General features: G+C 70.1%; 45 protein-coding genes (1 of these 45 only partly in view). 18 read left to right on the top strand and 27 right to left on the bottom strand.

The features are described from left to right. Positions 1 to 1650, top strand: partial view of an alpha/beta fold hydrolase gene (locus ACGF8B_RS04955; RefSeq protein ID WP_392734865.1) — the 3' portion only. The gene continues 483 nt to the left of window position 1, outside the view; 1650 of the gene's 2133 nt are visible here — the last part of the coding sequence; its start codon lies off the left edge, out of view; the stop codon is at positions 1648 to 1650. A 190-nt stretch (positions 1651 to 1840) separates the two neighbouring features. Here ACGF8B_RS04955 and ACGF8B_RS04950 read toward each other — a convergent pair whose 3' ends face one another. From ACGF8B_RS04950 to ACGF8B_RS04925, 6 genes are all read right to left on the bottom strand, one after another. Next, positions 1841 to 2866: a hypothetical protein gene (locus ACGF8B_RS04950; protein WP_392734863.1), complete on the bottom strand. Its 1026-nt coding sequence runs from the start codon at positions 2864 to 2866 to the stop codon at positions 1841 to 1843. Positions 2867 to 3063: 197 nt separating this feature from the next. Beyond that, positions 3064 to 4386, bottom strand: coding sequence for a dipeptide ABC transporter ATP-binding protein (locus tag ACGF8B_RS04945; protein ID WP_392734861.1), 1323 nt, complete (start codon positions 4384 to 4386; stop codon positions 3064 to 3066). Next, positions 4376 to 5353 carry an ABC transporter ATP-binding protein gene (locus ACGF8B_RS04940; protein ID WP_124716584.1) on the bottom strand — a complete coding sequence of 326 codons (978 nt, stop codon included), beginning with the start codon at positions 5351 to 5353 and terminating at the stop codon, positions 4376 to 4378. The genes ACGF8B_RS04945 and ACGF8B_RS04940 overlap by 11 nt, the downstream gene beginning before the upstream one ends. 13 nt (positions 5354 to 5366) lie before the next feature. Then, on the bottom strand, positions 5367 to 6341 hold the full coding sequence (locus ACGF8B_RS04935) for an ABC transporter permease (protein ID WP_392734859.1): 975 nt from the start codon (positions 6339 to 6341) through the stop codon (positions 5367 to 5369). Then, positions 6334 to 7257 (bottom strand): ABC transporter permease, encoded by a 924-nt coding sequence (locus tag ACGF8B_RS04930; RefSeq protein WP_342285652.1) that lies wholly within the window; start codon positions 7255 to 7257, stop codon positions 6334 to 6336. Before ACGF8B_RS04930 ends, ACGF8B_RS04935 begins: the two co-directional genes overlap by 8 nt. A 176-nt stretch (positions 7258 to 7433) precedes the next feature. Then, positions 7434 to 9065: an ABC transporter substrate-binding protein gene (locus ACGF8B_RS04925; protein WP_392734856.1), complete on the bottom strand. Its 1632-nt coding sequence runs from the start codon at positions 9063 to 9065 to the stop codon at positions 7434 to 7436. A 472-nt stretch (positions 9066 to 9537) separates the two neighbouring features. Between ACGF8B_RS04925 and ACGF8B_RS04920 the strand changes: the two genes are divergently transcribed. The 5 genes from ACGF8B_RS04920 (at position 9538) to ACGF8B_RS04900 (ending at position 15642) form a co-directional block, all read left to right on the top strand. Continuing rightward, complete coding sequence (locus tag ACGF8B_RS04920) at positions 9538 to 10566, top strand: ABC transporter permease (protein WP_342285648.1); 1029 nt, start codon at positions 9538 to 9540, stop codon at positions 10564 to 10566. A gap of 74 nt (positions 10567 to 10640) precedes the next feature. Further along, positions 10641 to 12422 carry an ABC transporter substrate-binding protein gene (locus ACGF8B_RS04915; protein ID WP_342285646.1) on the top strand — a complete coding sequence of 594 codons (1782 nt, stop codon included), beginning with the start codon at positions 10641 to 10643 and terminating at the stop codon, positions 12420 to 12422. An 87-nt stretch (positions 12423 to 12509) separates the two neighbouring features. Further along, complete coding sequence (locus ACGF8B_RS04910; RefSeq protein ID WP_342285645.1) at positions 12510 to 13490, top strand: ABC transporter permease subunit; 981 nt, start codon at positions 12510 to 12512, stop codon at positions 13488 to 13490. Positions 13491 to 13561: 71 nt separating this feature from the next. Next, positions 13562 to 14527, top strand: coding sequence for an ABC transporter ATP-binding protein (locus tag ACGF8B_RS04905; protein WP_392735482.1), 966 nt, complete (start codon positions 13562 to 13564; stop codon positions 14525 to 14527). A 26-nt stretch (positions 14528 to 14553) separates the two neighbouring features. Beyond that, positions 14554 to 15642: a dipeptide ABC transporter ATP-binding protein gene (locus ACGF8B_RS04900; protein WP_342285644.1), complete on the top strand. Its 1089-nt coding sequence runs from the start codon at positions 14554 to 14556 to the stop codon at positions 15640 to 15642. A gap of 190 nt (positions 15643 to 15832) precedes the next feature. Here the strand turns inward: ACGF8B_RS04900 and ACGF8B_RS04895 are convergent, their stop codons facing one another. The 9 genes from ACGF8B_RS04895 to ACGF8B_RS04855 all read right to left on the bottom strand — a co-directional run bounded on the left by ACGF8B_RS04895 (position 15833) and on the right by ACGF8B_RS04855 (position 28704). Then, the gene (locus tag ACGF8B_RS04895; RefSeq protein ID WP_392734853.1) at positions 15833 to 16984 is read right to left on the bottom strand and encodes an ABC transporter ATP-binding protein; all 1152 of its coding nucleotides are present in this window, start codon (positions 16982 to 16984) and stop codon (positions 15833 to 15835) included. Further along, positions 16977 to 18035, bottom strand: coding sequence for an ABC transporter ATP-binding protein (locus ACGF8B_RS04890; protein ID WP_392734851.1), 1059 nt, complete (start codon positions 18033 to 18035; stop codon positions 16977 to 16979). The genes ACGF8B_RS04895 and ACGF8B_RS04890 overlap by 8 nt, the downstream gene beginning before the upstream one ends. A 14-nt stretch (positions 18036 to 18049) precedes the next feature. Next, positions 18050 to 18997: an ABC transporter permease gene (locus ACGF8B_RS04885; RefSeq protein WP_392734850.1), complete on the bottom strand. Its 948-nt coding sequence runs from the start codon at positions 18995 to 18997 to the stop codon at positions 18050 to 18052. After that, positions 18990 to 19916 carry an ABC transporter permease gene (locus ACGF8B_RS04880; RefSeq protein WP_392734848.1) on the bottom strand — a complete coding sequence of 309 codons (927 nt, stop codon included), beginning with the start codon at positions 19914 to 19916 and terminating at the stop codon, positions 18990 to 18992. Before ACGF8B_RS04880 ends, ACGF8B_RS04885 begins: the two co-directional genes overlap by 8 nt. Positions 19917 to 20065: 149 nt before the next feature. Further along, the gene (locus ACGF8B_RS04875; protein WP_392734846.1) at positions 20066 to 21709 is read right to left on the bottom strand and encodes an ABC transporter substrate-binding protein; all 1644 of its coding nucleotides are present in this window, start codon (positions 21707 to 21709) and stop codon (positions 20066 to 20068) included. A gap of 518 nt (positions 21710 to 22227) precedes the next feature. Continuing rightward, the gene (gene typA / locus ACGF8B_RS04870) at positions 22228 to 24099 is read right to left on the bottom strand and encodes a translational GTPase TypA (protein WP_392734844.1); all 1872 of its coding nucleotides are present in this window, start codon (positions 24097 to 24099) and stop codon (positions 22228 to 22230) included. A 551-nt stretch (positions 24100 to 24650) separates the two neighbouring features. Beyond that, positions 24651 to 27014, bottom strand: coding sequence for an ABC transporter family substrate-binding protein (locus ACGF8B_RS04865; RefSeq protein WP_392734842.1), 2364 nt, complete (start codon positions 27012 to 27014; stop codon positions 24651 to 24653). A gap of 360 nt (positions 27015 to 27374) precedes the next feature. Then, positions 27375 to 27929, bottom strand: coding sequence for an isochorismatase family protein (locus tag ACGF8B_RS04860; RefSeq protein WP_392734840.1), 555 nt, complete (start codon positions 27927 to 27929; stop codon positions 27375 to 27377). A 292-nt stretch (positions 27930 to 28221) separates the two neighbouring features. Beyond that, positions 28222 to 28704, bottom strand: coding sequence for a MarR family winged helix-turn-helix transcriptional regulator (locus ACGF8B_RS04855; protein ID WP_392734838.1), 483 nt, complete (start codon positions 28702 to 28704; stop codon positions 28222 to 28224). 171 nt (positions 28705 to 28875) lie between these two features. On the opposite strand from ACGF8B_RS04855, the gene ACGF8B_RS04850 reads away from it, so the two are divergent. Beyond that, positions 28876 to 29928, top strand: coding sequence for a LacI family DNA-binding transcriptional regulator (locus ACGF8B_RS04850; RefSeq protein WP_392734836.1), 1053 nt, complete (start codon positions 28876 to 28878; stop codon positions 29926 to 29928). 36 nt (positions 29929 to 29964) lie between these two features. On the opposite strand, the gene ACGF8B_RS04845 is transcribed toward ACGF8B_RS04850, so the two are convergent. Continuing rightward, complete coding sequence (locus ACGF8B_RS04845; RefSeq protein WP_392734834.1) at positions 29965 to 30960, bottom strand: acetylxylan esterase; 996 nt, start codon at positions 30958 to 30960, stop codon at positions 29965 to 29967. 253 nt (positions 30961 to 31213) lie between these two features. Here ACGF8B_RS04845 and ACGF8B_RS04840 point away from each other — a divergent pair, with 253 nt between their 5' ends. The 5 genes from ACGF8B_RS04840 to ACGF8B_RS04820 all read left to right on the top strand — a co-directional run bounded on the left by ACGF8B_RS04840 (position 31214) and on the right by ACGF8B_RS04820 (position 37462). Beyond that, positions 31214 to 32461 (top strand): sugar ABC transporter substrate-binding protein, encoded by a 1248-nt coding sequence (locus ACGF8B_RS04840; RefSeq protein ID WP_392734832.1) that lies wholly within the window; start codon positions 31214 to 31216, stop codon positions 32459 to 32461. A gap of 25 nt (positions 32462 to 32486) precedes the next feature. Then, positions 32487 to 33479 (top strand): carbohydrate ABC transporter permease, encoded by a 993-nt coding sequence (locus tag ACGF8B_RS04835; protein ID WP_392734830.1) that lies wholly within the window; start codon positions 32487 to 32489, stop codon positions 33477 to 33479. After that, a complete protein-coding gene (locus ACGF8B_RS04830; protein WP_392734828.1) occupies positions 33476 to 34384 on the top strand; it encodes a carbohydrate ABC transporter permease in 909 nt (302 codons plus the stop codon). Before ACGF8B_RS04835 ends, ACGF8B_RS04830 begins: the two co-directional genes overlap by 4 nt. 88 nt (positions 34385 to 34472) lie before the next feature. Beyond that, positions 34473 to 35675 carry a glycoside hydrolase family 1 protein gene (locus ACGF8B_RS04825; RefSeq protein ID WP_392734826.1) on the top strand — a complete coding sequence of 401 codons (1203 nt, stop codon included), beginning with the start codon at positions 34473 to 34475 and terminating at the stop codon, positions 35673 to 35675. A gap of 314 nt (positions 35676 to 35989) precedes the next feature. Next, entirely contained in the window at positions 35990 to 37462 is a 1473-nt protein-coding gene (locus tag ACGF8B_RS04820) for a glucoamylase family protein (protein ID WP_392734824.1), read from the top strand. 106 nt (positions 37463 to 37568) lie between these two features. Here ACGF8B_RS04820 and ACGF8B_RS04815 read toward each other — a convergent pair whose 3' ends face one another. Beyond that, the gene (locus ACGF8B_RS04815) at positions 37569 to 38627 is read right to left on the bottom strand and encodes a hypothetical protein (RefSeq protein WP_392734822.1); all 1059 of its coding nucleotides are present in this window, start codon (positions 38625 to 38627) and stop codon (positions 37569 to 37571) included. Positions 38628 to 38767: 140 nt separating this feature from the next. Here ACGF8B_RS04815 and ACGF8B_RS04810 point away from each other — a divergent pair, with 140 nt between their 5' ends. Together ACGF8B_RS04810 and ACGF8B_RS04805 are read left to right on the top strand one after the other, a co-directional pair. Then, positions 38768 to 40873 carry a TPM domain-containing protein gene (locus ACGF8B_RS04810; RefSeq protein ID WP_392735480.1) on the top strand — a complete coding sequence of 702 codons (2106 nt, stop codon included), beginning with the start codon at positions 38768 to 38770 and terminating at the stop codon, positions 40871 to 40873. 172 nt (positions 40874 to 41045) lie between these two features. After that, positions 41046 to 41756 (top strand): PspA/IM30 family protein, encoded by a 711-nt coding sequence (locus tag ACGF8B_RS04805; protein ID WP_392734820.1) that lies wholly within the window; start codon positions 41046 to 41048, stop codon positions 41754 to 41756. Between the two features lie 40 nt (positions 41757 to 41796). Here ACGF8B_RS04805 and ACGF8B_RS04800 read toward each other — a convergent pair whose 3' ends face one another. From ACGF8B_RS04800 to ACGF8B_RS04775, 6 genes are all read right to left on the bottom strand, one after another. Then, positions 41797 to 44328, bottom strand: a complete 2532-nt coding sequence (locus ACGF8B_RS04800; RefSeq protein WP_392735478.1) for a SpoIIE family protein phosphatase — start codon at positions 44326 to 44328, stop codon at positions 41797 to 41799. A 192-nt stretch (positions 44329 to 44520) separates the two neighbouring features. After that, complete coding sequence (locus ACGF8B_RS04795) at positions 44521 to 44949, bottom strand: ATP-binding protein (protein ID WP_392734818.1); 429 nt, start codon at positions 44947 to 44949, stop codon at positions 44521 to 44523. Between the two features lie 320 nt (positions 44950 to 45269). Beyond that, on the bottom strand, positions 45270 to 45671 hold the full coding sequence (locus tag ACGF8B_RS04790) for an NUDIX domain-containing protein (protein ID WP_124716614.1): 402 nt from the start codon (positions 45669 to 45671) through the stop codon (positions 45270 to 45272). A 219-nt stretch (positions 45672 to 45890) separates the two neighbouring features. Beyond that, a complete protein-coding gene (locus tag ACGF8B_RS04785) occupies positions 45891 to 46091 on the bottom strand; it encodes an SPOR domain-containing protein (protein ID WP_259933541.1) in 201 nt (66 codons plus the stop codon). A gap of 481 nt (positions 46092 to 46572) precedes the next feature. Continuing rightward, positions 46573 to 47325 (bottom strand): GntR family transcriptional regulator, encoded by a 753-nt coding sequence (locus ACGF8B_RS04780; protein ID WP_342283728.1) that lies wholly within the window; start codon positions 47323 to 47325, stop codon positions 46573 to 46575. A gap of 344 nt (positions 47326 to 47669) precedes the next feature. After that, positions 47670 to 49253: a S8 family serine peptidase gene (locus ACGF8B_RS04775; protein ID WP_392734815.1), complete on the bottom strand. Its 1584-nt coding sequence runs from the start codon at positions 49251 to 49253 to the stop codon at positions 47670 to 47672. A gap of 246 nt (positions 49254 to 49499) precedes the next feature. Between ACGF8B_RS04775 and ACGF8B_RS04770 the strand changes: the two genes are divergently transcribed. Then, positions 49500 to 50594, top strand: a complete 1095-nt coding sequence (locus ACGF8B_RS04770) for a threonine synthase (RefSeq protein ID WP_392734813.1) — start codon at positions 49500 to 49502, stop codon at positions 50592 to 50594. Positions 50595 to 50697: 103 nt separating this feature from the next. Beyond that, on the top strand, positions 50698 to 53328 hold the full coding sequence (locus tag ACGF8B_RS04765; protein ID WP_392734811.1) for a discoidin domain-containing protein: 2631 nt from the start codon (positions 50698 to 50700) through the stop codon (positions 53326 to 53328). Between the two features lie 20 nt (positions 53329 to 53348). Here ACGF8B_RS04765 and ACGF8B_RS04760 read toward each other — a convergent pair whose 3' ends face one another. Together ACGF8B_RS04760 and ACGF8B_RS04755 are read right to left on the bottom strand one after the other, a co-directional pair. Continuing rightward, positions 53349 to 53531, bottom strand: coding sequence for a hypothetical protein (locus ACGF8B_RS04760; RefSeq protein ID WP_266688849.1), 183 nt, complete (start codon positions 53529 to 53531; stop codon positions 53349 to 53351). A 262-nt stretch (positions 53532 to 53793) separates the two neighbouring features. Further along, the gene (locus tag ACGF8B_RS04755) at positions 53794 to 54693 is read right to left on the bottom strand and encodes a peptidoglycan recognition protein (protein WP_392734810.1); all 900 of its coding nucleotides are present in this window, start codon (positions 54691 to 54693) and stop codon (positions 53794 to 53796) included. 403 nt (positions 54694 to 55096) lie between these two features. On the opposite strand from ACGF8B_RS04755, the gene ACGF8B_RS04750 reads away from it, so the two are divergent. Continuing rightward, positions 55097 to 55483 (top strand): CPCC family cysteine-rich protein, encoded by a 387-nt coding sequence (locus ACGF8B_RS04750; protein WP_392734807.1) that lies wholly within the window; start codon positions 55097 to 55099, stop codon positions 55481 to 55483. 100 nt (positions 55484 to 55583) lie between these two features. Here ACGF8B_RS04750 and ACGF8B_RS04745 read toward each other — a convergent pair whose 3' ends face one another. Continuing rightward, positions 55584 to 56339: an AraC family transcriptional regulator gene (locus ACGF8B_RS04745; RefSeq protein WP_392734806.1), complete on the bottom strand. Its 756-nt coding sequence runs from the start codon at positions 56337 to 56339 to the stop codon at positions 55584 to 55586. A 55-nt stretch (positions 56340 to 56394) separates the two neighbouring features. On the opposite strand from ACGF8B_RS04745, the gene ACGF8B_RS04740 reads away from it, so the two are divergent. Next, positions 56395 to 56979, top strand: a complete 585-nt coding sequence (locus ACGF8B_RS04740) for a class I SAM-dependent methyltransferase (RefSeq protein WP_392734804.1) — start codon at positions 56395 to 56397, stop codon at positions 56977 to 56979. Here ACGF8B_RS04740 and ACGF8B_RS04735 read toward each other — a convergent pair. Continuing rightward, positions 56958 to 57602, bottom strand: coding sequence for a TetR/AcrR family transcriptional regulator (locus ACGF8B_RS04735; RefSeq protein WP_392734802.1), 645 nt, complete (start codon positions 57600 to 57602; stop codon positions 56958 to 56960). The genes ACGF8B_RS04740 and ACGF8B_RS04735 overlap by 22 nt on opposite strands. Positions 57603 to 57671 lie beyond the last annotated feature (69 nt).

Below are 57671 nucleotides of genomic sequence, written 5' to 3'. Positions count from 1 at the left end.
GCCGACGGCGACGGCGACCGGGCACTCGCCGAGCCGGACGGGGACGATGTCTCGTACGGTCTCGCGGAGTTCATCGCGGCCGAGGAGATGCAGCGTTCACGGGGCTTCTGGTGGGCTCCGGAGTCGGACCGGCTGCTGGTCGCCCGGGTCGACAACGGCCCCGTGCAGCGGTGGTGGATCTCGGACCCCGCGCACCCGGACCGCAGGCCCGCCGAGGTCGCCTACCCGGCGGCGGGGACGCCCAACGCCGATGTGCGGCTCTTCGTGCTGGGCCTGGACGGCGCCCGTACCGAAGTGGTCTGGGACCGGGCACGCCACCCCTATCTGGCGCAGGTCCACTGGTCGTCGGACGGGGCGCCGCTGCTGCTGGTGCAGTCCCGCGACCAGCGGAGTCATCTCTTCCTCGCGGTGGACCCGGAGACCGGTTCGACCCGTACGGTGCATGTCGACGAGGATCCGGTATGGCTGGAAATCTTCCCCGGAGTGCCCGCCTGGGCGCCGGACGGCCGGCTGGTGCGGATCGCGGACGAGGGCGGGGCCCGGGTGCTCGCGGTCGGCGACCGGCTGCTGACCGGGGCGCAGTTGCAGCTCAAGGCGGTCCTGGACATCGGGGAATCGGACATCCTGGTGTCGGCCTCGGCCGGTGAGGAGGCGGCCGAGCCGGAGATCGGCGAGACCCACGTCTACCGGGTCAACGAACTGGGTGTGGAGCGGGTCTCCGAGGGGGCCGGGGTCCACTCGGCGGTCCGCGCGGGCGGGGTCACGGTGCTGGTCGGCCACTCCCTCGACCGCTCCGGGGCCCGGGTCGAGGTGGTCCGGGACGGCAAGCGGATCGCGACCGTGACGAGCCATGCCGAGGAGCCGGTGCTCTCCGCCCGGGTGCGGCTCACCGAGGGGGGCGCACGGCGAATTCCGTGCGCCGTGCTGCTCCCCGAGGGGTACGAAGAGTCGGACGGGCCGCTTCCGGTACTGATGGACCCGTACGGCGGACCGCACGGCCGCCGGGTGGTCGCCGCCCTCAATCCGCATCTGACGTCGCAGTGGTTCGCGAACCAGGGCTTCGCGGTCGTGGTCGCGGACGGCCGGGGCATGCAGGGGCGTTCGCCCGGCTGGGAGAAGGCGGTCAAGAACAACCTGGCGCTCTCCGTGGACGACCAGGTCGAGGCGTTGCAGGCGCTGGCCGGCCGGTTCCCGCTGGACCTCGGAAAGGTCGCGATCCGCGGCTGGTCGTTCGGCGGATACCTGGCGGCACTGGCCGTGACGCGCCGGCCCGAGATCTTCCACGCGGCGGTGGTCGGCGCCCCGGTGACCGACCAGCGGCTGTACGACACCCACTACACCGAGCGTTACCTCGGCGACCCGGCGAAGCAGCCCGAGGTGTACGCGCACAACTCGGTGATCACCGACGAGGGGCTCTCGGAGGCCGCCGAGCAGGTGCGGCCGATGATGATCGTGCACGGTCTCGCGGACGACAACGTGGTGGTCGCGCATTCGCTCAAGCTCTCGTCCGCGCTGCTCGCGGCCGGGCGCCCGCACGAGGTGCTGCCGCTCAGCGGGGTGACGCACATGACCCCGCAGGAGCAGGTGGCGGAGAATCTGCTGCTGCTCCAGGTCGACTTCCTGAAGCGGTCGCTGGGGCTGCTCGGCTGAGAGCCTGTCGGGTGGCCTTCGATCGGATAGCGGACGCGGTCTGGTGCGTGCGATTCCAAGGCGCCGGGATGGCCTCGTAGCGGAGCTACTAGGCCATCCCGGCAACGCGGGAAGCGTGCGTGCCAGGGCGTGGCCGCCCGGTCAGAGGCCACCCGACAGGCTCTGAGCGCCCGCCGGGTGCCCCTCCCCGTCACCAGCCGGGCGGCGGCTGGGACGGGGGCGGCGGCCCGTGGACGCCGGGGCGCGGACCGCCGTACCCCTGTCCGTAGCCCTGGCCGTACCCCTGTCCGTAGCCCTGGCCGGGCAGGGGCGGGGGTGCGGCCTGCCCCGGCAGGGCCAGCGCCAGCAGCACCACCGCTCCGGCGAGCACCTCGAAGAACCCGGTCGCCACGGTGAGCTGGGCCTCGATCGGCAGATCGGCGAAGTTCTCCAGCAGCTTCTCGTGCACCGACCGGGCCACCCCCAGCCCGCCGCCGCCCAGCAGCAGAGCGGCGGCGATCAGGCCGAACGGCCGGGCGTGCACGGCGCGGAGCAGCGCGCTCGCCGCCGCGAACAGGCAGAGCAGCGCCAGGACGGCCGTGAACCAGCCGGGCGGCGGGTCGGTCAGCCCCTGGAAGATCCGGTCCCCGCCGAGGAACCAGTCGGGGTAGATGTAGGGGATCCGCACCGCCTGGCGGATCTCCCAGGCGATCGTGACCGCTCCCGCCGCGCCGAGGCAGAGAAAGGCGATCACCCCCGCGGCCGGGCCCGGCCGGGACGGGACGGATTCGGAGGGGTCGTGCGGCGCCCGGCGCCCGGCCGCCGCGGTGATGATCAGCGCGATGCCCGCCGCGAGCGACGCGAAGGCGCAGAGCAGGGCACGGGTGCGCAGGTCGTCGACGAACCGGGCGTCCATCCGGGGCTGACCGATGTTCCAGAGCCCGGGCAGCCGCACCACGAGCGTGAGTACTCCGGCGGCGACCAGCGCGGCACCGGCCGCCGAGGACCGCACGGCCGCGACGGCCACGGCGAGATACACCACGAACAGCACCACGTCGTACGGCGAAGTGGTCGGCCCGAGCGAGATCCGGGCGTCGCGGTAGCCGGCCCAGTAGTGCCACAAGTGCTCGATGCCGTCGGCCGCCCTGACGTCCCGTACGACCCAGCCCGCGACGATCAGCGCGAGCGCGGCGCAGAGAACGGCTCCTGTGACCCTTGCCCCCCGAGTGAGTATCACCCGAGCGATACTCCACCGTCCCTGCCGACCGGACAAGGGGTTCACCGGCGTGGTGCGTCAACGGCTTCCCGGCCGGGAGGATTTGACGGTCTCCCGGCCGGTACACGGCACCCGCACGGCCGTACGCCGACCATGCTGGCCGGTCCGTGTGTCGGCCATGGGACGGACGGATTGCGTACGCGTCAACGGGCCCGCGGTCAGCCGGCCCGCGTGCTCCCGGACGGCGCGTCCCCGCCCTCCCCGTCCGACGTACCGCCCTCCCCGTCCGACGTACCGCCCTCCCCGTCCGACGTACCGCCCCGTCCGTCCGACGTCCCGCCCCGTCCGTCCGCGCCGTCCGGCGCCCCGGCTTCGGCGGCCGTCTCCCCCGGCGTCTCCCCCGGTGTCTCCAGCAGCCCCTCCGGCGGCACCACCTGCTTCTCCTCCGCGAAGTGGCAGGCCGAGTCGTGCCCGGCCGGTGTGTCCGCCAGCCGGAAGACGGCCGGGACGGCCAGCAGCGGCACCTCCAGTTCGCACCGCTCCTGCGCCTTCCAGCACCGGGTGCGGAAGCGGCAGCCGGAGGGCGGGTTGGCGGGCGACGGTACGTCGCCGTGCAGAATGATCCGCTCCCGGTGCTCCCGGGCCGTCGGGTCCGGCACCGGGACCGCGGACAGCAGCGCCTGGGTGTACGGATGCGTGGGGTGGTCGTAGATCTGCTCGTCCGAGCCGATCTCGACGATCCGTCCCAGATACATCACACCGACCCGGTCGGAGATGTGCCGGACGATCGACAGGTCGTGCGCGATGAACACGTAACTCAGCCCGAGCTCCGCCTGGAGCCGGTCCAGCAGGTTGACGACCTGCGCCTGTACGGAGACGTCGAGCGCGGAGACGGGCTCGTCGGCGACGATGATCTCGGGGTTCAGGGCCAGGCCGCGGGCGATGCCGATGCGCTGGCGCTGGCCGCCGGAGAACTGGTGCGGATAGCGGTTGATGTACTCCGGGTTGAGCCCGACGACGTCCAGCAGGTCCTGGACCTTGCGGCGCCGGTCGCCCTTCGGCGCGACCTCGGGGTGGATCTCGTACGGCTCCCCGATGATGTCGCCGACCGTCATGCGCGGGTTGAGCGAGGTGTACGGGTCCTGGAACACCATCTGGATGTTGCGGCGCACGGACTTCAGGGCGCGCCCGGACAGCTTGGTGAGGTCCTCGCCCTTGTACCTGATCGCGCCGGCCGTCGGCTGTTCCAGATGGACCAGCATCTTGGCCACGGTCGACTTGCCGCACCCGGACTCCCCCACGATGCCGAGGGTCTCGCCCGCCGCGAGGTCGAAGGAGACCCCGTCGACCGCCTTGACGGCACCGATCTGCTTCTTGATCAGGATGCCCTGCGTCAGCGGGTAGTGCTTGACCAGATCGCGGACCTCCAGGATCGGTTCGCCGCCCGCCGCGGCGGAGGTGGCCCGTGACTTGGCGAGCAGCGCCCGGGCCTTCTCGCCCTCCTCGCGCGCTTCCCTGCGCCCCGAGTGGTCAGCGTGCATCGAGCGTCTCCTTCCAGAAGTAGCAGGCGCTCTCGCGGTGCTCGGCCACCTCGAACAGCGGCGGCACCTCGCCCCGGCAGATCTCCTGGGCCATCGGGCAGCGCGGGTTGAAGGCGCAGCCGGGCGGGATGTGCAGCAGGTTGGGCGGCAGGCCCTTGATCGCGTACAGCTCCCGGCCCTTCTGGTCCAGGCGCGGGATCGACCGGAGCAGGCCCTTGGTGTACGGGTGGGCGGGTGCCCGGTAGATCTCGTGGACCGGGGCGGACTCGACGATCCGGCCCGCGTACATCACGGCGATCTTGTCGGCGACGTCCGCGACCACGCCCAGGTCGTGGGTGATCAGGATCAGGCCCATGTTCAGCTCGCGCTGGAGCTCGGCGAGCAGGTCCATCACCTGGGCCTGGACGGTCACGTCGAGGGCGGTGGTGGGTTCGTCCGCGATGATCAGCGACGGTTCCAGCGCCATCGCCATGGCGATCATGATGCGCTGGCGCATGCCGCCGGAGAACTGGTGCGGGAAGTTCCCGACGCGTTCCTTGGCCGCCGGGATGCGGACCCGGTCCATCAGCTCGACGGCCTTCAGCTTGGCGTCCTTGTGGGACATCCCCCGGTGCACGACGAACATCTCGCCGAGCTGCTCCCCCACGCTGAGCACGGGGTTGAGGGAGGAGAGCGCGTCCTGGAAGATCATGGCCATCTCCTGGCCGCGGATCTTCCGGCGCTCGTCCTTCTTCATCTTCAGCAGGTCGCGGTCCTTGAAGAGGATCTCGCCGCCGCTGATCTTCCCGGGAGGCATGTCGAGGATGCCCATGACGGCCTGGGCGGTGACCGACTTGCCGGAGCCGGACTCGCCGAGCACGGCCAGCGTCTCGCCCTCGGCCACCGAGTAGTTGACCCCGTTGACGGCCTTGGCGACGCCGTCGCGGGTGTGGAACTCCACGTGCAGATCGCGCACTTCGAGCAACATGGCAGCGGGCTCCTCAGCGCAGCTTGGGGTCGAGGGCGTCGCGCACCGCGTCGCCGAGCATGATGAAGGCGAGCACGGTGACCGCCAGGGCTCCGGCGGGCCAGAGCAGCATGTGCGGGGCGTTGCGGATGTACTGGGACGCGGCGGAGATGTCGATGCCCCAGGAGACGGCCGGCGGTTTCAGGCCGACGCCGAGGAACGAGAGGGTCGCCTCCAGCGAGATGTACGTACCGAGCGCGATGGTCGCGACGACGATGACCGGTGCGATGGCGTTCGGCGTGATGTGGCGCAGCATCATCCGGGTGTTGGAGGCGCCGAGCGCCCGTGCCGCCTGCACGTAGTCGTTCTGTTTGGCGGTGATCACGGAGCCCCGGGCGATGCGGGCGATCTGCGGCCAGCCCAGCAGCACGATGAAGCCGATCACCGGCCAGACGGTGGAGCTGGTGACCACGGAGAGGAAGACCAGGCCGCCGAGGACCACCGGGATGCCGAAGAAGACGTCGGTGACACGGGAGAGGACCGAGTCCGACAGTCCGCCGAAGAACCCGGCCAGGCCGCCGAGGATGCCGCCGAGCAGGGTGACGCCGAGGGTGGAGCAGACGCCCACGGTCACCGAGTTCCTGGCCCCGTAGACGGTACGGGTGTAGACGTCGCAGCCCTGTCCGTCGAAGCCGAAGGGGTGCCCGGGCTGGGAGCCCTGCTGGGCCTTGGCCAGGTCGCAGTCGAGCGGGTCCTGGTCGGCGATCAGCGAGGGCCAGATCGAGATGATCACCAGGAAGAGGATGATCAGGGCGGAGATGATGAAGACCGGGTTGCGGCGCAGGTCCCGCCAGGCGTCGGACCACAGACTGCGCGGCTTCTCGGCGGGGCCGGTGCCCTCGGGGCCGCCGGGTGTCCTTTCGAGGGTCGTGCCCTCCTCCAGGGCGAGGTCCATCACGCCTCCCGCTCCGGCGGACGAGATCGCCTCGTCCGGTGTCTGCTCAGGCATAGCGGATCCTCGGGTCGAGTACGGCGTACAGCAGGTCGACGAGCAGGTTCGCCGCCAGGAAGACGAGGACGAGGATGGTGACGAAGCCGACGACGGTCTGGGAGTTCTGGCGCAGGATGCCCTGGTAGAGCTGGAAGCCGACGCCGTGGATGTTGAAGATCCGCTCCGTGACGATCGCGCCGCCCATCAGGGCGCCCACGTCGGTGCCGATGAAGGTGACCACCGGGATCAGTGAGTTGCGCAGCAGGTGCCGGATGACGACGCGGCGCCTGGGCAGGCCCTTGGCGACGGCGGTGCGGACGTAGTCGGCGCGGGCGTTCTCCGCGATGGAGGTCCGGGTGAGCCGGGTGACGTACGCGAGGGAGACCGAGGCGAGGACGAGGCCCGGTACGAGCAGTTCGTTGAAGGGCGCCTCCGAGGAGACGGAGGGTTTGATGATGCCCCACTCGACTCCCAGGAGGAGCTGGAGCAGCAGGCCGGTGACGAAGGTCGGGATGGAGATGACGACCAGGGTCAGGATGAGCACGGTGGTGTCGACGGGGCGGCCGCGGCGCAGGCCGGTGACGACTCCGAGGCTGATGCCGATGACGATCTCGAAGACGATCGCGACGACGGTGAGCCGGATGGTGATGGGGAAGGCGGTGGCCATCAGCTCGGTGACCTTCTGACCGTTGAACGCGGTGCCGAAGTCGCCGGTGAAGACATTGCCCATGTAGGTGAGGTATTGCTGCCAGACAGGCTTGTCGAGGCCGAACTCCGAGCGGAGCTGGGCCGCGGTCGCGGGGTCGCACTGGCGGTCGCCGCAGAGACCCGCGATGGGGTCGCCCATCACGTTCACCATGAGGAAGATCAACAGCGTGGTGCCGAAGAAGACCGGGATCATCTGCAGCAGCCGCCGGATCACATAACGTCCCATGAAGGGCTCCGGGGGTCGCGGTGGTCAGGGCTCGGGCTGGGGAGTGACGCGTCCGGGGAAGGGGAGGCCGGGTGGCCGGTGCGTTCCTGGCACCGGCCACCCGGCCTCAGGGCCTCCGGTCCGGATCGGGCCGGGCCCGCGGGGTCCGGCCGTCCGAACGAAAGACCCTCCACGGGTCACTTGACCTTGATCTGCTCGTAGACCGGGACGCTGAACTGGTTCAGCGACACGTCGGTGATGTTCTCCGAGTAGCCGGCGCTGCCGTTCTGGTACCAGAGCGGGATGACGGGCATCTGGGCGACCAGGACCTTCTCCGCGTCCTGGAAGGTCGAGACGGCCTTGGCCTTGTCGGACTCGGCGTTGGCCTTGTCGACGAGTCCGTCGAACTGCTTGTTGCTCCACTTGCCGTCGTTGGACGAGGCGTCGGTGTAGTACACGGGCTGCAGGAAGTTCTGGATGAGCGGGTAGTCCATCTGCCAGCCGGCCCGCCAGGCACCGGTCAGCTTCTGCTGGGAGACCTGGCTGCGGAAGTCGGCGAAGGTGCCGACGGGGGCGCCGACGCACGCCTTGTTGTTGCCCATCACCTTGTTGATGCTGTTGCAGACGGCGTCGACCCACTCCTTGTGGGAGCCGGTGTCACCGTTGTACGAGATCTTGAGCTGGCCGCCGGGGATGCCGCCGCCCTCCTGGATCAGCTTCTTGGCGTTCGCCGCGTTGTACTCGCAGGGCGCGCCGCACAGCCCCTTCTTGAAGCCGCCCGCCTCGCCGAGGACCGGGGAGGTCCAGTCGGAGGCGGGGGTGCGGGTCTTCTGGAAGATCTGATCGGTGATCTGCTGGCGGTTGATCGCCATCGACAGGCCCTGGCGGACCTTGATGCCGCCGGGGGTGTCCCACTTCTTGTCGTAGAAGGGGAAGGCGAGGGTCTGGATGATGCCGGCCGGGGTGTTGATGTACCGGTCGCCGAGGTCCGCCTTGACGTTCTTCAGCTGCGAGGCGGGCACGTCGTCGACCAGGTCCAGGTTGCCGGCCGTCAGGTCGGTGTAGGCGGTGTTGTTGTCGGTGTAGACCTTGAGGTCGATGCCGCCGTTCTGCGCCTTGTCGTCGCCGGGGTACTTGTCCCACTTGCGCAGGTTCATCGACGAGCCCTTGGTGTACTTGTCGACGGTGTACGGCCCGTTGCCGATCGGCTTGGCCACCCAGGCGGCGTGGTCGGTGAAGAACGCCTTGGGCAGCGGGGCGAAGGCCGGGTAGCCGAGGGTGTCGGGCCAGAGGGAGAACTTCTGCGACAGCTTGACGGTGAACGTCTTGTCGTTGAGCACCTTGAGGCCGGAGAGCGTGCTGGCCGAGGCGCTGCCGGAGTCGGGGTGGACCTTGCTGTAGCCGTCGATGTATCCGAAGAAGTAGGCGTTCTTCTGATTGTTCTTCAGCAGCGCGCCGTAGTTCCAGGCGTCCACGAAGGAGTGGGCGGTGATCTTCTCGCCGTTGCTGAAGGTCCAGCCGTCCTTCACGGTGACCGTGAAGTTCTGGTTGTCCTTGGTCTCGATCTTCTCGGCGAGCATGTCGGTGGCCGCGCCGGTCTTCGGGTCGTACCTCTTGAGCCCCCGGAAGATCATGTCGAGGACCTTGCCGCCCTGCACCTCATTGGTGTTGGCGGGTTCGAGCGGGTTCTGCGGGTCACCCCACGAAGAGCTCACGATGCCGTTCGCGCCACCGCCGCCACCGCTGCTGCCCCCGCCGCCGCATGCCGTCGCCGCCAGGGCGACGACCACCGCACATGCGGCCCACCTGGCCTGTGTGGCTCCGCGCATGGAGTGCCTCCTCGTAGTGCTCCGTCTTACGTACGGTCAAATATCACCGCATCACAGACATCACGCACATTTACTCCACCCATTCGGGCGCGTCGGGGCCCACCCGAGTGGCACTTCACGGCCGGAGGGGTCGCGGGCGCGGCCCCCGGCAGACACCGGAGCGGTAACGGCCGCGCATCGAATGCGCATCGACCGCGAGCCCATCCGATCGACCGTACGAATTCCGAGACAACCGCGCCCGCATATCGGACTCATTGCCGGAATTCACCCGTTAAGTCGCGAACACGCCTTCGAAAAAGCCAAACGGAAGCAAAGCCACGCCCTTCAAAAGGTCACGGATTGGTCAAATTTCCAAAGAGCATGCCAAGGGCGTCGGACATTCATTGACCCTGCATGAATTGCGTTGAAAAAGTCCGGGTAGCCCGTAGGTGTTGCCCTGCGGAGTCCTTCGACCCTCCGGGCCAGGAGCACCATGACGATTCCAACCCCGCAAGCCACCACCCCTCTTGAGGTGGAGGACGCGAAGCCGCAGTCGACAGCGGGACCGTCCGCGACCAAGGGCGGTGACGGCCGCTCACCGGGCAGGATGGCCTGGCTGCGCTTCAAGCGCGACCGCACCGGCATGATTTCGGCCTATGTGGTCATTTTCTTCTTCGTGATCGCCATCTGCGCACCGCTGATCGCGAAGCTGTACGGCAAGGACCCGTACACGACGTACGGGCAGAACGACACGAGCCTGCTGGACGACTTCGGTTCGCCGGTACTGCCCAACGGCGGTATCAGCGGCGACTTCTGGTTCGGCATCGAGCCGGGACTCGGCCGGGACGTCTTCACCTTCCTGCTCTACGGCATCCGCAACTCCCTGCTCATCGCCGCGGTAACCACCCTGCTGGTGACGGTGATCGGCATCGCCATCGGCATCACGGCGGGCTATCTGGGCGGGAAGACCGACTACCTCGTGGGCCGGGTCATCGACATCCTGCTGGCCTTCCCCTCCACGCTCTTCTTCATCGCCTTCTGGCCGGTGCTGATCTCGATCCTGGTCTCCCCGGAGGAGAACACCCCGGTCTGGCTGACCGTCGTCAGCCTCATCTCGGTCATGACGGCCTTCGGCTGGGCCTCCATCGCGCGTCTGCTGCGCGGCGAGGTACTCGCCCTGCGCGAGCGCGAGTTCGTCGAGGCCGCCAGGGTGACCGGCGCCTCCCCGGCGAGGATCATCTTCAAGGAACTGCTGCCCAACCTCTGGACGCCGATCCTGATCCAGGCCACGCTCGCGCTGCCCGCGTACGTCACCGCGGAGGCGGGCCTCGCCTTCCTCGGCGTCGGGCTCACTTCCCCGACCCCCGACTGGGGCGTGATGATCCAGCGCGGATCGGACGTCTACCAGAGCGACATCACGTTCATGCTCTTCCCCGGCGTCTCGATGGTGATCTTCGTCATCGCCTTCAACCTGCTGGGCGACTCGGTGCGTGACGCACTGGACCCGAAGACCAAGCGCTGAACCGCACTTCCTCCGGCCGGGCGACGGGGCCCACCGGAAAGATCGTTTCTCTCCCTCGACCAGAGCAGGAAGCCATGTCCCTTTCCCGCAGAAACTTCGTCATCGCCACGTCGGTCGCGGCCGGCGGTTCGATGGTCCTCTCCGCGTGCAGCAGCGGCAGCACGACCAAGAAGGGCGGCAGCGCCGGTCACGGCGGTACCGACAAGTACACCGGCGCGGTCGTGGTCGGCACGAAGGCCGACTCCACCGGTCCGGCCGCCGAGATACCGGGCGCGAAGAAGGGCGGCACGATCCGCGGGATCGCCCCGGACGACTTCTCGCACCTGGACCCGCAGCGCATCTACTTCTCGTGGAACTCCGCGGTCGGTGACCTCTTCATCCGTGGCCTGACCGGCTACAAGATCGCGGCTGACGGCTCGATGAAGCTGGTCGGCGACCTCGCCACCGACGCGGGCACCATGTCCGACAACGGCAAGACCTGGACCTTCACCCTGAAGGACGGTCTGAAGTGGGAGGACGGCAAGGAACTCACCATCGAGGACGTCCGCCACGGTATCGAGCGCGGCTTCGCCAGCTTCACCACCGAGGGTGCGGGCTACGTCCAGAACGCGCTGGTCGGTCCGGGCGACTTCCGCTCGAAGTACAAGGGTCCGTACGGCGGCAAGCACCTCGACGCGGTCGTCACCGACGCCAAGGCGAAGACGATCACCTTCAAGCTGGCCGAGCCCCGCCTGGACCTCAACTTCACCCTGGCGATGAACTCCTACGCGGCCGTCCCGGTCAAGGGCGACACCAAGGAGAAGTACGACAAGGACCCGATGAGCTGCGGTCCGTACCGCATCAAGGCCCACGCCATCGACAAGTCGATGACGCTGGTGCGCAACCCGCACTGGGACCCCAACACGGACGCGATCCGCAACGCCTACCCGGACAGCTTCGTCTACGAGTTCGGCCCCGAGTCCCTCCAGGCCACCGACCGGATGATCGCCGACGACGGCGACGACCAGTACGCGGTCATGGCGTACAGCGGCGTCCCGGCCGAGCGCATCCAGAAGGTCCTCACCGACCCCGAGCTGAAGAAGCGGACCTTCAACGGCCTGCTGACCGGCATCTACTACTACGCGATCAACACCAAGCGGATCACGGACCTGAAGGTGCGTCAGGCCCTCATCCACGCCTGGCCGCTGGAGCAGATCCGCAAGATCTACGGTGGCCCGTCGGCCGGTGACTACGCGACCTCCATCCTGAGCCCCGACATCCTCGGCTACGCCAAGGACGACGTCTACGGCAAGCTGAAGAAGCCGCAGGGCGACCCGGAGGCGGCGAAGAAGCTGCTGAAGGAGGCCGGCAAGGAAGGCCAGAAGGTCGTCTACGCCTTCCCGCAGAGCAACACCTACGACAAGACCAAGGTCGTCATCGAGAACGCCCTCAAGGCGGCCGGCTTCGACCCGGTCATCAAGCAGCTGGACTCCACCAGCTACTACGACCAGATCCAGCAGATCGACAACAAGTTCGACGTGATGTGGTTCGGCTGGTCCCCGGACTGGCCGACCGGCTACACCCTGATCCAGCCGCTCTTCGACGGCAGCACGATCGCCAACGGCGCGAACAACATCTCGCAGCTGAACGTCGACTGGGTCAACGAAGGAATCAAGAAGAACAACCTCATCGCCGACCCCACGGAGGCCGGCAAGGCCTGGGCCGCGCTGGACAAGCGGATCATGACGGAGGAGGCGCCGATCATCCCCGAGACGTTCCAGCGCCGCTTCTACCTCTACGGCGAGAAGGTCGGCGGGGCGATGTTCCACCCGCAGTTCTCCTCGGCCATCTTCTACAAGCTGTTCGTGAAGGCCTGACGCCGACACTCCTGAGGCGGGGCGCCCGTGCGGCGCCCCGCCCGCTCCACTCCCCCTCGTCGGCGTCTGCCAGGGAAATCCATCGCCATGTTCCGCTTCCTCATCCGCCGGGCAATCGGCGCACTGGTCATCCTGCTGATCATCAGTGCCATCACTTTCGTCCTCTTCTACGTCGCGCCCCGCGACCCAGCGCGTGTGGCCTGCGGCAAGGTGTGCACACCCGAGACGCTGGCGCTGGTCAAACGCAACCTCGGCATAGCCGACCCGCTGCCCGTGCAGTACTGGCACTGGCTCCAGGCCGTGTTCGTCGGCCGGGACTACAGCTCCTTCGGGCACTGCCCCGCCCCGTGCCTGGGTTACTCGTTCCACAACCGTGAGCCGGTCCTCGGCACCATCCTGGACCGCCTCCCCACGACGCTCTCCCTCTCGATCGGCAGCGCGGTCGTCTTCGTGGTCTTCGGTGTCGGCACCGGCATGCTCGCCGCGGTCAAGCAGGGCAAGGCGCTGGACAAGGTGGCGTCCTCGGCGTCGCTGATCGGGTCCTCGATGCAGATCTACATCGTCGGCGTGGTCGCCATGTACTACCTCGCGGACCAGTGGCACATCCTGAGCCGCCCCAAGGACGTCCCCTTCACCGAGAGCGTGTCCGGCTGGTTCTCCGGGCTGCTGCTGCCCTGGCTGGTGCTGGCGCTGATCTTCACCGCCAACTACACCCGCATGGCCCGCTCCCAGCTCGTCGAGACGCTGAACGAGGACTATGTGCGCACCGCGCGCGCCAAGGGCCTGTCCCGACGGACGGTGTTCTTCCGGTTCGCCTGGCGCGGTGCCATGGGCCCGATCGTCACCATCTTCGGCCTCGACATCGGCCTCCTCCTGGGCGGTGCGATCATCACCGAGAAGACCTTCGGCCTGCACGGCATCGGCGCCCTCTCGGTCAAGGCCGTCGGCGACAACGACCTGCCGCTGATCCTCGGTGTGGTCCTGGTAGCGGCGGCGGCGATCGTCATCTTCAACATCATCGTCGACGCGGTCTACGCCCTCATCGACCCGCGCGTCCGCCTCGCCTAGGGAGAGATCCAGTGAGCACCCCCTTCCTCTCCGTACGCGATCTGCGCGTGCACTTCTCCACCGAAGACGGCATGGTCAAGGCCGTCGACGGGCTGTCCTTCGACGTCGAGAAGGGCCGGACACTCGGCATCGTCGGCGAGTCCGGCTCCGGCAAGTCCGTCACCAACCTGACCATCCTCGGGCTGCACCACCCCGACCACACCGAGATCGAGGGCGAGATCCTCCTCGACGGACGGGACCTGCTGACCGCGTCGGAGCGGGAGCTGGAGCGGCTGCGCGGCAACAAGATGGCGATGATCTTCCAGGACGCCCTGGCCTCGCTGTCGCCGTACCACACCATCGGCAAGCAGATCGGCGAGACGTACCGCAAGCACACCGGCGCCTCCAAGAAGGAGGCCCGCGCGCGGGCCGTCGAGATGCTCACCAAGGTGGGCATCCCGCAGCCCGATCTGCGGGTGGACGACTACCCGCACCAGTTCTCCGGCGGTATGCGCCAGCGCGCCATGATCGCCATGGCGCTGGTCTGCGACCCGGAGCTGCTGATCGCGGACGAGCCGACCACCGCGCTGGACGTCACCGTGCAGGCCCAGATCATGGACCTGCTCAAGGACCTCCAGCAGGAGACCGGCACCTCGATCGTCTTCATCACCCACGACCTCGGGGTCATCGCCGACATCGCGGACGACGTGCTGGTGATGTACGGCGGGCGCTGTGTCGAGCGCGGTACGAAGAAGGAGGTCCTGCGGGCGCCCCAGCACCCGTACACCTGGGGCCTGCTGGGTTCGATGCCGAGCCTCGAAGGTCCGGTCGACGTACCGCTGTCGCCGATTCCCGGCTCCCCGCCGAGCCTTCTCAACCCGCCGACCGGCTGCCGCTTCCACCCCCGGTGCACGTTCACCGAGCAGGTCGGCGGCAAGCGCTGCGCGACGGACCAGCCGCCGCTGGAGCTCACCGCCGGGCGCGGCGCCGCCTGCCACCTCACCGCGGATCAGCGCGCCGAGTTCTTCGCAGACTTCGCCGGCACCCGGCCCAACTGACGTACAAGAGACGGGACTTCCCCACCATGAGCAGCACAGATCCCCTCCTGGACGTCTCCGGACTCACCAAGCACTTCCCGATCAAGGGCGGCTTCCCGATCCGGCGGACGATCGGCGCGGTGCAGGCCGTGGACGGGCTGGACTTCTCCGTGGCCCAGGGCGAGAGCCTGGGCCTGGTCGGCGAGTCCGGCTGCGGCAAGTCGACCACGGGCCGGCTGATCACCCGGCTCCTGGAGCCGACGGCCGGCCGGATCTCCTACCGCGGGCAGGACATCACCCACGCCTCGCGCAAGGAGCTGGCCCCGGTCCGCTCCGAGATCCAGATGATCTTCCAGGACCCGTACGCCTCGCTGAACCCGCGGCAGACCGTCGGCAAGATCATCACCGCGCCGATGGAGATCAACGACATCGACCCGGCGGGCGGCCGCGAGGCACGCGTGCGGGAGCTGCTGGAGACCGTCGGGCTCAACCCGGAGCACTACAACCGCTTCCCGCACGAGTTCTCCGGCGGCCAGCGCCAGCGCATCGGGGTCGCCCGCGCGCTCGCCCTGGAGCCGAAGCTGATCGTGGCCGACGAGCCGGTCTCGGCACTGGACGTGTCGATCCAGGCCCAGGTGGTGAACCTGCTGCAGAAGCTGCAGAAGGAACTCGGCATCGCGTTCCTGTTCATCGCCCACGACCTGGCCATCGTGCGCCACTTCTCGCAGCGCGTGGCGGTCATGTACCTCGGCCGGATCGTGGAGATCGCCGACCGCGAGGACCTGTACGGCAATCCGCGTCACCCGTACACCAGGGCGCTGCTCTCGGCGGTGCCCGAGGCGACCGCCGACGACACGCCGGCCCGGGACCGCATCCGCCTCGTCGGCGACGTGCCCTCCCCGGTCAACCCGCCGTCGGGCTGCCGCTTCCGTACCCGTTGCTGGAAGGCGACGGACAAGTGCGCGAGCGAGGCCCCGCCGCTGGTGCGGGTCGAGGGCAGCCGGGAAGGCCATCTGACGGCCTGCCACTACCCGGAGGACGCCCAGACCGCCGCGGCCGTCCCGAAGGCCCGTACGGCCTCGTCCGCGCCGGAGCTCGGCAAGAAGACCACCGAAGACCCCAAGGCCGGGGCCTGACACCCCAGCCCCGGCCCCGGGGCGCCCCGCGGACAGGACCCGACCGGTCCCAGGACGCGGGGCTCCCCGGTCCCGCGGAACCGAGCACGTGAGCCCATTGACCCGAGCCACCTGCGCGCCCGGTTCCGGGAAAAGGAAGAAGCGCCCGGAACCGATCGGTTCCGGGCGCTTCCGTGTGGGTCGGGCTCCGTCAGGAAGCCGCGCCGACGATGTCCTTCTCCTCGGCGAAGTGGCACGCCGACTCGTGCGCCGCGGGAGTGTCCTTGCCCTTGAAGCGCTCCGGGACCGCCAGCAGCGGCAGTTCCGTGGCGCACCTGTCCTGGGCCTTCCAGCACCGGGTGCGGAAGCGGCAGCCCGACGGCGGGTTCGCCGGCGACGGGACGTCACCGGTGAGGATGATCCGCTCGCCGCGCTCACGGGCCTCGGGGTCCGGGACCGGGACCGCCGACAGCAGCGCCTGGGTGTAGGGGTGCGTCGGGTGGTCGTAGATCTCCGCGTCCGTACCGATCTCGGCCATCTTGCCGAGGTACATCACGCCGACCCGGTCGGAGATGTGCCGGACGATCGACAGGTCGTGCGCGATGAAGACGTAGGACAGGTTGAACTCGTCCTGGAGCTTCTCCATCAGGTTGATGACCTGCGCCTGCACCGACACGTCGAGCGCGGAGACCGGCTCGTCGCAGATGATGATCTCCGGGTTGAGCGCGAGGCCGCGGGCGATGCCGATGCGCTGGCGCTGGCCGCCGGAGAACTGGTGCGGGTAGCGGTTGATGTACTCCGGGTTGAGGCCGACGACGTCCAGCAGTTCCTGGACCTTGGCGCGCCGGTCGCCCTTCGGGGCCACCTCGGGGTGGATGTCGAAGGGCTCGCCGATGATGTCGCCGACCGTCATGCGCGGGTTCAGCGAGGTGTACGGGTCCTGGAACACCATCTGGATGTTCCGGCGGACCGCCTTCAGCGCGCGGCCGGACAGCCGGGTGATGTCCTGGCCCTTGTAGAAGACCTCGCCGGACGTGGCCGTCTCCAGCGCCATCAGCAGCCGGGCGACCGTGGACTTGCCACAGCCCGACTCGCCGACGATGCCGAGCGTCTCGCCCTGGTAGAGGTCGAAGGAGACCCCGTCCACGGCCTTGACCGCGCCGACCTGGCGCTTGAACAGGATGCCCTGGCTCAGCGGGAAGTGCTTGACCAGATTGCGCACCTGGAGGATCGGCTCACCGCGCTCCACCGGGGCCTCGATGGCGGCGACCGCCGCCGTCTCGGTGGCGGCGTCGACCGTCACGACGTCGGTAACGTTCGGGGTGGCGTCCATGGAACCGTCCGTCTTGTCGAGCTCAGCCATGGATCGTCTCCTTCCAGAAGTGGCAGGCGCTGCCGCGTCCGGGCAGCTCGCTGCCGTCCTGCTCGGAGACCGGCACCAGGGCCGGAATCTCCGTGCGGCAGATGTCCTCCGCCTTGGGGCAGCGCGGGTTGAAGGCGCAGCCGGACGGGATCTTGAGCAGGTTGGGCGGCAGGCCCTTGATCGCGTAGAGCTCCTGGCCCTTCTGGTCGAGCCGCGGGATCGAGTCGAGCAGACCGCGGGTGTACGGGTGCGCGGGCCGCTTGTACAGCTCGTGCACCGGTGCCGTCTCGACGATCCGGCCCGCGTACATGACCGCGATCTTGTCCGCGACGTCGGCGACGACGCCGAGGTCGTGGGTGATCAGGATCAGCCCCATGTTGAACTCGGTCTGGAGCTCCTTGAGCAGGTCCATGACCTGGGCCTGGACCGTCACGTCGAGCGCGGTGGTCGGCTCGTCCGCGATGATCAGGTCCGGCTCCAGCGCCAGTGCCATGGCGATCATGATGCGCTGGCGCATACCGCCGGAGAACTGGTGCGGATAGTCGTTGACCCGCTGCTTGGCGGCGGGAATCTTGACCCGCTCCATCAGCTCGATGGCCTTGAGCTTGGCCTGCTTGCGGGAGAGCCCCTGGTGGACCCGGAACATCTCGCCGAGCTGGTAGCCGACCGAGAGCACGGGGTTGAGCGAGGAGAGCGCGTCCTGGAAGATCATCGCGATCTTCTGGCCGCGGATCTTCCGCCGCTCCTCGTTGCTCATGGTGAGCATGTCCTGACCGCGGTACAGGATCTGGCCCTGCGGGATCTTGCCGGGCGGCATGTCGAGAATGCCCATGATCGCCTGGGCGGTCACGGACTTGCCGGAACCGGACTCACCGAGCACGGCCAGGGTCTCGCCCGAGTCCACGCTGTAGTTCACACCGTTGACGGCCTTGGCCACGCCGTCCCGGGTGTGGAACTCCACGTGCAGGTCGCGCACTTCGAGGAGTCGGGCGTCGTCCGGTCCCCCGGAGCGGGGCGCCGGGATGTCTGCTGTCTTGTCCATGATGGTCACGTCGTACGCCCTCCTCAGCGCAGCTTCGGGTCGAGGGCGTCGCGGACCGCGTCGCCCAGCATGATGAACGCGAAGACCGTGAGGCTGAGCATTCCTGCCGGGAACAGCAGCGCATGCGGGTTGTCGCGGATGGCCTGGCTGCCCTCGGCGATGTCGATGCCCCACGAGATCGTCGGGTCCGCGAGTCCGAGCCCGAGGAACGAGAGCGTCGCCTCGGCCGAGATGTACCCGCCGAGCGCGATGGTGGCCACGACGATGGTCGGGGCGAGCGCGTTGGGAAGGACGTGCCGGAAGAGGATCCGCGGGGTGCCGGCGCCGAGGGCGCGGGCCGCCGTCACGTAGTCCGCCTGCTTCGCGGTGATCACCGAGGCACGCATGACACGGCAGATCGAGGTCCAGCCCAGGAAGGCCAGGGCCAGGATCACCACGTACACCTTGCGCTCGGTGAAGGCGTTCAGGACGACCATCGCGCCGAGCAGGAAGGGGATGCCGAAGAAGATGTCGGTGACCCGGGAGATGACGGAGTCGAGCCAGCCGCCGAAGTAGCCGGCGAGCATGCCCAGCAGGCCGCCGACCAGGGTGACCGCGGCGGTGACGCCGACACCCACCAGGATCGAGGCGCGGGTGCCGTAGATGACACGCGCGTAGATCGAACGGCCCTGGCCGTCGTAGCCGAACCAGTCGGGCTGGAAGAAGTGCCCCAGCTCCGGCTTGGTCAGGAAGTGGTTGGTCAGGTCGCCGTCGCGCGGGTTGACGCCGGTGAAGAGCCCCGGGAAGGCGGCTATGACCAGCAGGACCAGCAGGAGGATCGAGGAGATCCAGAACATCGGGCGGTGACGCAGGTCGAACCAGGCGTCACCCCAGAGGCTGCGCGGCTTGTCCTTGCTCTGGGCGTCCGCGGCCGAGGGAGCGGCGACGGCGTCCACCGCTGCTTCGGTCTTGGTCTCGGTGACGTCAGGCATACCGGATCCTCGGGTCCAGGACCGCGTACAGCAGGTCGACGAGCAGGTTGATCACAAGGATGACGAGGACGAAGACCGTGACAACGCCGACGATCGTCGAGCCCTCGCGCTGCTGCAGCGCCTTGAAGAGCAGGTTCCCGACACCCTGGACGTTGAAGATGCCCTCGGTCACGACCGCGCCGCCGATGAAGCCGCCGATGTCCGTGCCGAGGAAGGTGACGACCGGGATCAGCGAGTTGCGCAGCAGGTGGACACCGACGATGCGGCGACGCGGCAGGCCCTTGGCCATGGCGGTACGCATGTAGTCGGCGCGCAGGTTCTCCGCGAAGGTCGTGCGGGTCAGCCGTGCCACGTACGCCATGGAGAGCATGGCCAGCACGAAGCCCGGTAGGAACAACTGCGCGTAGTCCGTGGAGTCCTGGACGTTCGGTGCCACCCAGCCGAGCTGGTCCGCGAGGACGAAGCGGGCGAGGAAGCCGAGCACGAACACCGGGATCGAGATGACGATCAGGGTGAAGATCAGTACGCCGGTGTCGGCGGCCTTGCCGGCCCGCAGGCCCGCCCAGGCGCCGAGCCCGATGCCGACGATGATCTCGATGAGCATCGCCACCGCGGTCAGCCGCAGCGTCACCGGGAAGGACTCGGACATCTCGTCGATGACTTCGCGACCACCGAAGGTCTTGCCGAAGTCGCCCTGGAAGAGATTGCCCATGTAGTCGATGTACTGCTTCCACAGGGGCTGGTCGAGCCCGAACTCATGGCGGAGCGACGCGACCTGTGCGGGGTCTGCCGCCTTGTCTCCCCACATCGCCCGGATTGGGTCACCGGGAAGGATGTGGACCATGAGGAAAATAATCAGAGTGGTCCCGATGAATACCGGGATCATCTGGAGCAGTCGCCTTGCGACGTAACGCCCCATCATGCCTCCATGCCGTGAGGGGTCGGCGATGGCCTTCTCAGAGTTGTCTCCGCCGCGGGGTGTGGGGGGAGAGCCCCGGGGCATCGCCTACGGGCCGGTTCCGCCGCCCCTGAAGAGGAACGGCGGAACCGGCCTTCGGGTCCCGATGCTTACTTCTTGGCCTTGACCTGGACGTCGGTGAAGATCGGGTCGCCGTCCTGGCCGTACACGATCTTGCCGAACACGTTGGTGGACTGGCCCGAGTTGTTCTTGTAGAACCACAGCGGGATGGCCGGCATGTCGTTCTTCAGGAGCTGCTCGGCGTCCTGGTACATCTTGACGGTCTCGTCGAGCGTCTTCGCCTTGTCGGCCTTCGCGGCGAGGGCGTCGAACTCCTTGTTGGAGTAGCCCGAGGTGTTGCCCGCGGCGGTGGTGCCGTACAGGTCGCGCATGAAGTTCGAGTTGACCGGGTAGTCGAGCACCCAGCCACCGCGGTACATGGACTTGACCTGCTTGTTGTCACGGGCGTTCAGGTCGGCCTGGAAGTCAGGCTTGGAGTCGCCCACGCACTCGACGCCGGTCGCCTTGCGGATGCTGTTGCAGACCGCGTCGACCCACGGCTTGTGGGACTGGTCGGCGTTGAACTGGATCGAGATCTTGTTGCCCGGGACGCCGCCGCCGTCCTTGATGAGCTTCTTCGCCTCGGCCGGGTTGTACTTCACGATGTCGCCGAGCGCGCCGGGCTTGTAGCCGAGCACACCGCGGGCGACGAACGAGTCGGCCGGGGTACGGGTGCCGTGCAGCACGGTCTTGGTGATCGTGTCACGGTCGATCGCCATGGACAGACCCTGGATGACCTTGGGGTTGATGTCCTTGAACTGCTTGGTGTAGAACGCCGGGACGATCGACTGCACCGCGGAGTACTCGGCGTCGATGGCACGGTCGCCGAGGTCCTGCTTGTAGCTGGTCAGCGACGTCGTCGGGATCTGCTCGATCCAGTCGAGGTTGTTCGACCGCAGGTCCGAGTACGCGGCGTCGGCGGTGGTGTAGTTCTTGAAGTCGATGCCACCGTTCTTGGCCTTGTTCGGGCCCTGGTAACCGTCGAACTTCCGGACCTTGATCAGCTTCTTGTGGTCCCACGAGACGAACTTGTAGGGGCCGTTGCCGATCGGCTTCTGGCCGGCGGCGGCCGGGTCCTTGAAGAAGGACTCGGGCAGCGGCGCCCAGACGTCGTAACCGAGCTTGTACGCGAAGTACGAGACCGGGCCGGTCAGGCTGATCGTGAAGGTGTTGTCGTCGACGATCTTCAGGCCGGACATCTTGTCCGCCTTCGGAGCACCCTTCTCGGGGTGGACGTCGGCGTAACCCTTGATGTCCTGGAACCAGCTGGAGTTGGTCTGGTTGTTCTTGACGTTGGCCGACCAGTTCCAGGAGTCCACGAAGGACTTGGAGGTGACCGTGGTGCCGTCGTGGAACTTCCAGCCCGGCTTGAGCTTGACCGTCCACACGGACGAGTCGGCGTTGGGCGTCACGGACTCGGCGTTGACGTACGTGAGCTTGCCGGTGCCGGGCTCGTAGTCGACCAGGCCGGAGAAGATGGTGCGCAGGACACGGCTGCCCTGGCTCTCCTTGGCGTTCGCCGGCTGCAGCGGGTTCTGCGGCTCTCCGAGCTGGGCGGTCAGGATCCCGTTCGGGTCCGCCTTCCCGGAGTTCATGCCGCTGTCGCTGTCCTTGTCGTTCCCACCACAGGCAGTCGCGGCCAGGGCGATGATGGCCGCTCCCGCGACCCACTTGGCGCTCTTGGCACCACGCATGGGTTTCCTCCTCATGAGTCCACTTTTGACTACAAGAAGGGCACTGGAGTCGATACACCGACACCCCTGACGGTGATCGTTTCAGTGCCCCTAGTGTGCTCGTGAGTCGGCACTCCCCACAGTGCGTGACCCATTGACCCGAGCTCAATGGAGCCAACTATTAAGTACGACCGGGCTGTAAACCACACTTAAGGGGTCTCGTTTTGACAACATCAAGGAATCGCGATTGCCCAAAATCCGGACAAAGTGATCCCAGACAGACACGCTCGAAACGGACCGTTAACGCAGCTTTCGGAGAGCGACGATCGATATGCGGACGGATGGCCGGAGAAAACCACTGGACAACGGCGTGATGAGCCTGCCGGACGGCACTCCTGCGCGTCCATCCCGTTGCTGATGCACACCGATGCGTTCCGAAGAGCTCCCGGCCCGACGCACGGCGGGGCCCGGCCCCCCGTCAACTGACGGAAGGCCGGGCCCCGTTGTATGTGCGGGCGCGTTGTGCGCCCGGCGTCGGATCAGCGCTTGGCGCGCGACGCGGCGCGGCCGCGCTCCTTCTGGTCGAGGACGACCTTGCGGATACGGACCGTCTCCGGGGTCACCTCGATGCACTCGTCCTCGCGGCAGAACTCCAGGGACTGCTCCAGCGAGAGCTTGCGGGCCGGCACCACGTTCTCGGTGGTGTCGGCGGAAGCCGCACGCATGTTGGTGAGCTTCTTCTCCTTGGTGATGTTCACGTCCATGTCGTCGGCGCGGGAGTTCTCGCCGACGATCATGCCCTCGTAGACCTCGGTGCCGGCCTCGGTGAAGATGACACCGCGCTCCTGGAGGTTGACCATGGCGAACGGCGTCACGGAGCCCGAGCGGTCGGCGACCAGCGAGCCGTTGTGGCGGGTGCGCAGCTCGCCGAACCACGGCTCGTGGCCCTCGAAGATGGAGTGCGCGATGCCGGTGCCGCGGGTCTGGGTCAGGAACTCCGTACGGAAGCCGATGAGGCCGCGGGACGGAACGATCCACTCCATGCGGACCCAGCCCGAACCGTGGTTCGTCATCGTCTCCATGCGGCCCTTGCGGGTCGCCATCAGCTGGGTGATCGCGCCGAGGTGCTCCTCGGGGGAGTCGATCGTCATGCGCTCGATCGGCTCGTGGGTCTTGCCGTCGACCTGCTTGGTGACGACCTCCGGCTTGCCGACCGTGAGCTCGAAGCCCTCACGGCGCATCTGCTCGACGAGGATGGCCAGCGCGAGCTCACCGCGGCCCTGGACCTCCCAGGCGTCGGGGCGCTCGGTGTCCAGGACGCGGAGCGAGACGTTACCGATCAGCTCGCGGTCCAGGCGGTCCTTCACCTGGCGGGCGGTGACCTTGTGGCCCTTGCCGCCCTTGCCGACCAGCGGCGAGGTGTTGGTACCGATGGTCATCGAGATGGCCGGCTCGTCGACCGTGATCAGCGGCAGCGCGACCGGGTTCTCGGGGTCGGCCAGGGTCTCGCCGATCATGATGTCCGGGATACCGGCGATGGCGCAGATGTCGCCCGGGCCCGCCTTCTCGGCCGGCTTGCGGGTGAGCGCCTCGGTCATCATCAGCTCGGTGATGCGGACGTTGGAAGTCGTGCCGTCGCGCTTGATCCAGGCGACGGTCTGGCCCTTGCGCAGCTCGCCCTGCTCGACGCGGCAGAGCGCGATACGGCCGAGGAAGTTGTCGGCGTCCAGGTTGGTGACGTGGGCCTGGAGGGGGGCGTCCTCGTCGTACTCCGGGGCCGGGACGTGCGCCAGGATCGTGGAGAAGAACGGCTCCAGGTTGTCGCTGTCCGCCGGGACGGTGCCGTCCTCCGGCTTGGTCAGCGAGGCGACGCCGTCACGGGCGCAGGCGTAGACGATCGGGAACTCGATCTGGTCCTCGTCCGCGTCCAGGTCCAGGAACAGGTCGTACGTCTCGTCGACGACCTCGGCGATCCGGGAGTCGGGACGGTCGGTCTTGTTGATGCAGAGGATGACCGGCATCTTCGCGGAGAGCGCCTTGCGCAGCACGAAGCGGGTCTGCGGGAGCGGGCCCTCGGAGGCATCGACCAGGAGCACGACAGCGTCCACCATCGACAGGCCGCGCTCGACCTCACCACCGAAGTCGGCGTGGCCGGGGGTGTCGATGATGTTGATCGTGATCGGGTCCCCGCCGTCCTTGGGGTGATACTTCACCGCCGTGTTCTTGGCGAGGATCGTGATGCCCTTCTCACGCTCCAGGTCGTTCGAGTCCATCATGCGTTCGTCGAGGTTCTCGGCGGCGTGCGCGGCGAAGGCGCCGGCCTGCCTGAGCATGGCGTCGACCAGCGTGGTCTTGCCGTGGTCGACGTGGGCGACGATGGCTACGTTACGGATGTCGTGGCGCGTGGGCATGGGTGGCTTGCGCTTCTCTCGGATCGTGGGATCAGGCGTCTAAGTCGGTCTCAAGTCCTCGTACGCCCGCCGGGCGGACGCGCCACGGCTCGTCCAATGGTACGGGGCTGGCGCCGCCGCGGCTTCCCGGGCAAGTCCTACCGGCCTCGGAACGGGCCTCCGAGCGGCCCGCCGGGCCTGCCCGGACGACAGGCTCGCAGCATGCGGACGAGTGCCGCACAGGAGGTGAAAGCCCGTGTCCGCCTCCTGTTTCCGCCTCCGCGGCCGGTTCTTCCGGTGAATTTCACCGGATGTCGCGGCCACGGCCCCGCAGAGGAGAAGGCGGGGGCGGAGACGGGGAGGCGGACACGGGACTTTGCACGGCTTCGGAGGTGGGGCTCCGAAGCGGAATCTCCGAGAGGCCGGAGTAGGGGCTCCGGAGTGGGGGGTCTCGGAGGTGGGGGGATCGAGCGGCCGCCCGGGTCGACGGGTAGCGACGACCTTGCCTGCCGGGCAAGCCGGCGGGCAAGGGATTTGAGCCAGTTCTGAGCTTCCGACCCTCTTCTGACCTGCTACTTCTTCTTGTTCGCCGGGGCTCCGGCGGCCTGCGGCTTCTTGAAACCGATGTCCTGGTAGTGGGGTGCCCCGAAGCCGAAGGCGCCGACGTTCGCCAGTTTCCTGTTCGCCGCCACGAGCTGCGGGCGCTGGTAGAGCGGAATGGATCCGGCGGCGGCCCAGATCCGGGCGTCGGCCTGCTTCATCAGATCCCGGGCTGCGTCCTCGTCCAGCTCCGAGACCGCCTGGTCGAAGAGCTGGTCGATGTGGTCGGTGCCGACCCGGGTGTAGTTCTGCTCGACCAGCAGCGAGCCGTCGGTGGCGGGCACCGGCTTGGCGAAGATCGGGCGGTCGTCGGTGGCCGGGTAGGCGGTCGCGGGCCAGGAGTACAGGGCCAGGTCGTAGTCTCCGGAGGCGATGTGGTCCTGGAAGTAGCTCTCGTCGGAGACCTTGGTGATCTCCGTACGGATGCCGACCGATTCGAGCATCGCCGAGATCTTGTCCCCGACGTTGCGCAGCGGCTCCGAACCCGGACCGGACGGCAGGACGAAGCGCAGCGTCAGCGGCTTGCCGTCCTTGCCGAGCGGACCGCGGCGCCCGTCGGCCGCCCGTGCGGGAGCCGCGGTGCCCGCGGGGGCGTACGCGCCGGCGGCGCCTCCCGGCCGCTTGTCCTGGGCGGCGACCCTGGAGGGGACGTCCTCCGAGAGGCCGGACTCGGAGAGGTAGCCGGCCTGGCGCAGCAGTGCGGAACTGTGGAACGCGGCGGCGGGGGCGGGGGCCAGTACGTGGGTGGCGCCGCCCGCCGGGTCGCCCTCGCCGGGCTTGTCGTCGTCGCCGACGATGTACAGGCCGTCGTCGGGGGCTGGCTCGTGCCGGGCCGCGCCGTCGCCGGTCTTGCCGTCGGTGCTGCCCGCCTTCCCGGCGGCCGGGCCCGTCCCCTTCTTCTCCGCTTCCTTCTTCTCCGGGTCCTTCTTACCGGCCTCGCTGCCCGCCTTGGTGCCGTCCGACTTCGCGACCGCGCCCTCCGGCGTCCAGCCCGCGTCGGCCAGCAGCGCCTGTGCCTCCTCGGTGTCCTGGCCTCCGAGCGCGTCGCTGCTGTCCTTGTACGCGGGCTGCCCGGCCAGCGCCAGATGGCTGCCGAGCGGCCGCGCGGGCAGGCCGAGCGGCCCCAGCACGGTGTCCACGAGTTCCTGGCGGTTCAGTGCGCGGGCGACCGCCCGACGCACCCGGTCGTCGGCGAGCGGCCCGGACTCGCCGTTCAGCGCGAGCTGGGTGTAGGCGGGCTCCAGCGACTTGCGCACCACATAGGCGCGCAGCCCGGCCTGCTCGGCGGCGATCACGTCGGCGGCGGCCCGGTTCTTCTCCCTGGCGGCCCGCGCGGCGGCCGCCTCCTTGGCGTTCGAGCCGTGCGACACCGCCCAGGAGCGCAGGGCCGCGGCCGGGCCCTCCCCCGCGCCGGGGCCCTGGGCCAGCGGCTGCACGTCGGTACCCGTGCCGCCGGCCGCCTGCACGATCCGGTGGGCCGCGGCGGCGTCCACGTCGGCCACGTCGACCCGGCCCGCGGCCAGGGCCCCGGTCCGGTCCTTGGGGGCGACGGCGCGGAAGACCAGTGAGTCGAGCTTGGCCGGGTCCCCCCACCAGCGTGGGTTGCGGACCAGTGTGACCTGGCCCGTCGCCTTGTCCACACCGCGCAGCCGGAACGGTCCCGAGGTGGTCTTCAGGGTGGTCCGGGCCCCGTCGTTGAAGGCGTCCGGCGAGCCGGTCACGTCCTTCGGGTAGAGCGGGGAGAACAGCGAGCGCCAGTCCGCGTACGGCTTGGCGAAAGTGACCCGTACCTCAAGGTCGTCGGCGCCGCGCTCGATCTTCTCGATGCGCTCGTAGCCGGCGTTGCGGGCGGTCCAGAACGCCGAGTCCTTGCCGCTCAGCGCCCGCCACTGGGCGACGAAGTCGGGCGCCCCGATCTCCCGGCCGTCGCTCCACACCGCCTGCTGGTTGAGCCGGTAGAGCACCACCTGCCGGGGCTCGCTCTCGACCACCTTCGCGGACTCCAGATAGTCCGGGTTGAGCTGCGGCCGGCCCTGTGCGTCCAGCGGGAAGAGCGTCGGCAGCAGAGCGCCGGTGATCCGGGTGGTGGTGCTGTCGGCATCCGCCTGGAAGGCGTTGAGGGTGGTGGGCAGGGCGTCGACGGCCCAGTTGACCGTGCCGCCCTCGGCGACCGCGCTCCGGCCGGCGACCGCGATGTCCTGGGGGGCCGTCACACCGGTCGCGCCGTCGTCGGAGCTGCAGCCGGCCAGCACGGGGAGCGTCAGCACGCCCGTCGTGAGGAGCGCGAGGGAGCGGCGCTTTCGGGCCGTCCCGCGCGGGACGCCGACGTGGGACATGGCTGATACCTCCGGGGCCGGCCCGACCCACCCGTCCACGGGTGTGCCAGATTGTGCGTTTCTGGTGGCATATGCAGTTGATCACACTGATTCCTTCCGTCCACTGAAAACGCCCCCGCGCGGGCGGGGGCGCAGACACGGCGCGACGGCACCGAACCTCACCCGTGCGGCGGAGCGCCCCGGTCTGCCGCGCCGCACGGGAGCCGGTCGGGCCGGCCCGGGGAATCGTCCACCGGGAACGCTCCCCGGGTATCGCCCGCCGGGAATCGAGGGATCAGCCGGCAACGGTGATCGGCCGAGCAGTGACGATCAGCCGGCAATGGTGATCAGCCGAGCAGTGGCGATCGGCCGGCAACGGGATCAGCCGAGCAGCGCGACGATCGCCTCCGTCGAGTCCGTCTCGCCCAGGCGCGGGAAGATCTTCTCGACGCTGTTGCGGTGCGCGTCCGCGTCCATGTCGGTGACCGCGTCCGTGGCGATCGTGACGTTGTAGCCGTGCTCGTACGCCGAGCGTGCGGTGGACTCGACGCCGATGCTGGTCGCGATGCCCGCCAGGACGACCTGAGTGACACCGGCGCGGCGCAGCCGGAGGTCGAGATCGGTGCCGTGGAAGGCGCCCCAGGTGCGCTTGGTGACCACGATGTCGCCGTCGCGCGGGCCGAGCTCGGGCACGATGTCCGCCCAGTCGGCGGGCGGCCGGCCGCCGGCCCCCATCGGGGTCTCGTTGCGGCCGGGGGCGCCGTCGACGACATGGACCAGGACGACCGGGAGGCCCTTGGCGCGGAAGGCGTCGGCGAGGGCCGCGGAGTTGGCGACGACGCCGGCGGCGGGGTGGGCGGTCTCCCGGCCGACGATGCCCTTCTGGAGGTCGATGACGACCAGGGCGGTCCTCGGGTCCAGGGTGGTGGCGGTCATGGTGATGCTCCTGTGCGGTGGGGTGAAGGGTGGGTATTCAGGTACGGGGGCGTACGAGCCCCGGGTGCGGGCGGCTGCCCGGCGCGGATTCGGGCACGGGGCCGTCGCGGCCGTCTGTCCGGTACGCCTGGGCCTGGGCCTGAGCCCGGGACCTGGGCCTGAGCCCGGGCCTGGGGCGCCGCCGGAACCGGAACCGGGACCGGAACCGGAGCCGGAGGCGGGTTGTGACCTACCGGCCAAGTGGCCACCCAGGGCCGGGACCGGGACCGTGCCCCGCACCGGGTCCGGGAGGTCATTTCCCGGCGGTCAGCCGGTCGATCAGCTCGGCGGCCTCGGCGACGGTGCGCCGCTCGTCCGCGTCGAGCCCGGCCGCGATGGCCTCGGCGAGCCAGTCGTGCTTCGCCGCCCGGACCTCGGCGAGCGAGGCGGTCCCGGCCGCCGTCAGCGACATCACCGCCTTGCGGCCGTCGGCCGGATCCGGCGCGCGCTCGACGAGCCCCTGGCTCTCCAGCGCGCCGAGGGTCAGCCGCATGGACTGCGGACGCACGTACTCCGCGCGGGCCAGCGCGGCCGTGGTGGCTGGCCCCTCACGGTCCAGCCGGGACAGCACCGAGCGCTGCGTCGGTGTGAGCAGCCCGCCCGACGACGTACTGCGCAGCCGCCGCAGCAGCCGGCCGACCACGGCCGTGAGCCGGGTCGCCAGCTCCTCGGCGCCCGGCTCGGCGGACGGCGCGGCGCGGCGGCCCGGAAGGGTGGTTCCAGTGGGTTCCGGCATGCCCCCAACGTAAAAGGTGTACAGGACATCTTGCAAGGTTGCCTGTCATCCTTTTGGACGGTCTTGCCCGTCACGCGGCCCGCGATCTAGGGTGAATGCGCTTTCAGAAGAGGGTCGGTACATGCAACAGCAGGTGCTTCGGTACGGAACAAGAAGCGGACGGTCGGTCGAGTGAGCGCCCCAACGGTGTACGACGTCGCCGAGCGGTCCGGCGTCTCCATTGCCACGGTCTCGCGGGTCTACCGCACCCCCGATTCGGTCCGCGCCCAGACCCGTGAGCGGGTCCTCGAAGCCGCCCGCCAGCTCGGCTACGTACCCAGCGGGAACGCCCGCGGCCTGGCCAGCCGGACCACCGGTGTGCTCGGGCTCTGCTTCCCCGACATGGCCGACCCCGAGGCCGAGGCCGACGCGGAGGCCGACAGCGACGCCGACGACGCGGTGATGCTCTACTCCGACCAGATCATCCGCGGCATGGAGCGGGCGGCACGGCGGCACGGTTACGCGCTGCTGATCGCCGCCTCACTGGAGGGCGGCCCGGAGAGCGTCGCGAAGGTCGCGGGACGGGTCGACGGCTTCGCCGTGCTGGCGCAGACGGTGCCGACCGAGGACCTCGAAGTGATATCGCGCCGGCTCCCGGTGGTGATGATCGCGGGCCCCCGCGAGATCGACCATCTCGACCACATCGAGGTCGCGAACGCGGACGGCGAGCGCGAACTGGCCCGCCATCTGATCGAGGACCACGGGCTGCGCCGGCTCGCCTTCGTCGGCGGCGAGGTGGAGTCGCCGGACGCCGAGGCGCGCTTCCTCGGTTTCCGGCAGGCGTGCCGCGACGCCGGGCTGCCGGTGCCGGACGCGCCCGATCTGCGGGCCGAGATGATGACGCAGGTCGAGGGCGCGCGGGCGGCGGAGGCGCTGCTGGACCGGGAGGGCGAACGGCCGCAGGGGGTGCTCTTCGCCAACGACCAGATGGCGGTGGGCGCGCTGCGCGCGCTGGAGCGGCGCGGGGTCCGGGTGCCCGAGGACATCGCGGTGACCGGCTTCGACGGGATTCCGCTGAGCCGGATCGTCCGGCCGCCGCTGACGACCGTACGCCAGCCGATCCGCCAACTCGGCGAGCAGGCGGTGGAGTTGCTGGTGCAGCGACTGGGCAACAGCGGCAGCGAGCCGGTGTCGCTGATGCTCCCGGTGTCCCTGATCCGCCGCGCCAGCTGCGGCTGCGGCTGACGGGAACCGGCCCGGGCGGGCCGGCCCCCGTACCGGCTACCGGGACCGGCCCAGCCGCTCCCCGAAGAACCGCTGCCGGGCCGCCCGGAGCTCCGCCGCCTCGGCCGCCGTGCCCTCGTACTCGAAGTGCCCCGCGTCCAGCACGTGCAGCTCGTGCTCGCCGGCCAGCGCGTTGTGCACCGCGAACTGTCCCGGCGGCGGCACCGAGGGATCGAAGAGCGCCGCGGCCACCAGGGTGGGCACCTCCAGCCGCGTCGCGGCCGTGGCGGCGTCGAAGTACGGCAGCACCTCGGTGACCTCGGGGTGGTCGCGGTGGTGGGCCCGCACCGACTCGCCGCTGCCGATGCACCGCAGGGTGAGCCGCAAGGGGTGGTTGCCGAAGGTCGGCACCGTCAGCTGTGCGGCCCCGAACCGGTCGTCCCAGGGCAGCGCCAGCGCCCCCAGCCCGCCGCCGAAGCTCTCCCCGAGGTAGCCCAGGCCGGGGCCGCCCTCCCCCGGCGCCAGCTCCGGCACCAGCTCGTGCAGCGCCGACGCCGCGCACCACAGGTCCGCCACGCAGGCGCCGATGACATACGTGTCGCGCGACTCGATGCCGTGCAGCACATGCGCCGCGGACACGTCCGGGACACCCGGGAGCAGGCCGCGCGACTTCATCCCCCGTACGCACGGCAGGATCGCCGCGGACCGGGGCAGCGGCAGCGGCACGTCGGGGCCCGGCTGCTCGCGGCCGCCGTACCCGTGCCCGATGACGAATCCGTACTCCGCCGCCCCCTCGACGGGCAGCGCCACCCAGCCGCCGATCCGCACGCCGCCCACCGAGGTGAAGGTCACACCGTGGATCCGCACCCCGTCGCGCTCCTCCTCCACGGGGCCGAGCTCCGGCTCCGTGGCGACCTTGCGGGCCTCCTGGTAGCACTCGCGCCAGAAGGCGTCGAAATCGTCCGGAGCGGCGGGAGCGGGGACGCGCAGCAGGTCCTGGAGCGTGTAGCTGTATGCCGGGTCGAAGGGGAAGTCATGTTCGAACGAAGCCATGACCACGACCGTAACGGCCCGGGCCCCGGCGGCACAGCCCCTTGATCATCATCGGGTGAGCAGCGAAATCGGTCACATCATGCCCAAATTCTCATTTGGCGCGCATACCGTGCCAAGTTGAACATTCAGATGTCCAGCACGTTGCACGAGTGTGACCTAGCACCCTCTTGCGGATTCCCGAATGTCTGCCGCAGAGTGATGTATGCGCTTACAGGCAGCGCATACATCAGGATTGCTCAAGGAGGAGCCCTCCATGCCCCGCACCGCCAGAAACGCCTCGATCGGCATCGCAGTCGCCGCCGCACTCACGCTCGGCCTGACCGCGTGCGGCAGTTCCGGCGACGATGTCGCCGCGGACAAGAAGCAGACGCTCACCGTCTGGGCCATGGGGGCCGAGGGCGAGAAGCTCGCGGATGTGGCCAAGGTCTACGAGAAGGCCAACCCGAACATCACCGTCAAGGTGACCCCGGTCGGCTGGGACGTCGCCCACCAGAAGCTGGTCTCCGCGGCCGCCGCCGGCACCCTGCCGGACGTGGCGCAGATGGGCGGCAGCTACATGGGCGAGTTCGCCGAGCTGGGCGTTCTGGAGCCGGTCGACACCAAGACCTTCAACGAGAAGGACTTCTTCCAGTCCGGCTGGAAGCAGGGCGAGGTGGACGGCCAGGCGTACGGCGTGCCGTGGTACGTCGACACCCGCGTCCTCTACTACCGCACCGACCTGGCCGAGAAGGCCGGCGTCACCAAGGCTCCGACCGACTGGAAGGAGATGCAGGACCTCGCATCGGCCTACCAGAAGAAGGCCGGGACCAAGTGGGGCCTGTCCATCCAGCCCAGCGGCCTGGACACGGTGCAGAACTTCTACTCCTTCCTGTACTCGGCCGGCGGCGAGATCGTCAACGACAAGGGCGAGGCCGTCATCGACAGCCCCGAGGCCGTCAAGGCGCTCAAGGAGTACGGCTCGTACTTCGACAAGGGGCTCTCCAACAAGTCCGTGCAGCCCGGCTACGACGTGGTCAAGGACTTCGGCAACGGCCGCGTCCCGATGTTCTTCGGCGGCCCCTGGCACGTCACCCTGCTGAACGAGGGCCAGCCGCAGATCAAGGGCAAGTGGGCGGTGGCCAACGTGCCCGCCGACAAGACCTCCGCCTCCATGGCCGGCGGCTCCTCCCTGGTGGTCTCCAAGGACAGCGAGCACAAGGCCGCGGCCACCGAGTTCATCAAGTACCTGACGGACACCAAGGGCCAGGCCGACTGGTACAAGCGCACCAAGGACCTGCCGGCCAACACCTCCGCGTGGACCTCCGGCTCCCTCGCCGACGACGCCGACCTCCAGGTGTTCAAGAAGCAGATGGACACCGCCAAGGCCTCCCCGTCGCTGTCCAACTGGACGGAGATCACCGACAAGGTCGACCAGGCCATCGCCAAGGTCACCCAGGGCAAGGCGTCCGCCGAGGACGCGCTCAAGACGGCCCAGTCCCAAATCGAAGGCCTTCTGAAGTAATCGAAGGCCGGATGAAGTAGGAGTCATGCGCACCATGACCGCAAAGGCCGCGCAGGCGGCCAAGGCGCAGGCCGGGCCGGGGACCTCCGGGTCCCCGGCCACCGGGCCCGCGGGTCGCCGGGGCGGCAAGAAGGCCTCGATGGGCGTGCAGAACGTGGCCGGCTGGCTGTTCTCCACCCCCTTCCTCGTCCTCTTCCTCGTCTTCATGGCGTTCCCGATCATCGCCACGCTGGTGATGAGCTTCACCGACTTCGGGCTGCGCAACGTGACGCACCCGCTGGACGCGAACTTCATCGGCTTCGAGAACTACGTCAAGCTGTTCGGCGACGAGAAGTTCCTCAAGTCGCTGTTCAACACGGCGTACTTCGTGGTGATCGGCGTCCCGCTGACGATCGGCCTCGGTCTGGTCGTCGCGGTACTGCTGAACAACGGCATCGACCGGGCGCGGACCTTCTTCCGCGTCGGCTTCTACGCCCCGGTGGTCACCACCATCGTCGCGGTCGCCGTGGTCTGGCGGTTCGTCCTCGACCCGAGCGACGGGCTCGTCGCGGGGCTCTTCTCCGAAGTGGGCCTCACCTCGCCCGACTTCCTGGGCTCCGAGACGCTCGCCATGCCGTCGATGATCGCGATGGCGGTCTGGCGCAACCTCGGTACGGTCATGGTGCTCTTCATCGCCGGTCTGCAGGCCATCCCCACCGAGGTGCGGGAGGCCGCGCGGCTGGACGGCGCCGGTGTCTGGCAGGAGTTCAAGGGAATCACCGTGCCGCTGCTGCGGCCGACGCTGCTCTACGCCACGGTGATCACGACCATCGGTTACCTCAACGTCTTCGAGGAGCCGTTCGTGATGACCCAGGGCGGTCCTTCGGACTCCACCCTCACCGTCTCGCTGAACATGTACCGCGAGGGCTTCAACTTCTTCCACATGGGCTATGCGAGCGCCATGGCGTATGTCCTCTTCGTAGTGATCATGGGCATCACGGTGCTCCAGCTCCGACTGCTGAAGGACAACACGAAATGAGCGCCACCAGTGCACCGGGCGCCGTCTCGACGGCGCCGTCGAAGCAGCCCGGCAACACACCGCCGTCCGGGACGAAGAAGGTCCGCAACCCGAAGCGCGTACTCGTCTACGTCCTGCTGTCGGCCGGCCTGCTGATCATGTCGGCGCCGTTCCTGTGGATGGCCCTGTCGGCCTTCAAGACACAGCAGGAACTGACGGCCAGCCCGCCGGTGTGGATCCCGACCGAGTGGACCCTGGACAACTTCCGGGAGCTGCTCGACAAGCTCGATCTGCCGCTGTACTTCATGAACTCGGTGATCGTGGCGGTGCTGGTCACCGTCTCGAACCTGGTGTTCTGCTCGATGCTCGGGTACGCCCTGGCCAAGCTGAACTTCGCCGGCCGCAACAAGATCTTCGGCCTGGTTCTCGGCGCCCTGATGGTGCCCGGCAACCTGATGCTGCTGCCGCTGTTCGTGCTGATGAGCAAGTTGCAGCTGATCGACTCGTACGCCGGCCTGGTGCTGCCGTTCGCCGCCGGAGCCTTCGGGGTCTTCCTGATGCGGCAGTTCATGCAGTCGATCCCGGACGAGCTGCTGGAAGCCGCCCGGATGGACGGCGCCGGTGAGTGGTACATCTTCTGGCGGATCGTGATGCCGCTGGTGAAGCCCGCCCTGGCGACGCTGTCGATCTTCACGTTCCTGGGTTCCTGGAACAACTTCGTCTGGCCGCTCATCGCGACCAACGACCCCGACAAGTACACCCTGCCGGTCGCCCTGGCCACCTTCGCCACCGACCCCAACAAGGCGGGCGGCTCCAACGGCATGCTGATGGCCGGCTCCCTGCTGGTCGTCCTGCCCGTCGTGATCCTGTTCATCGCGCTCCAGCGGCACTTCACCCAGGGCATCGCCACGGCGGGCATGAAGTAGCCCGCCCGGCTGCCCCACCGAAACGTACGAGGCCACGGCCCCACACTCCGTCGGCCACACCCCTTCATCACCAGAGAGACAGTTTGCGATGACGCACACCCAGGTCCCGTTCCCCGAAAACTTCCTGTGGGGCGCCTCCACGGCCGCCCACCAGATCGAGGGCAACAACACCAACAGCGACTGGTGGGTCAAGGAGCACGCCGCGGGCACCCACATCCAGGAGCCCAGCCTGGACGCCTGCGACAGCTACCACCGCTGGAACGAAGACATGGACACGCTGGCCGGTCTGGGCTTCACCGACTACCGGTTCTCCATCGAGTGGGCGCGCATCGAGCCGGCCGAGGGCCGCTTCTCCCGCGCCGAGCTCGCCCACTACCGCCGCATGGTCGAGGGCGCCATCGAGCGCGGCCTGCGCCCCATGATCACCCTGCACCACTTCACCGTGCCGCAGTGGTTCGAGGCGCGCGGCGGCTGGACCGCCGAGGGCGCGACCGAGCTCTTCGCGCGTTACGTCGCGGCCTGCGCGCCGGTGATCGCCGAGGGCGTCGGCCACGTCTGCACCATCAACGAGCCGAACATGATCGCCGTGATGGCCGGCCAGGCCAAGCGGGGCGACAACAGCTTCCCGCCCGCCGGCCTGCCGACCCCCGACGACGAGACCACCGACGCCGTCATCGCCGCGCACCACGCGGCCGTCAAGGAGGTCCGGGCGATCAACCCGGACATCCAGGTCGGCTGGACCATCGCCAACCAGGTCTACCAGGCCCTGCCCGGCGCCGAGGAGGTCACCGCGGCCTACCGGCACCCCCGCGAGGACGTCTTCATCGAGGCCGCCCGCGGCGACGACTGGATCGGTGTGCAGTCCTACACCCGGACCAGGATCGGCACCGACGGCCCGATACCCACCGCCGAGGGCGTCGAGCGCACCCTCACGCAGTGGGAGTACTACCCCTCCGCGGTCGGGTACGCGCTGCGCCACACCGCCGAGGTCCTCGGCAACGGCATCCCGCTGATCGTCACCGAGAACGGCATCGCCACCGACGACGACAGCCGTCGGGTCGACTACTACACCGGCGCCCTCAACGAGGTCGCTTCCGGGATCCAGGACGGCCTGAACATCCAGGGCTACCTGGCCTGGAGCGCGCTCGACAACTACGAGTGGGGCTCCTACAAGCCCACCTTCGGCCTGATCGGCTGGGACCCGGAGACCTTCGAGCGGCTGCCCAAGCCGTCCGCCGTCTGGCTGGGCGAGATGGGCCGCACCCGCGCCCTGCCGCGCATCGCCGACTGACCTCGCCCCCCTCCGAGCCGACCGACCTCGGCTCCCCCGAGCCGACCGATGTCGGCTCCCCCCGACCGGGAGCCACCTGACGGCTCCCGCCCGTACGGGAACCGGCGACACCTGACGGACGCCGGTCCCCGTACAGCAGGGCCTTCTCGGCCCTGTGCCCGCGTGCGGCGCCGCTCGTGTCCAGCCCTGCTCACGTGCGGCGGCGCACGCGGGTGCCGTACGAGGAAACGGCGCCCCGCGCCCGCAGATCACGACCGACGAACGAAATCCGCCCACCGCCCACAGTCGGTGGCTCATCTCTTCGAGGGGTTCTGATGGACCGTCGTACGTTTCTCACCGCAGCGGGAACAGGGGCCGCCGCCCTGTCGCTCGGCACCCTGGCCGCGTCGCCGGCCGGCGCCGCCCAACCGGTGCGCGGCTCGCACGCACCGTTGCTGCTGCGCTGGTTCCGCGACACGTACCGCTCGATCGAGGCCATGACGACCGACTTCGGTCTCGCCGTCGACAAGATCGACGTCAGCGGGCCCGGCGCCCCCGTCCAGTCGCGTCAGACCTCCCCCACCAACATCGGGTGCGGCCTCTGGTCGACCGTGGCCGCCGCCGGGCTCGGGGTGATCGACGACGACACCATGCACCGGCGTCTTGAGCGCACCGTGCGGGCCGTGGAGAAGCTGGAGCGGCACCACGGCTTCTGGCTCAACTGGTACGACGCGCACGACGGTTCGGTCCTCACCCGGTGGCCGGGCACCGGCGACCCGGTCCGCCCGTTCCTGTCCTCGGTCGACAACGCCTGGCTGATCACCGGCCTGCGTATCGCCGCCGACGCCTCGCCCGCGCTGCGCCCCCGGATCGCCCGCGTCCTGGCGACCGCGGACTGGTCCTACTACTACACGCCGTACGACCCGGCCGACCCGGTCGCCGGCCCCGGTCAGCTGCGGGGCGGGTTCTGGCCGGACACCGAGGAGCCGACCGGCCACCACTACGGCGCGCTCAACACCGAGCCCCGGATGGCCAGTTACCTGGGGATCGCGGACGGCTCACTGCCCGCCGACCACTACTGGCACCTGCTGCGCACGATGCTGCCCGAGCACGAGCAGGAGCAGCACCCGCAGGGCAGTTACGTCGCCATGGACGGCGTACGCGTCTGGCAGGGGCACTACACCCATCGTGGCCGGAAGCTCGTGCCCACCTGGGGCGGTTCGATGTTCGAGGCCCTGATGGTGCCCTTGTTCGTGCCGGAGGCGGAGTGGTCGCCGGAGTCGTGGGGTCCGACCCACCACCGGTACGTCCGCAGCCAGATCGAGCACGGCACACAGGAGGCGGGGTACGGGTACTGGGGCTTCTCCCCCTCGAACATTCCCGAGGGCGGCTACCAGGAGTACGGCGTCGACGCGATCGGCATGCAGGTCGACGGCTACGCCTCCAACACCGACCGTACGTACACGAAGGACGGCGAGCCGCTGCCGCCCGCTTCGGCGTTCACCAACGGTGTGGTCACCCCGCACGCCTCCTTCCTCGCCCTGCCGTACGCACCGGCCGAGGCGATCGCCAACCTGCGCGCGCTCGACCGCGACTTCGGCGCCTACCACGCGGGATACGGCTTCCGGGACTCCGTCAACGTCGGCACCGGGCGGGTCAGCGACTACCTGCTCGCGCTGGACCAGGGCATGATCGCCGCGGCGCTGGCCCAGGCGATCCGCCCCGGTCTGCTGCAACGGCCGTTCCGGACCGGTGGGTTCCGGTCGAGGGTGCGGCCGCTGCTCGCCAAGGAGCGGTTCTCCATCTGAACCGCCTCGTGACGTGGCGGCGTACCGGTCCGGGGCGGAGTGCTCGGGGCCCGGCCCCGGCCCGGTACGCCGTCGCTCAGTTCCAGCCCGCCCGGTACACCGTCGCTCAGTTCCAGCCCGCCCGGTACGCCGTCCAGTCGCCCTCCCGCGCGGCGAAGTCGACGTAGAGCGCGAGCCCGAACCGTTCGCGGTCGCGGTCGGTGTGCCCCAGTCCCAGCCGGATCCCCCGGACCGCGGCCGGGACCGTCTCGGCCGACTCGTGGTGTCCGAGGTCGCTCTCGTGGAAGAACGGGACTCCCATCAGCAGATCGGTGTCGCGCGGCGTCACTTCGAGGGCGAGCGCCGTCTGCTGGGCGACATAGCCGCCGAACAGGCCCTCCAGGGGCATCCAGGTGTCGTACGACATGACGGCGATCTGGTCGACCCGGCGCGCGACCTGGCCGAAGAACTTCTGCGACCACCACTTCTCGCTGCCGCCGCTGACCACACCGATCACCCGGTGCGCCGCGGGCAGCGGGTCGATCTGGTGGGCGGCGACGGACAGCTGTGCCCGGCGCGCCCCGGTGAGCGCGCGCAGGTCGTCCAGGAGCGAGAGGTAGTTCCGGTCGCCGGAGTGCAGCGGCTCCAGGTCGAAGTGGACGCCGTCGAATCCGGCGTCCAGGATCTGCCGGGCGGAGGCGACCACGGCGGTACGCGATCCGGCCCGTTCCAGGCGCAGCCCGTCGGGCCCCTCGGTGGCGAGCACATCGCCGAGCCAGGCCTGGACCCGGATGCCGGGCAGGGTGCGGTGGACGGCGTCGATCAGCCACCGGGCCCGGGGGTAGCGGTCGGCGGGCAGGGTGCCGTCGTGCTCCAGCGGTCCGGCGTGGACGTACAGGTCCTTGATCCCCGTCCCCTCGATCCGGGCGGCGAACGCGGCGAGGTCGGCGTCGGTCCTGCGCCCGTCGACCCAGGCGTGGCCGAGCCAGATGGCGTCGTGGCCACGGGTGCGGGTGTTGTCGCCCGGGTCGCCGGAGTAGTTGAGCCGCAGCGCGATGCCCGCGGTGAGGACCGGCACCACGATCACCAGGACCGCTCCCAGCGCGATCCTCCTGGGCCAGGTCCACCGGAACCGGGCCGCCCGCTCGCGTATCCGCCCCGCCCCGCGTCCGATCCCCGTGAGCACGTCCGTCTCCCCCTGTGTTTCGGTGTGCCGTCGCCGTACGAAGGGCATCATGACGCACCGCCCGGGTGCCGTCGGCGGGCCCGGTCGCCGGGTCGCGGGTGGCGGAAGGTGGACATAGCCTCACGAATGTGACGCCGCCCGTGAGCCGTACCCGGACATCCATACCGGGCCGGGCCCTGCTCACCGTGCTGACGGCGGTGTGCTGGCTGGCCCTTCCCGCAGCGCCGACCACCCGCGCCGACGATCCCGTCACGCTGTCCCGGGACGGTCAGATCACCGACAAGGTGGGGGCGCTCGGAGACCGCAGGGACCAGGTGCGCGCGGCACTCGACCGGCTGTACGCGGACCGCCGGGTACAGCTCTTCGTCGTGTACGTACGGGACTTCTCCGGCCGGTCCGCGCAGGGCTGGGCCGATACGACGGCCGACCGCAACGGCCTCGGCCGCGACGACGTCCTGCTCGCGGTCGCCACCCACGACCGGCAGTACGCGTACACCGTCGAGCAGGGCTCCCGCCTCACCGACTCCCAGCTCCGGGACGTGGCGAACACCGCGATCGAGCCGGCGCTCAGGGAACACGACTGGGCCGGCGCGGCGATCGGCGCGGCGGACGGGTACTCCGCCGTGCTGGCGGACCGGCCCGTACCCACTCCGGCCGTCACGCCCGGTGCCGCCGATCCCGGCGGCGGCTCCGGCGGCACCGGCACCGGGGACCTGATTCTTCCGGTGGTCGTCGTCGGCGGGGCCGCCGCGGTGGCCGGCTACGCGTACACCCGGCGCAGGCGGCGCGCGACGACCCGCACCACGCCCGGCGCGAAGGGCTGGGGCCCGGCCCCGCCCGGCGGGGCGCCCGAGCCGGCGCCGCTTCCGGAGCTCGACGCCCGCGCGAAGGAGGCACTGGTGGACACCGATGACGCGGTGCGCACCAGCGAGGAGGAACTGGGTTTCGCCACCGCCCAGTTCGGCGAGGAGGCCGCGGCCCCGTTCACGGAGGCCGTCGGCTTCGCGAAGGGTGAGCTGACGGCGGCGTTCCGGCTGCGGCAGCAGCTGGACGACGCCTTTCCCGAGGACGAGCCGACCAGGCGCCGGATGCTGGACGAGATCATCAGCCGCTGCGCGGACGCGGGCGGCCGGCTGGACGCCGTTTCCGCGGACTTCGACCGGCTGCGTGCCCTGGAGGCCGGCGCTCCGCAGGCCCTGGTCACGGCCGAGGCCGCGTTCCGGGCCCTTGCCGGGCGGGTCGCCGCGGCCGAGGCCACCCTGGCCACGATGCGCGAGAAGTACGCGGAGTCGGCCTTCGCGGCGGTCGCCGGCGACATCGAGCAGGCCAAGGACCGGCTGGTCTTCGCCACGTCGAGCCTCAACCGGGGCCGGCAGTCGGTGGACAGTGCCAGCAACTCGGCGGCGGCGGTGTACATCCGGGCCACCGAGGGCGCCGTCGACCAGGCGACCACCCTCGTGGACGCGGTGGAGCGGCGCAGCCGGGAGCTCGCGGAGGCGGCGGGGCGGCTGCCCGCCGCCCTCACCGAGACGGAGACCGATCTGGCCGATGCGGGCGGGCTGCTGGAGGGCGCCGGGGACGGTGCGCCGACCGCGGACCTGCGGGGCCGGATCGCCCGTGCGAAGTCGGTGCTCGGCGATGTGCGGGCCCGGATGTCGGCCGGTCCGTACGACCCGATCGACGCGCTGCGCAGGGTGGAGGAGGCGGACGCGGCGCTGGACGCGGCGCTGGCCGGTGTCCGCGAGCGGGAACAGGGCGACCGGCGGGCGCAGTCTCTCCTGGACGGCGCGGTGCTCACGGCGCGTTCGGCGATCGCCGCGGCGGCCGACTTCATCACCACGAACCGGGGGGCGGTGGGCAGCCAGGCCCGGACCCGGCTGGCGGAGGCCCAGCGGCGGCTGGACCGGTCCCGTGAGCTGGCCGGGTCGAAGGATCCGCAGGGGGCGCTGGCCGAGGCGCGCCAGGCGGATTCGCTGGCGGGTCAGGCCCGGAGCCTGGCCGAGCAGGACGTGCGCTCGTACGGGAACCGCAACGGTCCGGGCGGTGCGCGGGGAACGGGCGGCGGGGTCGGCGGCGCGGTGCTCGGCGGCATCATCCTCGGCGGCCTGCTGGGCGGCGGCGGGACAAGGGGTGGCGGCGTGTACGGCGGGGGGTTCGGTGGCGGAGGGCACGGAGGGGCCGCCGGGCCGGGCAGCTTCGGCGGCGGGGGCACCCGCGGCCGGCGCGGGGGCGGCGGCCGTTTCTGAGCCGGCCGCCGGGGCGGCGGCACAAGACCTCGCTCGCAGCTTCATCGGCAGGGATTCCCCCGGAAACAACAGGGGTCCACCCGGAAGCGACAGGGATTCCCCCGGAAACGGCAGGGATCCACCCGGCAACAGGAATTCACCCGGAGAACCGCACTCGCACAAGGAGAGGTCCATGACCAAGCAAACCATTCTCGGCCGCGTCACCCAGCTGGCGAAGGCCAACATCAACGCGCTGCTCGACCAGGCCGAGGATCCGCAGAAGATGCTGGACCAGCTGATCCGCGAGTACACGGCCAACATCTCGGAGGCCGAGCAGGCGGTCGCCACGACCATCGGCAATCTGCGGCTGATGGAGCAGGACCACCAGGAGGACGTGGCCGCGGCGAAGGAGTGGGGCGGCAAGGCGCTCGCCGCGAGCCGCAAGGCCGACGAGCTGCGGGTGGCCGGGTCGGCGGCGGAGGCGGACAAGTTCGACAACCTGGCCAAGGTGGCGCTGGGCCGTCAGCTGCGTTCGGAGAAGGAGGCGGGGACGGCGGAGCCGACCATCGCCGCGCAGACCGAGGTGGTGGACCGGCTGAAGTCGGGCCTGGACCAGATGAAGACCAAGCTGTCGGAGCTGAAGGCCAAGCGGGACGAGCTGGTGGCCCGCGCCAAGTCCGCCGAGGCGCAGAACCGGATGATGGACTCCGTCAAGAGCATCGATGTGCTCGACCCGACCAGTGAGCTCAGCCGGTTCGAGGACAAGGTGCGGCGCGAGGAGGCGAAGGCGCTGGGCAAGCAGGAACTGGCCGCCTCGTCCCTGGACGCCCAGTTCGAGCAGCTGGACAGCCTGGGCGACAGCGCCGAGGTCGAGGCCCGGCTGGCCGCGCTGAAGTCGGCCTAGGACCTCTCGCCCCTGTCGTGACCGGTCCGGTTCGGTCCGGTCAGTACATGCTCAGCAGCTGGTCGACCGAGAGCTCGGCGGCCGGCTCGCCGTCGGGCAGGGCCAGTTCGAACCAGACGGTCTTGCCGCGCGGCGTCCGCCTCGATCCCCAGGCCACGCTCAGCAGCCCGACCAGCTGGAGCCCGCGCCCGCCCTCGTCGGTGTCGCGGGCCCGCCGTCGCCGGGGCTGGACGAGCCCGGCGTCCCACACCTCGCAGACGAGGGTGCGGTCGCGCAGCAGCCTGAGCCTTATCTCGCCCTCCCCGTACCGCAGGGCGTTGGTGACCAGCTCACTGACCAGCAGTTCGGTGGTGTCCACCAGATCGTCCAGGCCCCAGGCGAGCAGCCGGCCGCGGGCCAGTTCGCGGGCGCGGCCCACGGAGCGGGGTTCGCGGGGCAGCAGCCAGTCGCCTACCGCACCGGCCGGCAGTCCCTGGATACGGGCCACCAGCAGGGCGATGTCGTCCTCGCCGTGTCCGGTGTCGAGGGTGGTCAGTACGTGGTCGCAGACGTCCTCGATCGGCCGTTCCGGTTCGACGAGCGCCGCGCGCAGGGCTTGGAGCCCTTCGTCGAGCGGATGGTCGCGCGACTCGACGAGCCCGTCCGTGTAGAGGGCGAGCAGGGAGCCCTCCTTCAGCTCGACCTCGACCTCCTCGAAGGGTTCACCGCCGACGCCGAGCGGCATGCCGGGCGGCACGTCGAGCAGCAGGGCGGCCTCGCCCGGTTCGACGACGGCGGGGGGGAGGTGGCCGGCGTTGGCGAAGGTGCAGCGCCGGGTGACCGGGTCGTAGACCGCGTACACGCAGGTCGCCAGGTAGACCTCGGAGAGGTCCGCCTCCCGGGACTTGTGGGCGGCCCGCGAGGGCCACTGGGCACCGCCGCCGGACGCGTTGGAGCCGCCGGGGGTGCCGAGTCCGCGGGCGACCTCGTCGAGCGCGGAGAGCACCTCGGCGGGTTCCAGGTCCAGCAGGGCCAGGGTCCGTACGGCGGTGCGCAGTTCGCCCATGGCGACGGCGGCCCGCAGTCCGCGGCCCATGACGTCGCCGACGACGAGAGCGGTGCGGTGGCCGGGGAGTTCGATCACGTCGAACCAGTCGCCGCCCACCTCGGTGGCCGTGTTGCCGGGGAGGTAGCGGCAGGCGATGTCGAGGCCGGCGGCCACCGGGTCGCCGGGCGGCAGCAGGCTGCGCTGGAGGATCAGCGCGCGTTCGTGCTCGCGCCGGTAGAGGCGGGCGTTGTCGATGCAGACCGCGGCGCGGGCGGCGAGTTCGGTGGCCAGGGCCCGGTCCCGCTCGCCGAAGGGTTCGCTGCCCTTGGTGCGGGAGAACTGCACGAGACCGACCACCGTGTCGTGGGCGACCATCGGCACGGCGAGCGTGGACTGTACGAAGCCCCGGTCGTCGCCGGGCACGTCCTCGACGTGGCCGGTGCGCAGCGCGACGGCGCACGGCGAGTTGAACGAGAAGCGGTGTACGGAGCCGAGCTCGGGCGAACCGGTCTCCGCGGCGGTGTCGGGCAGGACGTCCGCCACCGCGCTGGCCAGCGCGACGCGGCGCAGTTCGGCGGAGCCGCCGACGGATTCCTGGCGGAGCGAGTCCCAGCTGCCGGGCGGCGCGTCGTCGCCGGTGAGCAGCCCCTGGTAGAGGTCGACGGAGGCGAGGTCGCAGAATCCGGGCACGGCGACGTCGAGGAGTTCGCGGGCGGTGGTCTCCAGGTCCAGGGAGTTGCCTATCCGGGCGCCGGCCTCGTTGAGCAGTGCGAGGTTGCGGCGGGCGCTGGCGGCCTCGCGGGCGGCGATGTGCCTGCGGGTGACGTCGGTGGCCAGTCCGGCGACGCCGATGGGGCGCCCGGATCCGCTGTGCACGCGGTAGAGGTTCATGGACCAGTGGCGGCTGCCGGGTTCGCCGGGCGCGGTGCCGACGATCCGTAGATCGGTGACGGACGTTCCGGTCGCCAGTACGCGCTCGATGGTGGCGGTGAGCCGGTCGGCCTCGGGGCCGGGGAGATAGTCCTCGACGGTGCGGCCGCGGTGGTCCTCGGCCCGTCCGCCGAAGACGGTGGCGAAGCGCTGGTTGGCGCGGATCACCGCGAGGTCGGTACCGAACAGCACGAAGCCGAAGGGGGATTGGCCAAATATTGCCTGTGACGCGGCAAGGTCCGTCTCGATGTGGCGCAGTGCCCGGACGTCCACGACGATGCAGAGCGCGGCCCGTTCCCCGCCGGCCGTCTCGCTCGGCATCACATAGATCTCGGCAAGTCCCCGCACCGCCTCCTCGCCTGGTATCCGGAAGGGGACGAGGCCCGTCCACTCCCGGCCGTCGAGGATCTCGCCGACCGTGCGACGGCCGTCCGTGCGCAGTTCGGCGGGCATGAATGCCTCGACCGGGTCCATGCCCACCGCATCGTCCGCGGCAATGCCGAAGAGGCCGGCGGCCCGGCGGCTCCACTGCTCGATCAGGCCATCGGGGCCGATCGAGAACGAGGCGACCCTGATGTAGTCGTAGATCGAGCCAGGCGGGCTGCTCTGCCACACGATGTCGCCCGCTGTCCCAGGTATTTCGCTCACGCGACCGTCCCCTCCAGCTCACACACCGGACCGGTCATGCCCGCAGTATTCAGCACTCCGGCCCCAACCGACACGGCGTTCACGATCACAGCACGGTCTCAGTCCCTTTCAGCCAGCTTCTGGCCGACCCCGGTGATCGCTGTCCGTCCCACCCCACTCCTAACCAGGCAGGGCCAGCTCGAACCACACGGTCTTGCCGGTCTTTCCGCGCCGGGTCCCCCAGCGGCGGGCGGAACACGCCACCAGCTGCAGCCCTCTGCCTCCTTCGTCCTCCGGTCCCGCCATACGTTCGGTGGGCGGATCCGGAAGCGGATCGGAGACTTCCACGAGCAGTCCGGGATGGACGGAAGGGCCGTCACCGTTGAGATGAGGGCGCACCAGGCGCACGCCGATGGGCCCCGATGTATAGCGCATCGAGTTGGTGACCAACTCGCTGACCAGCAGAACTGTCACATCCCCGACCACGGCGTCGAGCCCCCAGGCGCTCAACGCCCCATGGACCGCATGCCGCGCGGATCGCACGGCGCCCGGCTCAGCCGGAAAGGTCCACTCGGCGCAGTCGCCTTCACTGTCGATCACGCCGATCACTTCCCAAGACCAGCAGTGGGGAACGCCCTGTTTACAAGGACTATTCAGCACATACCCGATATTTGGGTTGAACTATCGCCAGGATCGACACGTGGGGCGTACGGGTGTACGGCCGCGCGCACGAACAGATGTGCCCGGGTAGAAGGGGCGCACGACGCGACGGTCACGCGCTGCCGCCTTGGCGCCTGCCCCGGTCGACCACCCCCGGCGTCGCTGTCCGCCGGCCAACTCCCGCACGGCTTCCGACCTGTTCGGACCGCTGGCGCGAACGGTCGGGCCGGGCGGCGGACGGCGGTGCGGGACGGGGCGGCGCGGACGGCTCAGGCCAGCGCGCCCGATGCCTTGAGGTCGTCGAAGAGCAGTTGGTCGACCGGTGGGACGAGCGGTCGGTCGGCGTAGGAGAACCACGCCATCTCCTCGATCTCACTGCTGACGGTCAGCGTCCCCCGGTACTCGCCGGCGTAACAGCTCATGCGCACGACCACGCCGTCCGGATGGCCGTGCGCCTGCGCCTCGTACGTACCCATGTGGGACACCGTCGCGGGGAGGATGGCGACGGCCAGCTCCTCCTCGACCTCGCGCAGCAGGGTCTGCAGGTCGGTCTCCCGGCCCTCCCGCTTGCCACCGGGGATGTAGAAGACGTCCTTACCTCTCGGTCGCGCGCAGAGAATCCTGCCGTTCTCCACCCGCACCCATGCCACCGTGTCGATCAGGACCGACATCACTCCGCCTTCGTTCATCCGCAACCCGGTCGGACCGACCCTAGCCGGGCGGTCGGCGCGGACGGAGGGCGCGGGCGGACGGAGAGCGCGGGCGAGCGAGCGGAGGGCACGGGCAAGGCGCGCGGACGGCGAGCGACTGGCGCGGCCGGCAGCCGGTGAACGCCGGCACCGGCTCGCGCCGGAGCGCGATCACCGCCCGCCGCGCTCCTCGCGCTCGCGCTACGGCCGGGTGCTCTGCCCGACGCGCTCCACCCAGTAGAGCTGCTTGTGGCCGTGCTCATCGAGCTTGTCGGCGATCTTCTGCGCCTCGCCCTGCGTGGCGTACCTGCCGACGCGATAGCGATTGCCGTTGTCGTCCTGCCTTATCACCAGCCACGGGAGCACGGCACCGCTGTCGCTCATCGTGTCCCTCCCGAGCATTGCGCCCCTCCCTCGAACGGCGTGCACGTCAGTAAAGATCCCCAGGAAACCGCAGTACGCATATGCCCGAGCGTACGCCTGACCTTTACTCAACGGATACGTAATTACACAAAGAGATACGGATCCGGCCGACAAGAGGGGGCGCACCCGGCTGGATGCGCCCCTCTCTGCGCCCCTGGCGCCCGTCGGCCACTCCGAGCCACCGCCGGTCCCGAGCCACCGCCCCGCACTGAACGCAGGAGGCCCGGCCGGTGCACCGGCCGGGCCTCGCTTCCGCCTTCCGGTGCGCGGCCCCGGCCACGTACACGGTCCGGGGAAAGGCAGGATCGGGACATGACAATCACATGGCAGTCACATCACATGGCAGCCGAAGGGGACCGGCGACCACTCCCCGGTCACGGGATCCGGTCGGACACCGGCCCGGCGTCCGACCCGGCGTCGACCCGATGGACCGCGACGGGCGCCGCCCGTCGCGTACCGCTCACCTGACCGGAAGGTGGTAGGCGACCCGGTAGCGATCGGCGGGCACCACCACATCCGCCGTCTCGACCGGGCGGCCCGACGCGAAGTACGTCCGCTCGATCACCATCACCACGTGCCCCGGCACGCCGCCGAGCGCCAGGAGCTCCTCCGCCAGCCCCGGACGCGCACCGACCTGCTCGGCCACGTTGTCCACGACGACGTCGATCGCGGCCATCCGCTCGACCACCCCGCACCCGCCCAACGGTCCTTCCTCCGGCAGCATCACCGGCGTACGCCCCGTCACGGCGAGCGGCTCCCAGGAGGTGGAGAGCATCATCGGCTCACCGGCCTCGCGGAAGGTGTACCTCGTCCGCATCACCCGGTCGCCCGGCTCGATGGCCAGGCGCTCGGCGATCTCGGCGCTCGCCCCCTCCTGTTCACTGCGGGACTCCCACGTCCCGTGCACCCCCTCCGCCGTCTGCTCCTGGCGGAACGGACTGGCGCCGGCCGCGGACCGGTAGCCGGAGCGGGCGATCCGCCGCGGGACCGGGCGCTCGCGCACATAGGTGCCGGAACCGGAACGCCCCTCCACCAGCCCCTCGGCCATCAGCACCTTCCGCGCCTCCAGCGCGACGGTGTCCGAGACTCCGTACTCCTCGCGGATACGGGCCTGCGAAGGCAGGCGCGTATGCGGCGGCAGCGAACCGTTGACGATCTTCTCTCGCAGATCGCTTGCAACACGCAAATACGCGGGCTGCTCACCGAAAGTCACAGGCCACTCCCAACAGGTTGACAGTCTGCAACAGCCTGACAACCGTCGGTTGTGAACCGCAAGCACAGGCCAGAGATTCACTCGAAGTGATGATTCGGCTTGCCCTTACGCATATCCGGCCAGCGGCCACCAGAGGGTTCTCAGCTCTTCTCACGCCTCCTCCCCGCGTCCGGTTCACCGCAACCGCGTCCGCCTTCTCCTGCATGAACCCGCACGCGGAGGCGCTCGCACCGGAACACCGGAATGGGGCGGCCGCCGCAGCGGCCGCCCCACCTGCCGGCGCCTCGATCGTTCGGCGCGTCAGGGACGTACGGTTCCCGCCGGCCCATCGGCCGGCCGGTCCGTCAGAACTGCAGGCCCCAGGAGTTGATCTTCCCGGTGTCCGCTGCCGCGTTGTCCGCGACCCGCAGCCTCCACGTGCCGTTGGCCACCTCCGACGAGGCGTCCACGGTGTAGGTGGTGTTCACGTCGTCGGTGCTGCCGCCGCTCCCGGAGGCCTTCAGGCCGTAGACCGAGCCGTCCGGCGCGACCAGGTCGATCTTCAGGTCACCGATGTAGGTGTGCGTGATGTCGACGGACACGCTCAGCGTGGCCGACGCGTTGCCGGTGACACCGCTGACGGTGATCGGCGACTCGACGGTGGCGTTGTCGGCGATGGTGTAGCCCGTCGTGCTCTCGAACTTCTTGCCCGGCGGCGTGGTGGTGCCGGTGCCGACGTTCAGCAGGCGGTTCGGCGAGCCCGTGCCCGGGCCGGTCACCACTCCGGTGCTGGCCGCGGCGACCAGTCCGGCCGAGACCTGTGCCGGGCTGTCGCTCGGGTGCTCGGCCAGGTAGAGGGCCGCGGCACCCGCGACGTGCGGGGTCGCCATCGACGTACCGGAGATGGTGTTGGTGGCGCTGTCGCCGGTGTTCCACGCCGAGGTGATCGACGAGCCGGGGCCGAAGATGTCCAGCGCGCTGCCGTAGTTGGAGAAGCTGGAGCGGGCGTCGGTGTTGGTGGTGGAGCCGACCGTGATGGCCTCGGTGACCCTCGCCGGGGACTTCGTGGAGGCGTCGGTGGACTCGTTGCCCGCGGCGACGGCGTAGGTGATGCCGGACGCGATGGACTTGCGCACGGCGGCGTCGAGCACCGAGTCCGCCCCGCCGCCGAGGCTCATGTTGGCCACCGCGGGCTTGACGGCGTTCGCCGTCACCCAGTCGATGCCCGCGACGACCTGCTCGGTCGTGCCGGAGCCGCTGTCGTCGAGGACCCGGACGGCGACGATCTTCGCCTTCTTGGCGACGCCGTACGCCGAACCGGCGACGGTGCCCGCCACATGCGTGCCGTGGCCGTAGCCGTCGTCCGCGGTGTTGTCGTTGTCGATGGCGTCGTAGCCATAGGAGGCCCGGCCGCCGAAGTCGCTGTGGGTGATCCGCACACCGGTGTCGATGATGTACGCGGTCACGCCCTCACCCCCGTTGTCGGGGTAGGTGTAACTCTGGTTCAGCGGCAGGGACTTCTGGTCGATCCGGTCGAGCCCCCAGGAGGGCGGCGAGGGCTGGGTGCCGGTGACCCTGAAGGTCCGGTTCTGCACGACGGACTTGACGGCCGGGTCCGCGGCGAACTTCCTGGCCTGCGCGGCGGAGAGCTCGACCGAGTAACCGTTGAGGGCGGCGCGGTAGGTCTTCTTGATCTTGGCGCCGTACTCCTTGGCGAGCGCCTTGCCCTGCGCGGAGCCGGCCCTGGCCGCCGAGTCGTCCAGCGTGACGATGTAGCTGCCGCCGATGGTGCCCGGGGCGCCCGCGTTCTCGATCCGGCCTTCCGCCGCGGTCCCGGACGCGGAGGCGGGGAGCACCGCCGCGGTGGAGAGCGCGAGGGCGGCGCCGGCCATGACACTCGCCGCGGCGAGTCTTCGACGCGTGTGGGGGGTGCGACGCAGCACTGACATGTGGGGGGTCCTCCTCGATTGCGGTGCACTGGTGGGGGGTTGCACACGGAGCGGAGACAGAACGGACAGAAACAGAACGGCATGAAATTGGGCATGGGCATGACAAGCAACTGCCGCGAGTTCCCGCACCACCCGCTCCCTGCCGACAGCGAAAGATTGACCGATACATGGGAATCACACAAGGGTCCGATGGGCTCCGCAATACCTTCGCCATGGGTCTGCCACGCGCCTGACATGCTGACGGGCATGCCCGCATACATCTGCCCGCAGGACGGCACCCGCGCCGGCACCACCGCTCTCACCTGGTGCTGCCCGGTCTGCCGGGGCCCCTGGGACCTCGAATTCGAAGCGATGGACGCGCTCCGCCTCAACTCCCTGACCGGGCGCGTCAATTCACTGTGGCGTTACAAAGAGGTGCTGCCGCTCTCCTCGCCCACGACCACCCTCGGCGAGGGCCGCACCCCGCTCGTCCCGGTCACCGGCACGGTCTCGGCCAAGCTCGACTTCCTGATGCCGACGCTCTCCTTCAAGGACCGTGGCGCCGTGATGCTCGCCGAGCTGGCCCGCCGGCTGTCGCCCGAGCGCGTCGTCGCGGACAGCAGCGGCAACGCGGGCACGGCCGTCGCCGCGTACTGCGCCCGCGCCTCGCTCCCCTGCACGGTGTACGTCCCCGAGGGCACGTCCCCGAAGAAGACCGAGCAGATCCGGGCGCACGGCGCGCATCTGGAGACCGTCCCCGGCGACCGCGAGGCCACCGCGGCCGCCGCCCGCGCCGCCGCCGACGTCCCCGGCACCTTCTACGCCTCGCACGTCTTCAACCCGTACTTCCTGCACGGCACGAAGACGTACGTGTACGAGCTGTGGGAGGACCTCGGCGGCCGTCTCCCGGACGCCATCGCCGTACCGGTCGGCAACGGCACCCTGCTCCTCGGCGCGGCCCTGGCCACCGCCGAGCTCCACGCCCGGGGACTGATCGACCGGCGCCCGGCGCTGATCGCCGTGCAGGCCGAGAACGTCTCGCCGCTCGCCGCCGCCTTCCGCGCGGGCGCCGAGGACCTGTTGCCCGACGGCCCGGCGGGCGCCGCCACCCTCGCCGAGGGCATCGCCATCCCGCGACCGCCGCGCGCCCGCGCCATTCTGGCGGCGGTCCGGGAGTCGGGCGGCACCTTCCTCACGGTGACCGAGGATCAGATCCGTGCCGCGCAGCTCGATCTGGCGGCGCGCGGGTTCTACGTGGAGACGACGGGCGTCGCCTGTTGGGCCGCGGTCGGCGGCTGGACGGACCGGAGCGTCGTCGTCCCGCTGTGCGGCGCGGGCCTCAAGACCGGCCTCGCGGCCTGAGGGAAGGCGTCCCCCGGCGTCCCCCGGCGTCCGCCGCCCCGTCAGCCGTTCACCCCGCGCGCCGCGCACCCCCGCGCGGCGCGCGCGTCCCTACCTTCGTACGGTGAGCCTCTCGCGCCTCGTTCTCCTCACGTGCCTCACGTCCCTGGTCGCGGGCGCCCTGATCGCGCCTTCGGACCCCGCCCCGTACGCGGCGCCTCCTGCGACGGCGGCGCCTCCCTCCGCGACGACCGCCTGCGGCCGGGACACCGATCCCGCCTGGGCGCCGACGTCCACCCGGTACGGCGAGGCGGCCGGTTACGACGCCTACACCGGCAACGGATACCTGGGCCACCGGGTGCCCGCGGCGGGCGCCGGATACGCGGCGTCGGGCGAGAAGACCGGCTGGCCGCTGTTCACCCCGCGCTACGACGGTGCGTTCGTCTCCGGCCTGTTCGGGCGCGAGAAGGACCTGGCCGGTGGCCGGGAGGTGATCGCCGCACTGCCGAGCTGGACCGGTCTCGACGTGCGTGTCGGCGCCGAGACCTACGGCGCCGGCACGCCCCCGGGCCGGATCTCGCGCTACCGCCAGACGCTCTTCCTGCGCTGTGGACTGGTGCGTACGTCGCTGCGGTGGACCACGGCCGACGGCCACGCGACCGACCTGACGTACGAGGTGCTCACCGACCGGTCCGATGTGCACACGGGCGCCGTGCGACTGCGCATGACACCCCACTGGAACGGCACCGCGACCGTCACCGGCCGGCTCGACCCGAAGGGCGCACGCCGGATCGCCCTCGCCGACGACGGTACGTTCCGCACCCGGGGCACCGGGACCGAGGGCGCGATCGTCCAGGAGCTGCGCACCGGAGGGCCGGGGCCCGGGGCGCCGGTCGCGCCACGGAGCACGCGCCGGGTGCGTGACGGGCGCACGTACACCTTCGAGAAGTACGTCGGCATCGACACCGCGCTCACTTCCGCCGCCCCGCGCACCACCGCCCGCGAGGCCGCCCGGCGCGCGGCCGGGCGCGGCTGGTCCGGGGTCCTCGCAGCGAACAGCGCGGCCTGGCGGCGGGCCTGGGCGGCCGACATCGCCGTACCGGACCGTCCCGAACTGCAGAAGTGGCTGCGGGCGGCGCTGTACGGACTGCTGGCCTCCACCCGGACCGGATCCCGCGACAGCATCGCACCGGCCGGTCTGACCAGCGACAACTACGCCGGCATGGTGTTCTGGGACGCCGAGACCTGGATGTACCCGGCACTGCTCGCCACCCGTCCCGAGCTGGCCCGCCCGGTCGTCGAGTACCGCTACCGCACCCGCGGGGCCGCCCGCGCCAATGCCCGGAAGCTGGGGTTCCGGGGCCTGTTCTACCCGTGGACGAGCGCGAGCCGCGGCGATCTGTGGTCCGAGTGCCAGAGCTGGAACCCGCCGCACTGCGTCACCCAGAACCATCTCCAGGGCGACGTCTCGCTGGCCGTCTGGCAGTACTACCTGGCGACCGGGGACCACGAGTGGCTGGCCGGGCACGGCTGGCCACTGCTGGAGGGGATCGCCGACTTCTGGGCCTCGCGGGCCACCGCCAACGACGACGGCAGCTACTCGGTGAAGGAGGTCGCGGGCCCCGACGAGTACAGCAACGGCGTCACCGACGGGGTCTTCACCAACGCGGTCGCGGCCACCGCCCTGCGCAACGCCACCCGCGCCGCGCAACTGCTCGGACACACCGCGCCGGTCGAGTGGAAGCGGGTGGCGGACGGCCTGCGCATCCCGTACGACCCGAAGCGGAAACTCTTCCTCCAGTACGCGGGCTACAACGGTTCGACGATCAAGCAGGCCGACACGGTGCTGCTGATCTACCCGCTGGAGTGGCCGATGGAGCCGGGCGCGGCCGCCGCCACGCTCGACTTCTACGCGGCGCACACCGACCCGGACGGCCCGGCCATGACCGACTCGGTCCACGCGATCGACGCGGCCACGATCGGAGAGCCCGGCTGCGCGACGTACACCTATCTCCAGCGCGCCGTACGCCCGTTCACGCGCGGGCCGTACGCCTTGTTCAGCGAGGCCCGGGGCGCGAAGTCGGGCGCCCAGGACCCGCTTTCGGGCTTCCCCGCCGAGGACTTCCTCACCGGGAAGGGCGGGTTCCTCCAGGTCTTCACGCACGGCCTGACGGGGTTGCGGCTGCGGGAGGACGGGGTGCTTCTGGATCCGATGCTGCCGCCTCAGCTGGGCAGCGGCGTCACGCTGACGGGCCTGCGTCACCGGGGCCGTACGTACGACCTCGCGATCGGTCCCCGGACGACGACGGTCCGGCTGACCTCCGGCGCCCCCTTCACCGTCCACTCCCCCGCCGGCCCCCGCCTGCTCACCGGCACGCTCACGCTCCCCACCCGCCGCCCGGACCTCGCCGCGACCACCGACGCGGCCCGCTGCCGCCCGGCGACGGCGACATCGGAGTCCCCCGGCCTGTACGCGGCGGCGGCGGTGGACGGCAGTTTGGCCACCTCCTGGTCCCCGGACGGAGCGACGGGCGCGCTGACCGTGGACCTGGGACGTGCGGCCGCGGTGACATCGGCCGAGCCGGACTGGTCGGACGTGCGCCCGTCCTCGTACCGCCTGGAGACATCGTCCGACGGCACGCACTGGCAGCCGTACCGGGCGGGCAGGGTGGCCCGGTCGGTACGGCTGACGGTCGAGTCGGAGGACCCGCAGAAGCCCGCAGGCGTAACGGAGTTGAAGGTCGTACAGCCGTGACCGGCCGGGCGTACGGGGCGTCAGCCGCGGGCGCGGAGCCTGCTGCCGAAGCCGTAGTAGAGGCCGAGCAGCACACCGCCCACCGCCGCGACGATCCCCGTCGCCCTGCCGGAGCCGAGGGCCCCGGTGAGGACGACGGCCGCCGCGTACACGCTGGGCAGCCACCAGTTGAAGCCGGATCTCGCGGCCGGGCGCCGTTCCATGATTCCCCCTGATCAGCAGTGGCAGGCCGCGTGGATGCGGCCGAGCGCTGCCGATCATGTCATCCGGTCCCGCCCAGCTCAATGGCCTCCGGGAGGAGGACCGGAGGAGGACTGGCGGAGTCCGGTACCGCGCGAACATCCCACCGGGACTCCTGGGCGCCGCCTGCGGGGGCCGGATGCGAACCGCGCTGATTCGAGGGGCACTCGGAGCGGCCCGTCACCCCGCTCGGCAGCCGGGACCGGCGCCGGCCCCGCCGGCCCGTCACTCTCCGCCGCGACGAGCACTCCCCGGGCCCACGGCCGGCCGGGTGCCGGACGGTGTGCGCGGGGACAACCTGCCCTGAAGGCTCGCCGCGAGGGTCCGGATGGCGGGGAGCCGCGCGAACAACGCCTCGCCGGGACAGTTGGTGGCGAAGCCGTCGCGGTGGCCGGAGACTGCGTCGAACTCGGCCGAAGTGCCCTTGGCGTAACGGCTCTTGCCGTTGGTGGAGGTGAGCCGCACCTTGCCCGCGGGGTCGACGCCGCCCAGCCCGAGCTTCCAGGCCGCGAGGGCCGCGATCGCGTGCTCCATGGCCGCCGGTACCGGTGTCCCCGGCCCGAAGGTGCCGATGGCCGCGATCCCGGTGGTGCCCTGGTTGAACCCGAGGGTGTGGGAGCCGACGACGGGGCGGTCGGCACCGCCGGCGCGGCCTTCGTAGATGGTGCCGCACTTGTCGACGAGGAAGTTGTAGCCGAGATCCCCCCAACTCCGGTCACGGGTCTGGCCCGTGTACAGATTGCGCAGCGTACGGGGCACGTCGGCGCAGTCGTAGCCGTTGGGGGTGTCGGTGTGATGGATGAAGACCGCCCTGACCCCTCCCGCGTAGTGCGCGTGGGGGTCCCGTTTGGTCTCGTCGGCCCGCCACCGCGTCCGCGGGACGATGGCGGGCCGGGGCGCAATCCGGGGCAGCGCCACCGACACCGCCCCGAGCGCCGGAAACTGGGACGCCGCACCGGCCACCGGCTCGACCGGCCGCGCGGCCGCTTCGGGCCGCCATACGGAGAGCGGCCCTTCCGGAGTCGTATCGCGAACGGCCCGGGCCGCCGTCACTCCGGCGGGGGCCGCGAGGAGGGGAAGCGCTATGGGAATGGTGGTCCACAGCGCTATTCGGTACAGACGCACAGGAAAAACCTTCTTCGTCTTTCGCCGGGATGACGGCGGGAGCGCGTATGCCCACAGCTTTGCGGCGCCCGGTTCGCCGCGCGCGCCGGGTTAGTGCAGACAGGCGAGCACCACAGCTCTCCGTTCAACGGACACGAAGAGTGACGAAATGACGAAGAGGCCGACAGCCACCGCGGCCGCCGCCGAGTCTCGAAAGATCTCCCAAGAACTCCATGGACTGGCAATTCATGGTCGTCACGCCTCGCCTCCCGGGGCTTTCGCGTGACCGCCCGCAAAGCACACACCCCTCGCGAACGTCACCCGAAGCAACCGACCGTTCAGCCTTCGGGCGGGGCGCGCATCGGTCCCTCCGCAACCCGGAAATCCCTGGCCCCGGTACCGGTCCACCGACGAGACTGCGCAGATGAGCCACCGCTGTCCGTGCCCTTGCTGCGGGCATCTCGTTCTGGACGAGTTGCCCGGCTCGCACTCGATCTGCCCCGTCTGCTTCTGGGAGGACGACGCCATCCAGTTCCGGTGGCCCGCCATGCCCGGCGGGGCGAACCGGATCTCGCTGATCGAGGCCCAGCACAACTACCGGGACTTCGGCGCCTGCGACCGGCACGGCCGGCGGTTCGTCCGTCCTCCTGCGCCCGACGAACCGCTCGACCCGGCCTGGCGCCCGATCGACCCCGCGCTCGACTCGTTCGAGGACTGGAGGGCGGAAGGCCGCGCGCCATGGCCAAAGGACCGATCGGCGCTGTGCTGGTGGCTGCCCGGCTTCTGGCGACGGGAGCACCCGGCGCCATGACCGGTCGCAGCGACCGGGGCACCGACGCACTGAGGCCACCGGGCACCGGTACGCCGAGGCACCGGTACCCCGGATACCGGCGCCTCGGCGGGACGACCTCCTATCGGCGCGCGCCGAAGTACGTGCCCGGAGTGGTGCCGGTCTCACGTCGGAACGCCGCGACGAACGCGCTGACCGTCTCGTAGCCGACTCCGCGCGACACCCGATGGAGCGGTTCGCCGGCGGCCAGGGCGGGCAGCGCCGCCTGCAGGCGAACGAGGGTGCGCCAGCGGCCGAACGACATGCCGGTGTCGGCCAGGAACAGTCTGGCGAGTGTGCGCCCGGAAGTGCCGACCCGGCGCCCCCACGCTTCCACCGCGAGCGCGCAGGCGGGATCGTCGAGCAGTTCCCCGGCGACCTGACGGGCGCGTGGGTCCGTGGGGAGCGGGGCCTCAAGAGCGGTGGCCGTCACCGGCCGGAGCAGATCGAGGAGCACCGCCTCACCGTGCGCCCGGCGCCCGGAGTCGAGTTCCGGATCGTCCAGGTAGCCGATCAGCTCGGCCAGCAGCGGCGTGACCCGGGTCGGCCGGACCGTGTCCCACTGCCCCGGGTCGGCAGGCGGCGACATCGGCAGGTAGAGCGAGGTCATCGTGGTGTGACCGGCAGAGACGACCTCGTGCGGCACTCCGGACGGGATCCACAGGGCGCGTGTGGTGGGCAGTACCCACCGCCGGGAATGCACGTCGACCGTCAGGGTGCCGTGGGAGGCCCAGGCCAGCTGATGTGTCGGGTGGGTGTGCTGGGTGAACCGTGTTCCCGGCGGCATGAGGAACGTCCCGATGAAGACCAGCGCATCGCCCTGTCCGTTTCCCGACATGGTTTGGAAGGTTACGTCCTTCTGGGCGGCGGCAGCCCTCTCTAGCGTGGTCGTCATGAACACCGACCACGCTGAACTGTGCGCGAGCCCGGAGTGGGCCGCCCATCTCCATGACGACGTACTGCCGCTGGCCGTCGCGCGTGCCGATCTCGGGAAGGAACTGCTGGAGGTCGGCCCCGGTCCGGGAGCGGCGACCGAATGGCTGCGGACCAAGGTCGACCGCCTGGTGGCCGTGGAGATCGAGGCCGAGGCGGCGTCGCTGCTGGCCGACCGGTTCTCCGGGACGAACGTGGAAGTCCACCGGGGCAGCGGCACCGCGCTGGAGTTCGCGGACGATTCCTTCGACTCGGCGGCCTCGTTCACGATGCTGCACCACGTACCGACAACGGCTCTCCAGAACACCCTCCTCGCGGAAATCCTCCGGGTGCTCAGGCCGGGCGGCGTGCTCGTCGGGGCCGACAGTCTGCCGAGCCAGTCGCTGCACGCGTTCCACAAGGGCGACGTCTACAACCCGGTGGAGCCGGCCGCGCTCCTCGTACGCCTTCAGACGTTGGGCTACGTGGACATCACGCTCTGCGTGGGCGACCGGCTGACGTTCTCCGCGCACAAGCCTCCCGCTCAGGACGAGCGGGCTGCCTGAGCCCTGATCCCGCCGAGCACGATGTCGAGCATCCGGTCGAACTCCGCGACTGACCCGAAGTCGGCCCACCGGGGTGCGAGGGCGGCCATGCCCGGGTGCGTGCCGGAGTCGAACCCGGGCACGGGAGCCGGCCCGTCGGGGCCCGCGCCGGTGCAGGCCAGCAAGTGCCCGTTGAGGAAGCCGAACAGCACCATGGGGGCGTCCGCCGCCACCCGCTCGGGCAGGCCGGCCGCACGCGTCGCCGCGACCAGGCTCTCCAGGGCGGAAATGGCCACCGGCGAGGTCTGCGCACGGGTGGCGAGCAGCGGGAACACCCGAGGGTGCCGGTACGCCATGTCCCGGTAGGAGTGGGCCGTTCGCCGGGCGATCTCCTCCCAGTCGTGCGGCGCGCCATCGGGAGCGGGCGCCACCACCTCGGTGAGCACGGCCTCGCAGATCACGTCCAGCAGCGCGGCCTTGCCCTTGACGTGGTGGTAGAGCGACATCGGGTCGACCCCGAGCTCCTCGGCGAGTCGCCGTACCCCGAAACGCTCAAGGCCGTCGCGATCCACCAGCGCGACGGCCGCGGCCGCGATCCGCTCCCGGTCGAGCCCCGCCGAGGTGCCCCGTGCACGTCTGGCCACACCCACTCCTCCTTGTCCTTACTGCCAAGCCCTCTTGCCAAATCTACGCCGTAGAACTTAGCGTGCACA

The organism is Streptomyces sp. NPDC047917 (assembly GCF_043204345.1).
Classification (GTDB): domain Bacteria; phylum Actinomycetota; class Actinomycetes; order Streptomycetales; family Streptomycetaceae; genus Streptomyces; species Streptomyces sanglieri.
This window is presented reverse-complemented; position numbering and strand designations above follow the sequence as displayed.

What these genes read in the sequence shown, in the direction of transcription:
- ACGF8B_RS04945 (WP_392734861.1), bottom strand. Translation starts at nt 4,386, where the DNA reads ATGCACGCTGACCACTCGGGGCGCAGGGAAGCGCGCGAGGAGGGCGAG.
- ACGF8B_RS04940 (WP_124716584.1), bottom strand. Translation starts at nt 5,353, where the DNA reads ATGTTGCTCGAAGTGCGCGATCTGCACGTGGAGTTCCACACCCGCGAC.
- ACGF8B_RS04935 (WP_392734859.1), bottom strand. Translation starts at nt 6,341, where the DNA reads ATGCCTGAGCAGACACCGGACGAGGCGATCTCGTCCGCCGGAGCGGGA.
- ACGF8B_RS04930 (WP_342285652.1), bottom strand. Translation starts at nt 7,257, where the DNA reads ATGGGACGTTATGTGATCCGGCGGCTGCTGCAGATGATCCCGGTCTTC.
- ACGF8B_RS04925 (WP_392734856.1), bottom strand. Translation starts at nt 9,065, where the DNA reads ATGCGCGGAGCCACACAGGCCAGGTGGGCCGCATGTGCGGTGGTCGTC.
- ACGF8B_RS04920 (WP_342285648.1), top strand. Translation starts at nt 9,538, where the DNA reads ATGACGATTCCAACCCCGCAAGCCACCACCCCTCTTGAGGTGGAGGAC.
- ACGF8B_RS04915 (WP_342285646.1), top strand. Translation starts at nt 10,641, where the DNA reads ATGTCCCTTTCCCGCAGAAACTTCGTCATCGCCACGTCGGTCGCGGCC.
- ACGF8B_RS04910 (WP_342285645.1), top strand. Translation starts at nt 12,510, where the DNA reads ATGTTCCGCTTCCTCATCCGCCGGGCAATCGGCGCACTGGTCATCCTG.
- ACGF8B_RS04905 (WP_392735482.1), top strand. Translation starts at nt 13,562, where the DNA reads ATGGTCAAGGCCGTCGACGGGCTGTCCTTCGACGTCGAGAAGGGCCGG.
- ACGF8B_RS04900 (WP_342285644.1), top strand. Translation starts at nt 14,554, where the DNA reads ATGAGCAGCACAGATCCCCTCCTGGACGTCTCCGGACTCACCAAGCAC.
- ACGF8B_RS04895 (WP_392734853.1), bottom strand. Translation starts at nt 16,984, where the DNA reads ATGGCTGAGCTCGACAAGACGGACGGTTCCATGGACGCCACCCCGAAC.
- ACGF8B_RS04885 (WP_392734850.1), bottom strand. Translation starts at nt 18,997, where the DNA reads ATGCCTGACGTCACCGAGACCAAGACCGAAGCAGCGGTGGACGCCGTC.
- ACGF8B_RS04880 (WP_392734848.1), bottom strand. Translation starts at nt 19,916, where the DNA reads ATGGGGCGTTACGTCGCAAGGCGACTGCTCCAGATGATCCCGGTATTC.
- ACGF8B_RS04875 (WP_392734846.1), bottom strand. Translation starts at nt 21,709, where the DNA reads ATGCGTGGTGCCAAGAGCGCCAAGTGGGTCGCGGGAGCGGCCATCATC.
- typA (WP_392734844.1), bottom strand. Translation starts at nt 24,099, where the DNA reads ATGCCCACGCGCCACGACATCCGTAACGTAGCCATCGTCGCCCACGTC.
- ACGF8B_RS04865 (WP_392734842.1), bottom strand. Translation starts at nt 27,014, where the DNA reads ATGTCCCACGTCGGCGTCCCGCGCGGGACGGCCCGAAAGCGCCGCTCC.
- ACGF8B_RS04860 (WP_392734840.1), bottom strand. Translation starts at nt 27,929, where the DNA reads ATGACCGCCACCACCCTGGACCCGAGGACCGCCCTGGTCGTCATCGAC.
- ACGF8B_RS04855 (WP_392734838.1), bottom strand. Translation starts at nt 28,704, where the DNA reads ATGCCGGAACCCACTGGAACCACCCTTCCGGGCCGCCGCGCCGCGCCG.
- ACGF8B_RS04845 (WP_392734834.1), bottom strand. Translation starts at nt 30,960, where the DNA reads ATGGCTTCGTTCGAACATGACTTCCCCTTCGACCCGGCATACAGCTAC.
- ACGF8B_RS04840 (WP_392734832.1), top strand. Translation starts at nt 31,214, where the DNA reads ATGCCCCGCACCGCCAGAAACGCCTCGATCGGCATCGCAGTCGCCGCC.
- ACGF8B_RS04835 (WP_392734830.1), top strand. Translation starts at nt 32,487, where the DNA reads ATGCGCACCATGACCGCAAAGGCCGCGCAGGCGGCCAAGGCGCAGGCC.
- ACGF8B_RS04830 (WP_392734828.1), top strand. Translation starts at nt 33,476, where the DNA reads ATGAGCGCCACCAGTGCACCGGGCGCCGTCTCGACGGCGCCGTCGAAG.
- ACGF8B_RS04825 (WP_392734826.1), top strand. Translation starts at nt 34,473, where the DNA reads ATGACGCACACCCAGGTCCCGTTCCCCGAAAACTTCCTGTGGGGCGCC.
- ACGF8B_RS04820 (WP_392734824.1), top strand. Translation starts at nt 35,990, where the DNA reads ATGGACCGTCGTACGTTTCTCACCGCAGCGGGAACAGGGGCCGCCGCC.
- ACGF8B_RS04805 (WP_392734820.1), top strand. Translation starts at nt 41,046, where the DNA reads ATGACCAAGCAAACCATTCTCGGCCGCGTCACCCAGCTGGCGAAGGCC.
- ACGF8B_RS04790 (WP_124716614.1), bottom strand. Translation starts at nt 45,671, where the DNA reads ATGTCGGTCCTGATCGACACGGTGGCATGGGTGCGGGTGGAGAACGGC.
- ACGF8B_RS04785 (WP_259933541.1), bottom strand. Translation starts at nt 46,091, where the DNA reads ATGCTCGGGAGGGACACGATGAGCGACAGCGGTGCCGTGCTCCCGTGG.
- ACGF8B_RS04775 (WP_392734815.1), bottom strand. Translation starts at nt 49,253, where the DNA reads ATGTCAGTGCTGCGTCGCACCCCCCACACGCGTCGAAGACTCGCCGCG.
- ACGF8B_RS04770 (WP_392734813.1), top strand. Translation starts at nt 49,500, where the DNA reads ATGCCCGCATACATCTGCCCGCAGGACGGCACCCGCGCCGGCACCACC.
- ACGF8B_RS04760 (WP_266688849.1), bottom strand. Translation starts at nt 53,531, where the DNA reads ATGGAACGGCGCCCGGCCGCGAGATCCGGCTTCAACTGGTGGCTGCCC.
- ACGF8B_RS04750 (WP_392734807.1), top strand. Translation starts at nt 55,097, where the DNA reads ATGAGCCACCGCTGTCCGTGCCCTTGCTGCGGGCATCTCGTTCTGGAC.
- ACGF8B_RS04745 (WP_392734806.1), bottom strand. Translation starts at nt 56,339, where the DNA reads ATGTCGGGAAACGGACAGGGCGATGCGCTGGTCTTCATCGGGACGTTC.
- ACGF8B_RS04740 (WP_392734804.1), top strand. Translation starts at nt 56,395, where the DNA reads ATGAACACCGACCACGCTGAACTGTGCGCGAGCCCGGAGTGGGCCGCC.